Here is a 57,671-nt window from a genome sequence, read left to right as displayed (position 1 = left end):
AAGGGGGCCCGGGTGGCGGCGGTGCCGCAGTCGCCGGCCGACGGCTGGTCCGAGGATCCCGCGGAAGGTCCTGCGGCGGGCGGCGCGCTGGTCGTGCTGTCCGTGCCACGGAGCACGGCCGCGTCGCTGGCCGGCGCGGGGATCTCGGCCCGGCTGGCGGTGACCCTGTGCTGAACCCGGCCCACCGTCCTCCGCACACTGATGCGCCGTCAAGCAACCGGCCCGAAGGCATGGACCGGGTGGTTATGCCTCGTACTGCCCCAGGTTGCGGAACAGTTCGCTCGCGCTCATATCACAGCGCGGCCAGACGACGGGCGAGAGCCGCGGCCAGGACCCGGGGCGCGGGCACCACGACAAGCTCAGACGTGGTGGGGCGGCTTCTCGTCGAGGAAGCGCGCAAGATTGGAGCCGTCGCCGACCGGGGCCCGCTCACCCCACCCTCGGTCCGTATCGTCCGCGGACTGCTGGTCCAGTGGATCGTCGAAGATCAGAGCCGGCTTGGGCTTCCTCTGTTCCGGTTGTACGGGGTGTACCGGCTGTGTCGGTTTCGAATCGCGCGGTCCGGAGGCGGGGGCGGTGCTCATATCTCCAGGGTACGGCGGCTCTCCCGGGTACGGCAGCGGTCAGCGATCCTTCGGGTCGAGCATCCACAGCCCAAGGACGACGGCGAAGGACAGGCAGAGGAAGCCCGCGCCCCACCAGGCCGTTGCGGTGTTGCCCTCCATCCAGTCGTCGACGATGACCGCCAGGCCCCAGAGCTGGCCGATGACCACGGTCATGGCAAGGGTCAGCCGAGCCGTCAGCTTCGCGGAGCGCTCGGGCTCCTGATCGGTTCCCGCTCCCGGGCCCGGACCGGTGTGGCGGACCCGGGGGCGGTCTGCTGTGCTGGGGCGCATGCCCCGGATGACTGCTCTTCGGCTCCGCCGCCGCGATCGGCTCGGGCATCGAGGTCGCGGTGGAGGATGTCATCGGCAAGGCGCATGTGTCGACGACGGCCGCCTCGGCCGCCGTGACAGTCCCCGCCGCGGTCCATCTGCTGACGGTGTGGCTGGTCCACGCCCCCGACTTCAAGCGCGACCTCGCGGAGCAACTGCCCCTCCCCCTGGCCGCGGTGGCCATCCTTGGCTGTACGTTCGCCGGGAAGTGGGCGGTCTTCGCGGCCGGTCTGGTGGCGGCCGCGACGGTGGCCGTCGGGGTGTCGCTGTCGCGGCGCCCGGCGCCCGGCACCGGGCACACCGGCCGCCGCGGTTCCGCCGACCCGGATGTGAGGAGCACGGGATGACCGGACAGGATGCACAGTTTCCGCTTTCACCGGCGGCAGGGGCGGTGGACGCGCTGACCGATGTCGCCGGGCTGCGCGTCGGTCATGCGCAGGTGCCGGGCGACGGCGCGCTGAGCGGCACCACTGTCGTCCTCGCCCCCGAGGGCGGCGCCGTCGCGGCTGTCGACGTACGCGGCGGTGGCCCCGGCACCCGGGAGACGGACGCACTCGACCCGCGCAATCTGGTGCAGCGGATCGACGCCGTCGTCCTGACCGGTGGCAGCGCCTACGGTCTGGACTCGGCGTCCGGCGTGATGGCCTGGCTGGAGGAGCAGCGGCGGGGTGTACGGGTCGGCCCCGATCCGTCGCAGGTGGTGCCTGTGGTCCCGGCCGCGTGCATCTTCGACCTGGGGCGGGGCGGCGACTGGCGGGCCCGCCCGGACGCCGCGACCGGCCGCGCCGCCGTGGAGGCCGCAGCCGGTACGGAGTCGGGGGCCCCGGTCGCCGAGGGCGGGGTCGGTGCGGGTACGGGCGCGGTCGCCGGTCAGCTCAAGGGCGGCGTGGGCACGGCGAGCGTGCGGCTGCCGTCCGGAATCACGGTCGGCGTGCTGGTCGTGGTGAATGCGGCGGGCTCCGTGGTCGATCCGGTGACCGGGGTGCTGTACGGGGAGTACGGCGCCGCGGAGCCGCCCGTGCACCCCGCGGCGGGGGTCCACGAAACCGCCGTGCGCCGCCTGGCCGAAGCACGGGAGGCGAACGGGTTCCCCACGCTCAACACCACGCTCGCCGTCGTCGCCACCGACGCGGATCTCACCCGGGCGCAGGCACAGAAGCTCGCGGGCACGGCGCACGACGGGCTGGCGCGCGCCGTGCGGCCCGTGCATCTGCTGACCGACGGGGACACGGTCTTCGCCCTGGCCACGGGCGAGCGCCCGCTGCCGCAGGAGAACCCGATCGCTCTGAACGAGCTCCTGGCAGCGGGCGCGGACACCCTGACCCGCGCCGTCGTGAAGGCCGTACGGGCGGCGGAGGGCGTCGACCTCCGCCCGGGCGCGGACGTCCACCCCTCGTACAGCGATCTCTACGGCCCCCGCTGACCCACCGGCCGCAGCCGGGCGCCCACCGACTCGCCATCCTCAGAAGGAAGTTCGGACGAATCGCCAGGAACCTTCCGCACGCGTCATACGTTTTCAGGAACCCCGGTCACGATGTCGGACCCAGGGACTACGTTAAGCACGCATCAAGTAACACGCGGCGACGGCCTGGAGACAGCACCTTGAGCGATCCGTACGAGACAACCGAGCAGCATCTCGACCGACTCCTACGACGGGCACTCAACTCTTTCGACCTGCCCGACTGCACGGTCGAGCAACTCGGGACCGCGCTGGCCCACAGCAGTTCCCTGCACTCCTCGCACCACAGTCCCGTGCTGCATCGCGAAACCTACCGGCACACCTACCTGCTGGCCGACGGCTCCACGCTCACCTTGTGGGAGCTGGTCCACAGCACAGCCAGGGACGCGGCGGACCCCCGGTGGCGGAGGCAGCCCGTCCCCCAGCACCACGAGTTGTACGACGCCGAGGCGGACGTCCATGTCGCCGCCGCCCGGCTGTCCGGCGGCTTCTCCGACGTACCCGCGTTCGGCGAGGACGGCTCGCAGGCCGACCTGGAGATACTGACGGTCCTGATGGCCACTCCACCGGCCCCGCTGCCCCGGATGTACGCGCCGGACAACTCCGCGGACCACGCCCGCCGGGTCCTGCGCCGCGCGGAGAACAGCGACGGTCCGGGCGAGGAGACCGCGCGCCTCCTGCGGGCCGCCTTCGCTCACCACATCACCCAGATCTTCGGCAGGCAGTGCCGGGTCGACGGGCGGAACGCCGGATTCACGCTGTACGAGCACGCATTCCTGCTCCTCGACGGCAGTGAGACGAGCCTGTGGGAGGTCGAGCACACGGCGACGCCGGACGGTCGCCACATGTGCGAGGTGTACGGGGACGAGAAGACGGCACGTGAGGCGATGGAGAGCCGTACGCGCATCTGCTGACCGCTGCGCCGCCCGCCGCCGCCCGTTCGTCGAGGGAGGCTGCCGCCGAGCCGCACGCAAAGGTGCCCGCGCCCCCCGAGGGGGTGCGGGCACCTTTGCGTGCGGGCAGACACCTTCAGGACGTCAGCACGGGCTCCTTGGCCACCTCGCCCGGCGCACCGTCGGCGTCCTGGACGTCCTCGCCGCCCTCCACGTGCCTGCGCGGCCGCGCAGGCAGCGCGAACATCACCAGGAAGATCACCGCAAGCACTCCGGCCACCCACCAGAGCGAGTGCTGGAACGCCTCGGCGAACGCCGGACCCACCGCGTCCGGCGCCAGCCGGTCGCTGATCGACCCGAAGAAGACGACCGAGACCAGGCCGAGCCCCAGCGCGTTGCCCATCTGCTGCACGGTGTTGATCAGCCCGGACGCCGACCCCGAGTGCTCCTTCGGCACCTCGGACAGCACCGCGTCCGTCAGCGGGGCCACGATCAGCCCCATCCCGAGCCCCATGACGACCAGCGGCAGAGCCATCTGCCAGGGGGTGATGTCCATGCCGTACCGGTCGGACTCCCAGATGTAGAGCACCAGTCCGGCGACCATCAGCAGCGCGCCCGCCTGCAGTACCTTGCGGCCGAACCGGGGCACCAGCTTCTGTACGGAGATCCCGGCGGCGAACGAGACGGCGATCGAGAACGGGATGCCGGTCGTGCCGGCCCGCAGCGCGCTCCAGCCGAGGCCGATCTGCATGTACAGCGTCCAGACCAGGAAGAAGATGCCGAGCCCGATGCCGAAGGTCAGCTGGACGGCGATACCCGCCGCGAAGCTCTTGACCCGGAACAGCGAGAGCTCGACGAGCGGCGAGCCGTCCTTGCGCGCCTTCTCCCGCTCGAACAGCACCAGGGCCAGGAAGACCAGGACGCTGCCGGCCATCAACGCGTACCCCCACAGCGGCCAGCCCAGCTCGCGCCCGCGGGTCAGCGGGTAGAGCAGCATCAGCAGCCCCAGTGTCACCAGCGCGACACCGACCAGGTCGAGCCGGAGGGCCTTCGGCGCCTTGGACTCGGTGATGAACTTCCGGCCCAGGACCAGCCCCGCGATACCGACCGGCAGGTTGATCAGGAAGATCGGCCGCCACTCCAGACCGGCGATGTTCCACTCGGTGAGCAGTGCGCCCAGCAGCGGTCCCAAGACGGCGCCGAGGCCGACGATCGCACCGAAAAGGCCGAAGACCTTGCCGCGCTCGTGCGCCGGGAAGGTGGCGTGCACGATCGACAGCACCTGCGGGACCATCAGCGCGGCGGTGCCACCCTGCAGGATGCGGGAAGCGACCAGCATCTCCGGGTTCGCGGCGAAGCCGCAGAGCGCCGAGGCCAGCGTGAAGCCGCCGATGCCGATGAGAAAGAGCCGCTTGCGGCCGTAGATGTCGCCGAGCCGGCCGCCGGTGATCAGACCGGCCGCGAATGCCAGGGCGTATCCGGCGGTGATCCACTGGATCGAGCTGAACGTGGCACCGGTGTCCTGCTGGATGCTCGGGATGGCGACGTTGACGATCGTGACGTCCACCAGGTCCATGAAGGCCGCGGTCATCACGATGGCGAGCGCGAACCACCGGCGCCGGTCCGACGGGTCCGAGGACACCGCGGGAGCGGCCGCCGTGGACGGCAGAGGGGATTCGGAAGAGTTCATACGACGAAGTTAAAGGTCTATTAGGTCAGGCCATGACCCAATGAATGGGCATCCTGGATCCATGACCGACACCCCGGCACGACTGCTGAATCTGCTGTCGCTGCTCCAGACGCCGCGCGAGTGGCCGGGCAGCGAGCTCGCCGAGCGGCTCCGGGTCAGCCCGCGAACCATCCGCCGCGACATCGACCGGCTCCGCGACCTCGGCTACCCCGTCGAGGCGTCGCGCGGCTCGGTGGGCGGCTACCGCCTGGTCGCGGGCGCCGCCATGCCGCCGCTGCTCCTCGACGACGAGGAGGCGGTGGCCATCGCGGTGGGGCTGCGGGCGGGCGCCGGGCATGCCATCGAGGGGGTCGACGAGGCGTCCGTGCGGGCGCTGGCGAAGCTGGAACAGGTGCTGCCGTCACGGCTGCGGCACCGGGTCTCGGTCCTGCAGAACGCGACGGTGCCACTGGCCCGCGGCGACGGCGCGACCATCGACCCGCAGACGCTGACGGTGATGGCGGCGGCGGTCACCGGACAGGAGCGGCTCCGGTTCACCTACCGGGCGGGGGACGGCGCCGAGACGAAGCGGCTGGTCGAGCCATACCGTCTGGTGAGTACGGGGTGGCGGTGGTACCTCGTGGCGTACGACCTGGGGCGCGAGGCGTGGCGTACGTTCCGCGTCGACCGGGTGAGCGAGCCGTTCGCCACGGGGGCCCGCTTCACCCCGCGCGAGCTGCCCACGGGCGACGCCGCGGAGTTCCTCACCGGCTCCATCCAGCGCCGGCAGCCGGAGCTGGCGGTCGAGGTGAGCTTCGCGGCCCCGGCGGAGTTCGTCACCGCCCGGCTGCCCTCGGCGTTCGGCCCACTGGAGCCGACCGGCGAGCACAGCTGCCGGCTGCGTGCGGTCATGACGGACTCGCTGGAGTGGGTGGCGCTCCGACTGGCGCTGGCCGACTGCGAGTTCACCGCTCACGAGCCACCGGAGCTGGTGGCGTATCTGAGTGAGCTGGGTGCCCGTCTGACCCGCGCGGCCGTGCCGCCGGAGTCACCACCGGCGGAGCGGCCTGCACAGCCTGGCGCAAAAGAATGAGCCCCGGCGCCAGGGGGGGTGGGCGCCGGGACTCAGCTCAGGGGGTCCGTGCGAAGCGACCCATATCGGAGGCTACTGGACGCGGGGTCACGCCGCAGCGTCAAAACCCGTGTCGTGGGCCATTCGCTTCAGTTCGAGCAGCGCGTGCTTCTCGATCTGACGGATCCGCTCCCGGGTCAGCCCATGCTGCTTGCCCACCTCGGTGAGGGTCCGCTCACGGCCGTCCTCGATGCCGTACCGCATTCGGATGATCGACGCGGTGCGGTGGTCGAGCTTGCCGATCAGATCCTCCAGCTCCTCGCTGCGCAGCAGCGTCATGACGGACTGCTCGGGCGACACCGCGGAGGTGTCCTCCAGCAGATCGCCGAACTGGGTCTCGCCCTCGTCGTCCACGGACATGTTGAGACTGACCGGGTCGCGGGCCCAGTCGAGGACGTCACCGACGCGCGTGGGCGTGGAGTCCAGCTCTGCGGCTATCTCCTCGTGCTCCGGGTCACGCCCGTGCTCACGATTGAACTCGCGCTGCACACGGCGGATCCGGCCGAGCTCCTCCACCAGGTGGACGGGGAGTCGGATCGTACGGGACTGGTCGGCTATGGAGCGGGTGATGGCCTGACGGATCCACCACGTCGCATATGTGGAGAACTTGAAGCCCTTGGCGTAGTCGAACTTCTCGACCGCACGCACCAGGCCTGCGTTCCCCTCCTGAATCAGGTCCAGCAGGGGAAGACCTGCCCGTGGGTAGCGGCGGGCGACAGCAACCACCAGTCGGAGATTGGAACGGATGAAGATGTCCTTGGCGCGCTCGCCCTCGGCGACCAGCGCCTCCAGCTCCTCACGCGTCGCTCCACCGGCTTCGCTCTCCACCGCACCGTCGAGGATCTGCCGCGCATAGACGCCCGCCTCGACGGTCTGCGACAGTTCGACTTCCTTGGCGGCATCGAGCAGCGGCGTGCGCGCGATCTCGTCCAGGTACATGCCGACCAGGTCGCGATCGGCGATCTCTCCGCCCGCGGCGCGAACACTGCTTGCCCGGTTGGTCCCGCCACTGGCGGACGAACGACGGGCGACGGCACGGGTTGCCATGCGTGCTCCCTTGCTGAGTAGGTCGCGACACCCTTTCGGGTGCCCTGCATCCGATGGAAACAACGACTGGAATCCGGACAGAATTCCCATGGCTGGCATTCATTTTCGCGATCATGCAGTACCCTGTCCGGCTGCGAGGGGAGTACACATGTCGGAGCTCCGTGCAGAAGTGCAGGTCAGGCCCGACATCGAGGGCGATCCGGTGGCTCTCACGGACATCTACAACCATGACGTACGTGAGACCGCTCTCACATTCGATACCGCACCCTTCACACCCGAACAGCGGCTGCCGTGGCTGCGCTCCCACCCTGAAGACGGCCCGCACCGCCTTCTGGTTGCTCAGGATGTCCGCATTGTCGGCCCCGCATCAATCCTGGGCTACGCCACCAGCAGCGCCTTCCGCCCCAAGCCGGCATACGCCACGTCGGTCGAGGTGAGCGTGTACCACGCGCCGTGGGCCACCGCACGCGGGATCGGCACACTCCTCTACACGTCACTCTTCGAGGCGCTCGCCGACGAGGACCTGAACCGCGCGTACGCGGGCATCACCCAGCCCAACGACGCCTCGGTCGCATTGCACAAACGTTTCAGCTTCCACGAGGTCGGTACGTACGCAGAGGTGGGCCGGAAGTTCGACACGTACTGGGACGTGGCCTGCTACGAGAAGCGGCTGGGGCCGGAGGCCTACGACCCGGCGGGGTCGCGACGTAGGTCCGCAGCCCGATACCGGCGGCGGGCCCCGCGCCTAGCCTGTTCCGGCATGACCGACACGACAGGCAGGACAGACTCCGTAAGCGCACCGGACCCGGCACCGGTCGACCCCACCGGCACGCTCGACGAGGCGCTGGACCGGCTCCACGCCGCAGGTCCCGAGCGCAACGGCTGGCTGAGCAACCACGGCCCGATGGCCGTCGAGGCGCTCGTACGGCACGGCCAGGCACCGGCCGTCCACCGTTGGCTCGACCACTACAGCCACAAGCTGGAGGACATGCCGGCCCCCACGACCCGGATCACCGCGGAGAACTGGCACGAAGCCCTGGGCGACCCGCACAGGATCGCCGACTGGACGATGTACTTCGCGCAGGAGACGGCCGGGCGCCCCTGGCAGGACGTCCTCACCGAATGGTGGCCGCGCCTGCTGCCGGGCATCGCCGCGGGCGCCACCCACCCCGTGATCCGGGTCGGCCACGCCGTGCGCACCCTGCTCGCCGGTGGAGCGAACGCGTCCCGGGTCGCCGAGCTCGCGCACGGCCTCGGCTACTGGGCCGCCCGCCACCAGCCGCTGCCCACGCTGAACCCACCGGCCTCGCTCGTGCCCGCGCCGAGTGCCGCGGCCGCGCTGGACGCCGTACCACCGGTGGCCGACCAGAGCGGCGGCATCCGCGACCGGCTGGCGCAGCTCACCGCGTTCCCGCTGTGGCCGCAGCAGTTCGCGGACGACCCGGATGTGGCGCGCACCCGGCTGGCGGAACTGGTCAGGGCCGCGACCCACCGCTACGCCACCCACGGCCATGGCGAACCGATCATGCTGGTGCACGCCGCGACCGCACCCAACGCCGTGCTGCGTACCCTGCCCGCCCTCCCCCGCGAACTGTGGCCGCAGAGCCTGGCCGCCGCCTGGGCCGCGAGCGCCGCGGTCACCGCCGCGTACAGCCCGGCCGACCCCGTCCCGTGCACCGCATCGCCGTCGGCATCCTCCGCGGACGAGATCTTCGCGCGGGCGGCGGCGCACGGCGACGACCACACCATCAAGTTCACCGACACCGCACTGGACGTCGGCGACGCGACGGCCCTGGCCGCCGCGCTCCGCTCGATCGAACTGAACCCCCCGGCCCTCTGACCACTCAGCCGAACTGCACCGACCGCTTCGCGAGCCCCATCCAGAACCCGTCGATGATGCTGCGCCCTTGATCCAGCTCGCCCTCCGCGGCGCCCAGCGTCACGAAGAGCGGCGCGAAGTGCTCGGTGCGGGGGTGGGCCAGCCGCCCGGCCGGGGACTTGCGCTCGAAGTCCAGCAGCGCGTCGATGTCCTGCGCCTGCAGCGCCCGGTGCCCCCAGTCGTCGAACTCCACCGACCAGCCGGGGTTGCCGCTGCCCGCGTGCCGCAGGGCTGCCAGATTGTGGGTGAAGAAACCGCTGCCGACGATCAGGACGCCCTCGTCGCGCAGGGGCGCGAGCTTGCGGCCGATGTCCATCAGCTTCTGCGGGTCCAGCGTCGGCATGGAGATCTGGAGTACGGGGATGTCGGCGCCCGGGAACATCTCCACCAGCGGGACGTACGCCCCGTGGTCGAGCCCACGGTCCGGGATGTCCTGGACCGGCGTACCGGCGCCGCGCAGCAGCTTGCGTACGCTCTCCGCCAGCTGCGGGGCACCCGGGGCCGCGTACCGCACGCGATAGTAGTGCTCCGGGAAGCCCCAGAAGTCGTAGACGAGCGGGACGGTCTCGGTCGCGCCGAGGGCAAGCGGAGCCTCCTCCCAGTGGGCGGAGGCCATGAGGATCGCGGTGGGGTGCGGCAGCTCGGCGGACCAGGCGGCCAGCTGGCCGGGCCAGACCGGGTCGTCGGCCAGCGGCGGCGCACCGTGGGAGAGATAGAGGGCGGGCATGCGCTCCGCGGTGACAGTCATGACACTCCCCATCCACTACTGCTCAAGGCAAGTCTTCTCGGCGGCGGGATCAGCTTATTGAAGCTTCAAGTTCCCACTCAAGAGACCTTAGCCGCATCTAGTTCAACTTTCAAGAAAAGGTCGTACAGTGGAGTACATGACCACGGCATCCACCGGCGGGACCCGCTGGCTCTCCGACGAGGAACAGGGCGTTTGGCGTGCCTACCTCCACGCAACCACGCTCCTGGAGGACCACCTCGACCGCCAGCTGCAACGCGATGCCGGTATGCCGCACATCTATTACGGACTGCTCGTCCAGCTCTCCCAGGCGCCCCGCCGCCGGATGCGGATGACCGAGCTGGCCAAGGACGCCAAGATCACCCGCTCCCGGCTCTCGCACGCCGTCGCCCGGCTGGAGCGGAACGGCTGGGTGCGCCGCGAGGACTGCCCGTCCGACAAGCGCGGGCAGAACGCGGTCCTCACCGACGAGGGGTACGAGATGCTCCGCCGGTCCGCGCCGGGTCATGTCCGCGCCGTACGCCAGGCGATGTTCGACCGGCTCACACCTGAGCAGGTGCGCTCGTTCGGCGAGATCATGCAGGTCATCGCCACCGGCCTGGAGCCGGAGGGTACGGACGCCGACCTGCCCTGGCTCCGCTGAGACCGACCGGCAATTGGGGGGCGGCGTCACGGGGCTGGGGCACGCACCTCGCGGCGTTGTCGTCAATCACCAGGGCTCCGCCATGGCTCAATCCTCCGCCTTGCGATGCACGCACCCCAGCCCCGCTCCTTCACCCACCCCCCAATTGCCGGTCGGTCTTAGCCGCCCTCGCGCACCGATACGGGTCTGCCCCGGTTCCGCCGAGCGGAACCGGGGCAGACCCGTGTTCACATCACTTCACCTCGCGCGTCCCGCGTCAGTGCGCGACGACCGGAACCTTGAACTCGTCCTCGACGCCATCGGCGTCACCGGAGCCCGAGCCGGCCGGAGCGGTCGACGGACGCCCGGCGTTGATGAACGTCACCGCGATCGCGGAAGCCACCACCAGGATGCCGACCGCCCACCAGATGGCGCCGGTGAAGCCGTGCACCATCGACTGCAGCTTCAGCAGCTGCGGGTCGGTTGCGCCGAGCGCGGCGTGCGAGGTGGCGTATGCCGTCGCGGCCGAGGCGGCGACGGTGTTCAGCAGCGCGGTACCGATCGCGCCGCCGACCTGCTGCGAGGTGTTGACCATCGCGGACGCGACACCCGAGTCCCGCGGCTCGACCCCGTGCGTGGCCAGTGACATGGCCGGCATGAACGCCGTACCCATGCCCAGACCCAGCAGGATCTGCGCCGGGAGGATGAGCGCCGCGTACGAGGAGTCGATCTCCAGCTGCGTCAGCAGCAGCATGCCCACGGCGGCGGTCAGGAAGCCCGGACCCATCAGCTTGCGGGCCGGGATCCGCGTCATCAGCCGTGCGCCGATCTGCGTCGAACCGGTGATCATCCCCGCGATCATCGGGAGGAAGGCGAAGCCCGTCCTGATCGGCGAGTAGCCCCTCACGACCTGCAGGTAGTACGTCAGGAAGAGGAACAGCCCGAACATCCCGATGACCGCCAGACCCAGCGAGAGGTAGACGCCGGCGCGGTTACGGTCCATCAGCACGCGGAGCGGCAGCAGCGGCGACGCGACCTTGGCCTCGGTCAGGACGAACGACAGGAGCAGCACACCGGAGGCGACGAACATGCCGATGGTCAGCGGGTCCGACCAGCCGGAGGACTCGGCACGGGTGAATCCGTACACCAGCGAGACCAGACCCAGCGCGGAGAGGACCACGCCCGGGATGTCGAGCGAGGAGCGGTTACGGCTGCCGGCCGGCTCACGGATCACGAAGTACGCGCCCGCGGCGGCGATGACGGCGAACGGGATGTTGACGAAGAACGTCCAGCGCCAGTTCAGCGTCTGGGTGAGGAAGCCGCCGAGGATAAGGCCGACGGCGCCACCGCCACCGGCGATCGCCCCGTAGATGCCGAACGCCTTGGCGCGCTCCTTGGCATCGGTGAACATCACGGCGAGCAGCGAGAGTGCGGCCGGGGCGAGCAGGGCACCGAAGACACCTTGGAGCGCACGCGAGCCGAACAGCATGCCCTGGTTCTGCGCCGCGCCACCGAGTGCGGAGGCCAGCGCAAAGCCGATCAGACCGACGACGAAGGTGCGCTTACGGCCCCAGAGGTCGGCGATCCGGCCGCCGAAGAGCAGCAGTCCACCGAAGGCGAGGGCGTAGGCCGTGATGACCCACTGCTTGTTGGCGTCGGTGATGCCGAGGGCCGTCTGGGCGTGCGGCAGCGCGATGTTCACGATTGTGGCATCGAGCACGACCATCAGCTGCGCGAGCGCGATGAAGGCCAGCGCTTTCCAGCGACTGGGGTCGGGAAGTCGGGTATCAGCTGTTTTTGACATGGGAGTAGCCACCTAAGGACGCGCATGGACGCGAGGAGTCGTGAACCGTGATCCGTGACCGTGAAGACGTGCACCCGGTCAGCGGTGAAAGTGGGAGAGGTGAGGGTGGTGGGGGTGGACGTGAGGTAAGTCGGGTGGTGAGGGCATGGCGTACGCGCGGCCCGGAGCCTGTCTCAGGGGCCGGACACGGGCGTCATGGGCGATGCCGCAGATCCTCCAAGGTCGCCGGCGTCCCGGGCAGTTCGGACCGGGCCGGAGCCTCCAGACCATCCAGGAACAGCTGGAGATGACGGTGGGTGAAGCGGTCGATGTCCAGGCAGGCGGTGCCGGGCAGCGGCCGGGTGAGCTGGGAGAGGCCGACCAGTACGTCACCGACGGCGATGTCGGTGCGCAGGCGCCCCGCGGACATGGCGCGCGCCACGAGCCCTTCGACAGCCTCTTCGAGGCGGCGGCGCTCGGCGAGCAGTTCGGGATGGTCCCTCTCGAAGCCGCCGGACAGCATCGGGCAGAGCGCGCCTATGCGTTCGTCGGCCGCCGCGTGCACGAAGCGGCAGAGCGCGGCGAAGGGGTCGGCCTCCTCGGCCACCGCCTCTTCCGCGCGGTCGGTGGTGCGGGAGGTGACCGAGAGGACGACCTCATGGGTCAGCGCTGCCCGGTCGGGGAAGTTCCGGTAGAGCGTGGCGTTGCCGACGCCTGCACGGCGGGCCACCTCGTCGAGCGGCACATCCGGTCCGAACTCGACGAACATCTCGCGCGCGGCCGCGACGATCCGCTCCCGGTTGCGCAGCGCGTCGGCCCGCGGACGGGGCGTACGGCGCGGCACGGTTCCGGCGGCGGTGCGGGCGGCGGTTTTCACGAGACGGCCCTTCTCTTCCTCTTCCGGGTTTTCCTGGTCGTGCAGCTCTTGCGGTGGCCCCTGCGCGCACAACTTCGTACAACCGGGGACCACCTCCCCGTTCAGCAGGGGACACCAGGTTCAAACGGGGAATCCGTCCCCGGTTATTTCCCGCTCCACTGTGACTTGAGTCACATCACATAGGCGGGAAATTACACCGATCGGCGCACCCAACGCGCGGCGCCGTACCGCCCGCCCGAGGGTGAACAGAGAGCGCAGTCAGGGTCGGCCGACTGCCGCGGACCCCGAAGGCGCCTCTATGCAGCAGCCCCGCCGCCGGATACGCAACCAGCGCCACCCGGTCGCACTGGCGGGGGCAAGCGCCCTGGTCATCGGGGCACTGGCCTCGGCCAGCAACACGCTCCTGCCGCCCGGCCACGCCAGCGCGGGGCCGGTGGCCAGCACCGAGGCGGCAGGGGTCGGACCGTGCCGGATATCCGCGACGATGGGCGTGCAGATGTCGGAGGGTATGCCGACATCGACGGGGTACGCCCATTCCACGGGCCAGGTCCACGCACTGAACCTGATGATCGACTTCTCGGACGCGCCGGGAACGGAGCCGGCGATGAAACGGCTCGCCGAATTCTTCCCGCAGACCGCCAACTGGTTCCGCACCAGTTCGTACGGCCGGCTCATCTACCGGCCCGACGCCCCCGTGAAGAGCTGGCTCCGGATGCCTCTGCCGTTCTCGGCGTACGGGGTAGGGCGCGGCTCACCGTACGAGCCGGGCTACCGGCACCTGGTCCAGGACATCGTGGCCGTCGCCGACCCGAAGGTGGACTTCGGCGCGTACGACCTGGTCAACATCCTGGTCACACCGAACGCCGGGCCCTCCGCCCTGGACACCGTCCTGTCCGTGACCTTCTCCGGCAACGACGACGCACCGCTCGCGGACGGTGCCCCGCTCTCCAACACGTCCTTCATCTACAGCCGCCAGGACGACGGCTCGGGCTCGTACCCACAGACCGGCTACCGCGTCCTGCCGCACGAGAACGGCCATATCTTCGGCCTGCCCGACCTCTACACGATGGAGGGCGGCGGTTCGGTCGGGCACTGGGACATCATGTCCGAGGACTGGGGGGCCAACAACGACTTCCTCGGCTGGCACAAGTGGAAACTCGGCTGGCTCGACAAGAACCAGGTCAGCTGCGCGTCCAAGCCAGGCACCACCGACCACGTCCTCACGCCCCTTGCCACCCGGGGCGGCCGGAAGCTGGCCTTCGTACCGCTGACCGCGGAGTCCGGCTACGCGGTGGAGGTACGAACCCAGGCGGGCAACGACCAGGCGGTCTGCCGGCCCGGCGTACTGATCTACAAGGTCAGTTCCGACGTCGACACGGGGCAGGGTCCGATCTCCATCGCGGACAGCACCAAGGACAGCGGCGGCTGCACGCGGCTGCCCAATGTGCATGCCGAGCTCTCCGACGCCCCGTTCCAGCCCGGCCAGAGCTTCACCGACCGGACCAACGGCATACACATATCCGTCGTCGACAAGGACTCCAGGGGGAACTACCGGGTCCGCGTCACCCGCCTCTGATCACGCCCCCTCCTCGCTGCGCCTGAGGGTGCGGACCTCCTCGTCGACCACCCTGCGCAGCTCACGCTTGAGGATCTTCCCGGTCGGGTTCCGGGGCAGTTGTTCGTCCCGCACGAGAACATGGGCCGGGACCTTGAAGGCGGCCAGACTCCGCCCGACGTGCGCCCGCAGCTCGTCCGCCGTGACAGTGGCACCGGGCCGCAGCCGGACGACCGCCGCGACCTCCTCGCCCAGGACCGGATGCGCCACCCCCAGCACCGCAGCGTCCTCGACGTCCGGGTGGTCGTGGAGCGCGGCCTCGACCTCTACGCAGTACACGTTCTCGCCACCGCGGATCACCATGTCCTTGATCCGGTCGACGACGGTGACCCGCCCGTCGCGCACCAGCGCGAGATCGCCGGTCCGGAACCAGCCGTCCGTGAACGCCTCGGCCGTCGCCGCCTCATTGCGCCAGTAGCCACGGACCAGCGACTGGCCGCGCAGCCACAGCTCGCCGATCTCCCCCTCGGGCAGCGCCTCGCCCGCCGGGCCGGTGATCCGCACCTCGGTGACGGGTGTCGGCCGGCCGACACTGCCCGGGTGGAGCCGGTAGTCGGCGCCGAAGTTGGCCAGGACTCCGCCGCTGGTCTCGGTCAGGCCGTAGCCGTTGCGCGGCTCGATCCGCTCGCCGTAGCGGGCGGTGAGCCGCGCGACCAGGTCGGGCGGGGCGGCGGCGCCACCGGTGTTCAGCATCTGGAGGCTCTCCAGCCGGTCGTCCGCCCGCTCGGCGGCGGCGAGCAGCTGAAGGGCGGTGGCCGGGACGCCGGCGTAGTGCGTGACGCCGTGCTCCCGGATCAGCCGGAGCGCCTCCTCGGCGTCCCACTTCCGCATGACCACGAGCGAGCCGCCCGCCGCCATCGCCGCGTAGAAACCGGTGAACGCGGCGACATGGAAGAACGGGAAGGTCATCAGCGTGACAGGAGCGGGCCCCTGCCCCGGAATGATCCCGCGGCCCAGCGCGGAAGCGGCCGCGTAGAACCGCGGGTTGAATGCGGCCCCCACCTGGGCGAGCTGGGTGGCGACAGCGCCCTTGGGCCGCCCGGTGGTGCCCGAGGTGTACATGATCGTCGCGTCGTCCTCGGGCCGGATCTCGACCTCGGGCGGTGCGGCGAGCGGGTCGGGCGCGGGCAGGTCCTCGTACCGCTCGCCCCCCTCCGGCACGGCGCCGTCCCGGTGGTGGAAGACGACGACGCGCGCCCCGGCCTTCTCCGCCCAGGCGGCAACCCGCGGCAGCCGCTCACCGTCCACCAGCAGCACCCGCGGCTCGCAGTCGTCGAGCGCGTATGCGAACTCGCCCTCCGTCCACCAGGCGTTGAGCGGTACGGCGACCAGACCGGCCAACTGCGCGGCCCAGAAGGCGATCTGCCACTCGGGGTGATTGCGCATCGCGACAACGGCCCGGTCGCCGGGGCGGAGCCCGTACTCCTCGGTCATCCGGCACGCCAGTGCGGATGCGGCAGCGAAGAACTCCCCGTACGAGTAGCTGCGCTCGGCGCCGATCAGGAACGGCTGGTCCCCGAAGGCCCAGGTGGTCTCGACGAACTCGCGGAGGGTCCTGGGCCCGCTCGCATAGATGAGCGAGCCCGCCTGCACGCCGTCCTGAGCCCGCACGACAGCGAACGGCGCGCCGGGTCCGGTGAGCGCGGCGTCGATTCGGGCGGCGGACGCTGCGGCAGCGGCGGGCGAGTCGGCGGAGGACGGGGAAGCTGTGGAAGCGGCGGCGGGGGTCGGATCGGGGTGCGGCACGAACGACCTTTCCAAGCGCCTGCTCAGGACTCCGCGACGCTATGCCCGCCCCCATCCCCCGTCAAGACACCGCCCCGCCCCTCGCTCCCCCTTCACTTGCCCCGCCGCACGCCTCAGGACCGTCCGGTCATCCAGCCGTGGCCGCCCAGCCCAGGCCGGGGCAGCAACGGCTGCACGAGTTCCCACTCGGCATCGGACAGTTCATGGCGGCATATCACCACCCCGCGATCCACAACTCAAGATCACTTTGACTATCGGGACAGGCGCTCATTCGCATAGGTACGGGTACTCATGGGGCGCCCTGTACGGCGCGGGATGTGTGTTGCTGGTGCGATGCGGTGTCCTTGGCTGGAGTGATCCGCAGGGGAGGGCTGCGCATGGCGTGGGACGAGTGGGAACGCTTCCTCCCGCCGGGGAAGTCCTCGGCGTCGGCCACGGCCGGCCTCGCCGCGCTGAAGGACCCGGACCCGCAGGTCGACGATCCCACCACGCGCCGTGCCCTCGGCCACTCCAGCCGGATCTACGATGCCTTGCGGGTCGGGTCGACGCCCACGCAGCCCGGGGAAGGCCTCAGCACGGTCCAGGACGAGTCCGGGACCTCGGTCCATCACGCCTGGTCGACCGAGCTGCTGCCGGAGGACGAGACGGTACGGGCCTTGGCACGCACGCAGGCGTACTTACCAGAGCGCGGGATGGAGCGTGCGCCACGTGCCGACGCGCGGGGGCACCCCCGCCGCCGTCGCCCGCCACCCCGAAGAGGGCACGATCGCACAGGTCGAAGCCTCAACCACCGGCGCGGTGCGCGTCGCGGTTACGACGCCCGTCAACAGTCCGGCGTCCGCAGACGTCTGACAGCCGGCCCCGCGTGCCGCTGGCGCGGGGTCCGGTCGCGTTCCCGGCTCGGACCGCGCGTGAGCGGCGACAGCCTGGAGGCCACCTGGCTTCAACGGTCGGCTCGCGTGGCCCCAGCCGCTCATTCTTGACAAGGGGCTCGGGTCAGGAAGCTGGGCGATCACCTCACCGCCAGCCCCGGCGGAAACGCCTGCGTCAGCACCCCGACCGCGATCCGGTCCGACAACCGCTCACCCACAGGCGCCTTGACCTGCCCCACCCCCGCCACACAGAAGACAACGAAGCCCGGACGCCTGAATCACCGACACCGGCATTGGAGCTGGGGGTGTCAACTCCGTCGCCCGAGCCAAGATCACCCACGCCCTCGCGGCCTGAGCCAGAGCGCGCGTATCTCCGCCTACGGATCATGCACCACCCGCTACACTGACCGCGGTGGCTACGCCCTCACGGGCTGCCACCGCGACCTGTCGCCAAGCACGCCTGAGCAGTCCGCCTACCTCGGCAGACTTTCAGACACGTTTTCCGACAGATCCCCGCCTTCGTAGCTCAGGGGATAGAGCACCGCTCTCCTAAAGCGGGTGTCGCAGGTTCGAATCCTGCCGGGGGCACAGGCTCTGACCTGCGTCGGAGCATCGAACAGTCCCCCCGAAATTGGTGTTCGGGGGGACTGTTCGGCTTCAAGGGGAACGAAAGGGGAACGCGCCGTTATGCAGCGTCCTCCCGGGGAACGTCGGCAGCATCCTCTGGGGGAACGTCGGCCTTCTCTTCCGGCTCCTGGGCGAGGTCCCGATGCGCCGGCGACTTGCGCGGAACGAGAGCAAGCGGCGCCTCGGCCTGGGCTTCCTCGAACTGCGGCAGCACCGAGGTGTAGGTGTCAGCGGTCAGCGAGAAGGAGGCGTGCCCGAGCAGCACCTGGATGGACTTCATGTGCAGGCCAGCGGCCAGAGACAGCGTCGCCGCGCAGTGCCGCAGGTCGTGCAGCCGCACCGGCGGCAGGTCGAGCTTCTTCATCAGGCGCATGAACACCTGCGACAGGTACTCGGGGTGGTATGCGCCTCCGTCCTCCCAGGTGAACACCAGGCCCGTGTTCTTCCAGACCTTGGCGGCCTCCTCCCAGTCGGCACGCTCCTGGGCCTGCCGCGCCTGCCACATTTCCAGCAGCTTGCGGGTCTCGGAGTCCAGCTTGATCGTCCGCGCGCCGCTTTCGCTCTTGGGGGTGTCCTCCCACACGTCGTACGAGGAGGCCACCAGCTGCTCACTGATGTGGACGGTGCCCAGGGTCAGGTCGGTTTCCGCCCACGGAAGGCCGACCGCCTCGCCGCGGCGCAGCCCCCGGAAGACCATCAGGTGGAACATCGGGTACAGGCGGTGCTCGGAGACAGCGTCCAGGAACTCCCCTGTCTGCTCCGGCGTCCACACCATGACCTTGCCGGGCTTCTCGCCGGTCTGGCGCCACGCCTCGATCCGGGCCCGTGTCCATAGGACCGGTTTGGGGCGAACGTACTTCGGCAGGACGACGTGCTTCGCCCAGTTCTCGGAGATCAGCTTCTCCTTCGCGGCGTCCTCCAGGGCGCCGGAGAGAGTGTTGAGCATCCTCACCTGCGTGCCGGGGCCAGCCACATGCCAGGGCTGAGCGCGGGCTTCCTTCAAAGCAGCCTTGGCGTCCTCCCACGCCCGGCGCAGCTCCTTGGGCCGGGGCCGCTCCTGGGAGTCCTTCCAAGCCGTGTGGGCGACGCGTTCGGCCGCGAGGGCCTGGTGCGCCTTCACGTGGTTCTGTGCGTGGACCTCGTTGTCGGCCCACAGTTTCTCGAACATCGCCTGGACGTGGCGGGTGCGCAGCGACAGCAGCTTGGTCGCGCCGAGGTAAGGGATGAAGACCCGCTCGATGTAGTCCTCGTACCCCGCGCGGGTGGACCGCTTGAGGTCGACGCGCTTGGCGAACCAGCGGCGTAGGTAGTCCGCCACGGTTTCGTCGCTGAGGACGTCGACACCGCCCTGCGCGAGCTTCCACACCCTCTCGGCCTCAGTGGCCGCGTCCCTCTTCGTGCGGAAGCCGCCCTGCTTCCCCCGGGGCCGGCGCTTACCGTCCGGGCCGGGCGGCAGCTCGATGGAGTAGTACCAGGTCCCATGGTCGCGCTGCTTGAGCTTGGGACAGGTCTTGTCCAGGCGGACGATCTTCTGCTTGCCGTCATCGTCCAAGACGGGCTTGCCGTCCTCGTCCACCAGCGGACCCTTGCAAGAGCACCTTTTGTACGTCTTGTCTTCGAACACGGTCCCCCCGACCCCTTCACTCGGCTTTCACTCAGGGCGCACATTGTTCCCTATCTGAGATCGCCGTAGCTGCCCCTTACGGGGTTGCGGTGTATCGTGTGGCCAGGTTGGCGCGGGGGAGAACGCGACAACAAATATGACGACGACGAGCACTCCGACCGTCAGGCAGCGCGGAATGAGCCTGGACGAAGTCCTGGCACTGCCCGCGACAGTCAACGTCGTGACCGCCGCCCGTGCGTTGGGTATCGGCCACAACAAGGCGTACGACCTGATCAAGGCCGGGCAATTTCCGGTGCGAACGCTGTCCATGGGGGACACGGTGCGCATTCCCACTGCGGCTTTGTGGGAGGCGTTGGGGGTTGGCTCGCTGCGACGGGGACTGGCGTCTGCGGGCCGCTGAGTTGAGTTTGGGATGGTGGCATGCCGCGCTTGTACGGCTTCGACAACCAGGCCCTGACGCGTGTACGCGCCCAGGAGCGGAAGGTTGTGCGCGAGGCTGTCAGCCGTATCCGTGCCGGGCAATCGCAGGCGGAGGCCGCAGCGTGGATGACGGCCGAGGGCTACCGCGGCACCATGGGCGGCGAGTGGACTTCCATGACGCTCGGACGCCTGCTGGACAACCCGGCGATCGCCGGGCTTGAGCGAGACCCCGACACTGGCGAGCTGTGCGAGACCGGCCGCGAGGCGCTGATCACACCGGAGGAGTTCCGGTGGCTGCAGCAGCGGCCCGGCCGGCGCGGCAGCATCCGCAGCATCGAGCGGCGCGAGGACGACTACGAGTACCTGTTCAGCGACGGGCTGACCGTGTGCGCCGACTGCGGGCAGCGCATGACGGGCAGCCGTACGGGCGCGGGGACACCGTCGTACCGGTGCCAGTCCAACTTCGAGGGGCGCGGCGGGTGCGGGAAGATCCGCATCAACGCGCCACGGCTTGAGGACCACGTCGCCGAGTACATCCTCGGTGAGCTGGCGCGGCCGGGCGCGCAGGCCGCGCTGGAGGCGGCGCGCAAGTCCATGGCTGCCGAGGCGCAGCAGGTGGTCGTCCGGATCGCTGCTCTGGAGGGGAAGCGCACCGAGCTGGCCGCGCCCTACGCCCAAGGGCAGCTGTCGCGGGACTCGTTCGTTGCCGCGGACCGGCGCATCGGCCGGGAGTTGAGGATCGAGCGGGCGCGGCTGCGCTATCTGGAACAGGCCGTCGACGTGCCGTTGGGCGGGGTCGAGGACCTGGCCCGCTGGTGGGGGCATGCACCGTTCAGCTCCAGGCGGGGCCTGGCGGTGCTCCTGCTGGACAAGATCGAGGTGCATCCGGCGCGTGCCCGGGGTGTGCGGGATGTGGACGACCGGGTGACGCTGACCTGGCGCACCGCCCTCGCCGCGTAGACGGTGCGCCTGACTGTCAGTCGTGCACGTTGTGGTCCGGGGAGCTGACCCACCAGTAGATGACCTCGTTCAGTGTCTCGACACCGAGCTGCAGGCGCAGTTCGCGCAGCTGGTTGTTGAGCCAGGCCGCGCTAATGCCGATGTTCTTCGCCGCCCGCTTCTGGTTGCGGCCCAGGCAGAGTTCGCGCAGGATCGACCGCTGGGTGGGGTTGGTGGTCAGACCCTGATCCCGGCCGCTCGCGCGGCCTCCCAGCCACAGGTCGGCGCGCTCCCAGAACAGGTCGAAGAGGTAGGCGATCTGCGCGACCACCAGCGGATCGGTGATCATGACGGCTTCGTCGGAGGGACCTTCGCCCTCGTCGGTGTACACGGGAACGAAGGCGACGCGGCGATCGAAGATGATGCTGCGTGGGAACCGGCCCTGGATGGTGCGGATCTCCCCGCCGACGTCGGCCATGTGCCTGGCCCAGTCGCCGATGGCGGTCACACGGCGTACGGATTCGTTGTAGATCGTGCGCATCGACAGGCCGCGGCGCAGGCCGCCGCGGTCTCGTTCGAATGAGAGCGCCAGGTCCTCGGGCTTGCGGGAACCGGGTTGGGCAGCTGCTATCTCTTTGCGGGCGGCGCTGTGTTCGACGGCGATGCGCTCGTTGATGAGCCTGCGGCCGACCAGGTGCTGCACCGAGGTGTCGTGAGGCCGCGTCAGTTGGTAGCGGTCTCGCAGATTCATCAGGAGGTCCGGCATTGCGCCCGCGTACGCGCTCAGCGCCGACAGATGGTTGTGCATGAGTTGCATCATCTGCAGTGCGGCGTGCGGGGGTTGGACGGGAGTGTAGGTGTTCGGCGTATACGGATAGGCGACCGCCAGGCCGGAGTTCAAAAGAGACTCAAGGCCCGGAGTTTCAGGGGCCAGAGTCTCGCCGTCGAGTATGCGCTGGTACGCGGTGACCGCAGGTTCGGACAGATCCGGCAGGTCAGGAACATGTGACACCTATCGACCCCTGATTTGTGCGACTGGTGAAAATACCGCGCGTGCGGTTCTTGATCTTTACACAAGCCCCCTACAAAGTTGCGACTTGGGCGACGCTTGTACGCCGCACGTAGCTAACCGGGGGGTTGGGCAGCCCAGTTGCTGCCGCTACTGCCGTCGCGCGCCCGCTTAACTCTCATCGTTGCAAGGTAGGGGTTCACGTGACTATCTCCCGAACTGTCGGCATCGCAGCTGCTGGTGGGCTGGCCGTACTGGCCGGATTCTTCGCGGCCGGACAGGTCCACGCGCAGGCTGACACCGTTGCCGGGGACACCACCTGGTCCGCCCCCGTGGACACCATCTCGCCTCCGCCGGCGGACACCGCCCCGGCTGTCTCGGACGACACCACCTGGTTGGTCCCGGCGGACCCGGTCCCGGCCGTCTCGGATGACACCACCTGGTCGGCCCCGATCGACGGCACGGTTCCGGCCGTCCCGATGGACACGACCTGGGGCTGGTAGTCCATCAGCGGCGGCCGGCCGGGCGCTGTAGGGGGGTCCTATGGGTGCCCAGGAAAGGTCAAGTCGGCCGCCCTTCGGGGAACTTGCACGGCCTCGCCGCGCTGGGTGTCTACGCGCGGTGCAGGTGTCAGGGGACGGCGATAGGGGCGGGGACCCTGCCCCAGGGGAGGACCTAAGTGGCGATCGATCCGGCACGCATCCGCAGGCGCATGGTGGAGGCCGAGGAGTCCGGCCGACGTGGCCTGGGGGTGCGGGAGGCTCGCGGCGTGTTGCGTGTGCTGGCCGTGGTGATGGATGAGGAGTCGCAGGAAGAGCTGTCCGGCGATGTGGTGGCGCTGGTGCAGGCGAGCTGATCGACCCCCCACATTCGAAGGAGCGGGCATCCCAGGGTGCCCGCCCCTTCGTATGCCTCTGACCTGGGGTGATGGCCCAAAATTTTCTGGCCTTACCCGTGAAAGGCGGTAGAATAAGGGCATGAAGAGGGGGGTGGCCCCCTCCCGACCGGCCTCTTGGAGTAGTCGTGACGATCCGGACCATCACAGTCGACAAGATCCACCGCAACGAGCGCCAGCCCCGCGAATACTTCGACGAGGCGGCCCTGCAGGAACTCGCTGACTCCATCGTGCGGTTCGGCCTCATGCAGCCGATCGAGGTCCGCCGCGACCGCGACGCCGGCGGCTACGAGATCGTCGCGGGCGAGCGCCGGTGGCGCGCCCACCAGGTCGCCGGGATCACCCAGATCAAGTGCATCGTCACCGAAGACGACCTGAGCACCCTGGAGCGGTTCAAGCGGTCGGTCGCCGAGAACATCAACCGCGCCGACATGACGCCGATGGAGGAGGCCAAGGCGTTTCGCCGCATCCTGGACGACCAGGAGGATGCCGGGCCGGGCGACGTCGCTAAGGAGTTCGGCAAGTCCACCCAGTACGTGAACCTGCGCCTCGCCCTGCTCGACCTCACCGAAGAAGTCCAGCAGCACGTCAACTCCGGCGCCATCGGCACCCAGGCCGCCGTGCAGATCGCGGCCCTGACCCCCGGCAACCAGCGGGCGGTCATGCACAAGTGGGCCAAGGGCGCCTTCAGCGGCGACAACGAGCTGGTGCACTTCGCCTACGCGCTGAAGCAGCAGCAGAACCAGACCTTCGCGCTGATCCTGGAGGACATGAGCGAAGAGGAGCGCGAGGAGCGGCAGCGCGAGCGCACCACCACCCGCAGGAACATCGACAACATCGAGCGGGTGCGGGGCCTGCTGGAGGACCTGGCCAAAGCCGACCCGCAGAAGCTCGCCCTGGCCCTGGAGGGCGAAGTCGGCGCCCGACTGGAGCAGATGGACCGTGTGGCCGACGCGGTACAGAAGGCCCGCTTCAACCTGCGGCAGGCCAAAGCCCACGCCGAGGCCCGCGACATCGTCCTCAACCCCGACGCCGAGGCCAAGCGCCTCGCCGCCCCGGCCCAGCCCGCCCCGGCCGAGCCCGCCGCCCCGGCCCAGCCCAAGCCCGCTCCGCCGGTCAAGCGCACCGCCGCCAAGCTCGCTCCCCCGGCCAAGCCGGAGCTAGTGCCCACCGCCTGACCTGCCACGGCCCGCCCCCGCCCCGGGGGCGGGCCGTCCGGCTGTACCCAACCAAGGAGAACTCCGTGAGCGACAGCATCGAAGGCCGCGACTGGCTGCGCATGAAGCGCGGCGACTTCACCGGCCGCACCAAGACCAACCAGGACGCCCTGTTCCTCGTCGACGAGCGCGACGCCTGCGGCACCGAGGCCCTGGCCGGCCTCGGCTTCGGCGCCGCCCTGTGGGCCGAGCAGCCTGACACGCCTCCGACCAGCCCAGACGCCTAGATGTGCCACAACACTGGATCGTGGTACGTTCTGCGCGTTGATCGGGAACGGCTGCAGCCGCGGGACCGGCCCATCAGCAATGCCGTGGCATGCGGCATCCCCCTTCGGTGTCTGGCGGGTGGCAACCCCCCCGCGCCCTACCCGCCAGACGCCGGCGCCGCCCATGCGGAGCCACTCGGGGACGCCGCTCCACGCACCCGCGATTGGACCCGCCCGGCCCTCCAGGTCGGGCGGGTCGCCGCGTACTCAGGAGAGACAACGTGACGACTGCGACCTATCGCACCGACGACGCCGCCGACCCTGAGCTGTACGAGCGGCTCATGCGCGAACGCTATGGACCGCTGCCCAAGCTCCTGGCCGAACTAGCCCGGCCCAGGCCCGAACCACCCGTCCGGAGAAGAACGAAGATGCCCGCGCTGTCACCGACCATCCATGAGCCCAACCCCGACCCGAAGGCCGACGAGCACTACGCCGAGCTGGCGGCCGGGATCGAGGAGGCCGGGATCGGCCGCCCCCGCATCGCCAAGGCGGAGCGCACCCCGCCGTTCCCCGGCGCGACCTGGTGCAAGTCCTGCGACAGCTGGTGCACGCCGCAAGGCATGTGTCGCTGCAACAACCGGTAGGCGAGGGACAGTTGCGGTACTTCCACGGCGGTGTCCCCGGGCTTCGGCCTGGGGACCTCGCCAACCCGCACCCCCCGAGGGTCCTCGACGGCTGCCCCGTCTGCGCCGCCCGCGCACAAGGCCTGACCGCCACCTTGTACGGCCATCCCGTCGACCCGCCCACCCGCCGCCCCGACCGCGGGTACATCACCACCGACCGCGAGTACGCCCGCTTCTACGCCTCCCTCTGCTGGTACGGCGACCTCTACACCGTCGATCCCGTCAACGAGTTCACCGCGGACCTCGGTGAGAACGGCTACGCGGCGATCCGCGGACTGCTGACCCGCGCGGCGGCCGGGGCTAGTGCCGCCCCTCGGCCCAGAAAGCCGACTTGATCACCGCAATGTTGCAACAGATCAGGGGCCCCCAGCTGAGAATGTCGGGGTGACTTCCAATCCGCTTAGCATCGCTGGATTCACCGCACCTGGAAGACCCGAGTGCCTCGTGTGCGACGAGATGCACCCCCTGTGGCCTTCCCGGGCCTTCTACCCGCCGTTCGGAGACCTCCTTCTAGACCCCTACGCCGCGGGCCTCGTCATGCGCACTCTGGCAGCAGCAGGTGACGGGTCACCGGAGTGCAACACTGCGCTGCTCTACACGCCCGTCGAGGCCTACCGCCAAGGTCTCGTCAACCTCCGGACCAGTGACCGGCAGCGCCGCAGGAATACAAAGGAACGCCAAAGGGGGAAAGCTCCTGCGTTGACCCATGAGCTGACCCTCTACACCTTCAACGTGATTACGTTCAGTTGGTCGCTCGGGATCGCGGAGCATACGGGAGGCGACGTGGCAACCACGTTGCTGGAAAAGGTCGTCTTTCCTGCGAACGAAATGATCAAGGACGTACCGGAGGACCTCCTTCTCATGGCTGGCGCGGTATTCCATGTCGCTCTCAACTCCAGGTATAGAGACACGGAGGGCCTGTTCCGAAACTTGTTCCGGGAAAGTATGAACCTCGAGGTCTTGGCAGAGCGACAACGCCCAAGTGACCCGTTTGCAGGCATGCATGGAATCCTGATGACTGCGGCGAGCTACGCCATCTACGCCGGAGCCATCCTCACACGCACTGCCCCCTGACCATTCAGTAGTAGATCCTGGGGGGCCACCGCCGAAGGGTGTGGACATGCCCAGAGGAGACGAAGGCCGTGTGCAAGCAGCATTCGAGCAATGGCTGGCCAACGGTGGATGGACTCTGCGCGCCAAGCCCGAGCGCGGCGATGTGGACGTCGACGCGGTCCATCCCGACGGGCGCCGCCTCCTTGCCGAGGTCAAAGGCGAGACCAGTGCGCCAGGCCTGGACATCGACACCGCGTACGGGCAACTTCTGCGCCGCATGACGAGCGAGGACAACACTACCTACGCCGTAGTCGTACCCGAGCGCGGCGTCACAGCGGCGCTGCGCGTGCCGCAGGCCGTGCGCGACCTGCTTGCCGTCACGGTGTATGCCGTGAACCAGGAGGGCGACGTTCGCTTCGTGGCGTGATATTGCCCGGTACCTGTCGAGGAGCATGCGAGGCGCCGCGGCCGCCGAATCTGCGTGCTAGTCGCCAGGACGCAGGGTGCTCAGCACTGGAGAGGCAGCACGGTGTTCCTTGCAGACGGCCCACCAACTGTCACCGCCGTTGTCCCTCACATGCACGCTCCAAGTCGCATCGCTGGAGCACGGGGCGTTCCAAGCGCAGAGCCGTTGATGGGACTTTGTGCCAGCGGTGTGCTTGCTCGGGTCCCACTTGATCGGCCTCTCAACAAGTTCCATGCACCCAGTGAAGAGGATCCTGGCCAGCCGCCGCAGTCGAATACGTGTCGAAGCTTGTAAGCAGCGGGAGTCCGGGCGGACTACCTAGCAGCTCAGGCCGGGAGCCCCTGCTCATGACGTCGCACGTCATGCGCCGACGTGCTCTGTAAGGCAAACGTACGAGGGTGGCAGCGCTTCGTCGAGGCTGCTGTAGTCGAGCATTGCTGGGTAGGTTAGGCGGGTGCCCGGATATAGAGGCGCGCACTTCTGCGGTGTGTCTTGGAAAACGCTTGAACTGCCGTCCGGGTGAGCAGCTTGCGCATCGTCAGCGCCCAACAGGTCGGCGCCGCACTGATAGCCGGGCGCATTCATGAGAAGCGCGCCGTCGCGGCCGGTCCCGTCGCTGCTGCCTGTCCAAGCGATGCAGTAGAAGACGCCGGGGTCGCCTCCAGTCTCTGGCTGGGAGATCAGGTGAACCACCTGCCTGGAAGGGAGGCCGCCACACACGGTGTTGATGTCAGAGACGTACCACGGGGCGCCAGGTGCACAAATTACGTCCTTGGATTCGCAGCTTGCGTCGCCCTGGGGTTCTTTGTAGGTGACGGGCAAGCACGTGGCTGGCGCCCCGGAAGTTGGCGACTTTCTCTTTGATGCGGGACGTGAGCCCGGAGTACCTGCTGGCGATGAGGTCGTTGCCGGGCCCGATTGGCTACTGCCGTGGAACGGGGTGGGAGTCGATGGGGAAACGGATCCCAAGCTGCTGGGGCGCTTGTCCGGCAGCGCCTGTCCGAGGAAGGTATAGGCACCGCCTAGGGCTACGGCGACTGTGGTGACTGCAACGGCGGCAAGGAGCCCGGCGCGGCGGCGGATGGTCCGTCGTTGGGCGAGTGTCCATACCGCGTCGTCCCGCGCGGGCATGTGCCACTGGGCGGCCACGAGGTCTCCGATGGCCGTCGGCGTGTCCGTACTCGGGGACAGAACACTCGTGGCTTGGGCGGCGAGGAGCGCAGTGCACCCCTCGGCAAGCGTGGCGGCCGTGGGCCGGTCACGAGGCTCCTTGGCCAGCGCGGATGTCACCAACACGAGCAGGTCGTCGGGCACGCCGGCTATATCGGGTTCGCCGGACATCACCCGGAAGGCCACCACGTCGGGTGCCCCGGTACCGAAGGGCAGGCGCCCTGTGGCGCCGTAGGCAATCAGGGCTCCCCACGCGAAGACATCTCCGGCGGTATCCGCGGTGCCAGTTCGGTAGTACTCAGGGCTAATCCAGCCAGCGGTACCGGTCATCACGCCCGTGCGGGTCACTGAGGTGCCGTCAAGGGCGTGGGCGATGCCGAAGTCGAGCACGCGCGGGCCAGATGGGGCGAGGATCACGTTCGCCGGTTTGACGTCGCGGTGAACCACTCCCGCCTCATGGATGGCCGCTAGGGCCGTCGCGGTACCGGCCGCAAGAGCGTACAAGCGGGCCCCGGTGAGGGGGCCGTCCGTGGTGATGTGGTGACCCAGGGTGGGGCCAGGGATGTACTCGGTGGCCAGCCACGGGTTCGCCGCGTCGGTGTCGGCTGCAAGCAGCGGTACCAGACATGGACCAGAGACCCGCCGGGACAGCTCTACTTCTCGCCTGAACCGAGAGCGGAATTCGTCGTCGTCGGCCTGGGCAGGATGAATGAGCTTGAGCGCGACGCGGCGCCCCTCAGGGTCCAGAGCGGCGTGAACTGTTCCCATCCCGCCTGCACCGAGACGACCGATGATCCGGAAAGGGCCTACACGGCCGGGGTCGCCAGGGCGGGTGGGATGGACACGCGTGGGCAACGGGGCTCCTAGCGACTCAGGATCGGGACAATTTGCACCGGTGGCAGGGCCGGCCCTGAGGCAGCGCCCGCGGATGTTGTTCCGGCCGAACTCCTAATGCGGATGTCGACCCCCGCCGACTCCCGCCCAAGAGACCGAACCCAAGGGGCTGGGAGTCGGCACGCCCAGGGCCTACTTGGGCCACTCCTGTCACCCCGTCGTAGCTGCCCCCACAGGTCGCGGCGAGCGAGCCTGGCGGCTTTCTAGATGTGCGACGACGTTGGTGTAGAAGCGGTCCACGGCGTCGTCGATGCTGCGGATGAAGCCGGACTCGGCGTTGCCACGGGCGCTGCCCATGCCCTTAAGGAGGGATAGACGAAAGCCGGTGATCTGGGAGCTGTCCTTCGGAAGGATGTCGGCTGGTTCGGGACGCAGCCGTTCCAGGGTGCCGCGCGGCCCTCCATTTTCGCCCTCGACGAGGGTCTCGATGTGAAGGTCGGCGGGTGCTTCGGCGAGCTGGCGGATGAGGCGCTTGGCCCAGGTGAGGGGGTAGCCCTGCTCTGGCGCGGGCACCTCGATCGAGGTGCGCAGCCTACCCGTACGCAAGTCCGCAACGAGTGCCATAACGCCCGGCGTGCCATCGATGCGGATTTCGGCGTTCAGGCGGCCGCTTTCACAGAAGCTGTCGGCGAGTGCGACACGGCGGGCCTGGGGATCAGAGCCGCGCTTGACGCGCTGGACAGGCAGAACCTTCTGCCCCAGTTCGCCGCCCAGCCGCAAGCAGACTTGGCGCACGAGTCGTTCCCAGCTCTCGGCCACCTCTAGGGCACGCTGATCGCCTTGGCAGAGCGTCTCTTCCTCGATGCCTTTGCGTACGGGAACCCAAGCGGGGCCCATGTTCTGGAAGCCGTGACAGCCGGAGTTTTCGTGCTGGAGATATTGCAGCAACTCATGGAGGAGCCACGCGTGCGCAGCGTTGCCGACGCCTTCGTGGCGGATCAGCATCTGTGCCTGGTGAGTGACCTCCGCCCAGGACAGATGCCACAGCGTGACCTTGTGCTTGCGCCGTCCATCGATCTTGACGTCGACGAGCGGCCTGCCTTCGAGGGCCACGTCGTTGGACAGCGTGATCACGGCCTCATAGCCGCGCCGGGCGGCGATGTCCATGTAGTCCTGCACTTGCTCGGGCTTCAGCGGATTGCCGTTGGTTTTCGTCTCCACCAGGGCGGTCCACAACTTGCCCGCACGCTCGACGCGGACAACACCGTCTGGGCGCTTAGGCGTGTCCCCATGCGGTAGCGAGACCTCAGTGAAGGTCTGCATTCGGCCAGCAGGAGCCCCGAAGGCGGCAGTGAGCCGGCGCCCGAACTCCGGTACCTGGGCCATCACCGAGAGCAGCACGGATGTCGCCCGCATCTCCCGCTCTCGGTCGTTCTTCAGGGACGAAACCGGGAAGAGCCGGGCCTGCCGCCACGCATCATTCTCGGCGAGCGACTTCCGTGCCGTCTGGGGGAGAGTGACCTTCTTCTTGGCAGTACGAGGACGCCGTGGCCTCGCGGCAGCTGCCTCAGGCGCCGCCGCCTGTGCTGGTACGTGCACCGGACTTTCGGCCGGAGCCTCGACAACCACCGCGGACGGCTCCGCGCCCCCCACGGGTTCCTCCGACTCTTCCTCAGAGGCGTCGTCCACATCGATACCGAAGTCCGTAGCCAGACCTGCCAGCCCGGTCTCGTACCCCTGGCCGACGGCGCGGAATTTCCACTCCTCGCCCCGTCGGTACAGCTCCCCGAAGATGAACGCACTCTCCACTCCGGCGTCGGTGATGGAGAACCCGAGGAGAGCCTCACCCGTACGGTCGGCGATCGCTATCCGCAGATCGTCCAAATCACCGAACCGTGCGACGCCGTAACGGCTCGCTGCCACAACCACACGCTCCACGCCCGACGGCATTGCACTCAGGTCGAGGCTGATTCGATCCTCGCTCCCATCGGCGGTCGGTGTCTTGCCCAGGAGCTGCACACTGCCATCAGCTGCGGCCGGGTTGTTGTAGAAGAAGAAGTCCGCGTCGCTGCGCACCTTGCCGTCGGCGTCCAACAGCAGAACGGAAACATCTGCGTCCCCGTCCCCCGTCGCACTACACCAGGCGAGGCTCAAGACCACGGAGCTGACGTCCTCGCTCAGAGAAGCAAGCCCGACGTTGGCTCCCTTGACCATTTCCAGCATGTCGCCCCCCAGAGCACCGGCCGGTGCTGAGCCCTCCCCTGGGCAGCCCGGCGCGTCATGAAATCTGTACAGCACATCCCGCTGTACGAAGTGAACCTTAGCTCCCGGGTTGCGATATTCATCTTACGAAAACAGAACTCGCTCGCTGGCAAGCAGACTTGCGCGGGGGCCAGCTGACGGACAGATGGCACAAGTGGTCATCACTTGGCCTGTCGAATACATGTCGAAGCTCGCGAGCGCAGAGATCGTCAACGTCGAGATGCCCAGGTCAGAGCCCGCCCCGCCACCCAGCGCGAGGAGCCCCGATCAAGCCGGTCGCCGTGGTTGTCACCAAGGCGGTAGCCGCGGCCACCGTGATGGTCCAGAAGTGTCAGGCATGAGGCACATCGTTGCGCACCGCGGGGCTCCGACGGACGCGCTCAGCTTGCAAGGTTCTTGAGAGCAGGCACTGCTCCGGCAGGGCGGCGTGGACCATCCGTGGACAGGCCCCGCTCAGCCGGTCGCAGACGCGGCCCTGACCAGCAACGTTTCGTAGGACCGAAGGGCCCTCCGGAACCGTGGTGACTGGCTGAGCGTCTTCCGCGGTCTCAGGCCGGGGATTTGCTTCAGACAGCCATCTGCACTGCTCTCAGGAATTCTGGCCACGAGGACACTCTCTGGCCGGGCAGGGCACTCCTCAGGCCGAGTTGCAGGGTGCGGCGGAGTGGGTGGGGGGACTGCATGATGGCCTCGTTGCGGGCAGCCAGACAGGCGAGTTCGAGTGAGCTGGGCAGCCGATCACTCTTCGTTCCGTTGCAGGTGGCGTGTACCGGGGCGAGGTTCCACAGGGCGTCCAGATCCGGTCCGTGCCAGGCTCCGACGCTGTCGAAGCGGTGCATCAGGGAGAACGGGAACACGTGGTCGACGGCGACGGCATCACTCAGGCCCAGGACGTCATCACAGATCAGGCAGCGGCCGTGCTGGAAGCCGGCCGTGGCCTCAACAAGACCGGTTACTGAGCGGCGGCGACGCTTGTCCGTGATCTGAAGCGTGTCCCAGTCGACGAAGATGCCCTCCTCGATCAGGCTGCGGCCGATGCCCGCCGCGAAGGACATCTCAACGATGTTCCAGCGGGCTCCCAACTCGGCAGCCAGACCAGTGGCTTGCTCCGAGTGCGCCAACTGAAGCAGGTCGGGGGTTAGGCGCACCACACGGTGTCGCCCCGTTCCGGCCAACCGATAGAAGGTGTGTGGCACCGCGGTGTCACCGCGCAGGTTATGGAATTTCTGCATCACCATCGTCGGCATCGAGCGCACAGCCGCCGCCAGCAGCCGCTCAGTGGGGCGGCCGGTCTCCAAGGTCGCGGCGCTTTCCTGAGCGGCGACCGTGAGGAAGTCGTTCTCGCCCAACTTCTCGGCTTGCGGCGCTTGTGGGTTCTAGGCCAAGTGGCGCACCAGGCCCAGGCTGTAGGCGGCGGCGAACTCGGCAAGTGGAATGGCCTCCTGTCCGTGCCGTCCGAACTCCAGCAAGGCTTGGCCAAGGGCGAACTTGTAGGTGCGTGAGTTGGCCCCCATCAGCACTGCCAGCCGCCAGGACCCGCGCGCTGAGGCGTCTTGGGCGTAGAAGTCCCGGCCGCTCATGCTTCCCCCTTGAGCAGGGCGACGGTCTGCCACCACACTTCGGCACGGCCGAGCCGGTCCGTACCCTCCTCCACGAGCCGCGCCAGCCGCAGCCCCGCTCGCTCCCCGTCGCGCAGGACGTCCTCGGCGGGCACGTCAAACATCACACGGTCCGTCGGCGGGTCCCCACGTCGTAGCGAAATCACCAGCAGTCCCGCGGGAGCCAGCAGCGCGGCCATCCGCTCCATCGCTCGCCCACGTTCGGCCGGCAGCAGGTGCATCCACACCGCCGACAGGAGCGCCAGATCGAAGGACCCCTCCAGTCGGGGGAGTTCAGGCAGGAAATCCTCTACCCACGAAATACCCTCGCTCGGGTACAGGCGCCGTGCGACGTCCCGCATCTCACGCGTCGGCTCGACCGCCACCACCTGATAGCCGCGGCGCGCCAGCGCCGCAGCGTCCCGCCCAGTGCCGGCCCCGACATCCAGCGCTACCGCCGGAGTTGGCGGCAGCAGATCCAAAACCTTGCCGTGCACCTCTTCGAAAGTGGCGCTCCCGTACCGCTGCGCCAGAAGCCCAGCGTTCTCCGCGTAGTACGCCTGGACGCCCGCAACGGGTTGGCATGCCACGGGCGGCACGTCGAGCCGGAGGGTGGAGTGTTCGCCGGTTTCAACCATGGCCACAAGCTACGGCAGCCCTCTGACACTGATCGGTCCGCCGACGCCGCCGCCGAGGCGCAGCTGGAGCTTGCGCGGGCTTGATCCTCTATCGTGGGCGGGCGTAGGGCGCGGGGGCACGCTCCTACACGAAGGACTCCTCCTGTGAGTGCTGCGCCCGCCCGCATTCCCGAGTCGCTGCTGCCGCTGGCGGTACCGGTCGACGACCTGGTGGCGTACTACCGCAACCCGCGCACCGGCGACGTCGACGCCATCGCCGAGTCTCTGCGCGTCAACGGCCAGTACAAGGCCATCGTCGTCAACCGCGGCACCCACACCGGCCGCCCCAACGAGATCCTGGCGGGCAACCACACCTGGGCCGCCGCCCAGCAGCTCGGCTGGGACCAGATCGCCGCCACGTTCGTCGACGTCCACGACGAGGACGCGGCCCGCATCGTCGTCGTCGACAACCGCACCTCGGACCTGGCCGGTTATGACAGCGAGCTGCTGGCCGACATCCTTGAAGAGCTGCCCGACCTGGACGGCACCGGCTACGACCAGGGCGCCCTGGACAAGCTGCTGGACCACCGGGCCCTGCCCGACACGATCGACCTGCCTTCCGACGGTGCGGGCACCGGGGCGATGGCCAAGCTGGAGTACCTGCAGTGGGGCTACCTGCAGTGGTCCACCACCCGCGTGCAGATCACGGCTGCTGAGGTGGAGACCCTGAACCGCATCTACGAGCAGTTCCTCACCGAGGCCCGCTCCGATCTCGGTTTCGGCTGGCACCTGCTGCAGGAGGCCCACTCCGACACCGCTGAGGCGCCCGGCGCCGACGACGACCAGATCAGCGACCCCGACGACGACCAGACCGCCGACGCCGACGCCGATGCCGGCGACGTCGAGGACGAGGACGACGCCGAGGACGGGGACGACGCATGAGCAGCGCCCCCACCACGACGTTCCACGAGGCGTACCCGCTCAAGGACTTGCGCCCGGCCGACTACAACCCGCGGCACCTCTCCGATGAAGCCTTCGCCCGGCTCCAGGAATCCATCGGCCGCCACGGCGTCGTCAAGCCGGTCATCCTCAACGCCGACGGCACGTTGGTCGCAGGCCACCAGAGAACCAAAGCCATGACCGCGCTGGGGATGACACACACCCCGGCGGTCATGCTCGGCACGAAGGTCCGCCTCACCGACGAGATCCAGTTCAACCTTCTGCACAACCGCGTCGAGACCGAGGCGTCGGTGGTGTACGCGCAGCCCGGCCCCATCGGCGCCTGGTCGTACATCCCGTGGCAGAGCATCGAGGTGGCTGTCTCCCGCAACAAGCCGTTCCAGCAGGCCATCAACTACATGACCGGCGGCCACGGCCCGTGGGGCTCCGTCGTCATCGACGACCAGGGCCAGATCGCGCTGAACGCCGAGTACGCGGTGGTCGCGGCCGCGAACCACTTCGACGTCCTCGCATGGACCTGCGCGTCCTCGGACGCCGCGACGCTGGTTGCCGACCTCACCGGCGAGTACGGCGTGTACGACTGGTCCGGCCTGGAGGACCAGGCGCCGGTCTACAACCAGCACATCATCCAGCCCAAGCGGCTGCGCCAGTACACCTCGCTGCGCAAGGCTGGGAAACTCGCCTACAAGTCGGAGGTGTGGGAGAAGCTGGCGCTGCCCCGGCTGCGCAAGCGCCCCGAGACGCGGGTGGTGGACTTCGGTGCGGGCCACGGCGACTACGCGAAGAAGCTGCGCCCCGAGGGCTACCAGATCGACGACTACGAGCCCTTCCGCACCACCCCCGGCAAGTACGCGGTGGACATCAGGGGCGTCGTGTCCATGATCCGCACCGTCGAGAAGCGGGTGGCCCAGCACGGCCTGTACGAAATGGTCGTCCTCGACTCCGTCATCAACGCGACGACGTCGCTGGATTACCAGCACTGGGTGCTGACCACCGTCAACGCGTTGTGCGCCGCCGACGGCACGGTGTGCATCGGCACCCGCAACCTGCTGGCCGAGCAGGCGTTTGAGAACAAGCAGCATGCCACCAGCGCCAACGACGCCACCCGGCTTTCGTTCCTCGACAGCGAGAACGTCGACATGCGGTTCATGCAGGGCAAGTGGATGCGAATCCGGTACCACACCCCCGAGTCGCTGGCCGACTTGCTGGGGGCGTACTTCGGTGACGTGACGGTCGCCGGCCGCTCGAACGCGACGCTGCGGGCCATATGCAAGGACCCTCTGCCGCTTTCCGACCTCGATTACGCGAAAGCCCTCGACGAGGAATTCAACATGCCCTATCCGAACGATTTCAGACACGGGCGCCATAAGCGACTTGTGGAAATTTTGGTAAAATTGGTTAAAGAAAGAAATAACCGGGCCATCTAATCCACGGCCCTATTCAGAGGGGGAAATGCCGTAATGCCGCAACCGCCCATACGGGTTGGGATCACCGCCGCCGCACCGTACCTGATCATGTGGTTGGCCGGGGTCCGTCACGTCAATCTCGACAGGCACTGTCTGGAAACCTTCGGCGAGGCCGACCGGGCCCCGCTCAACCCGAGGGCACCCCGCCAAAACGTCACGCTGCCGGCGGAGAACCCGCCGCTGGCCTGGTACCTGTGCGCCCTCCCCCACCCGTGGAACTGGACGAAGAACGCACACCTGGCCTTCGAGTACGCCGAGGGCCACCAGTGGGAAGGCCCCGCCCTCGTGCGCGGCCTGCAGGTGACCCTCGACAACGCCCGCCCCATCACCGAATGGGGTGAGCACTCGATACCCGCCACCGCCCCCCGGCGGGGCCAGTGGAAGTACCGCACCTGCCGCAACTGGCAGTTCGCGTGGTGGCTGCGAACCAACCGGAACGCACCCGACGCAACGCCCTCCACCTGGCAGCCGCCAGACGATCCCGACGCACCCAAGCAGCTGACCTTCCTGTAGGCCGCGCGGTCTGGCGACCAGGCCAGGTCGCCGGGCCGCAGTGCCGCTGGCGCCCTCGCGTACTCCTCTGGTGGGGTCGGGGGCGCGTACTGTCGAACGCGTGAGCGACACCAGCGATATCTCCGAGCCGGTACCGGCCCGCCCGCAACGTTGAAGGCCTGGGCGCCCTGCCACGTGTGGGGCGCCCAGGCCAGCCTTTCGAGCAGGGGCAGACCCGGTACGGGGGGAACCGAGCCTGCCCCTGCACGCCAGCGCCCGCGAGCCTCCCCCCGGAGTGCAGGCGCCCTGACCCCGCCCGGGGCCACTCTCCTCAGCGGCCGGTGCGACTGGAGTGTCACGGGTGACAGCAGATGGTTGCAGGGAGAACACCTCTATGTAGCCGTCCACTTGTGTGTGTCACAACAGGGTCACATCTCCTCCATAGCAACCCCGCATGGCGGCACAATGCGCTCCAGGCGCCAACTTGGGGGGAAGCAATGCAGCCGAGCTACAGCGACGTGCAGAAGGCCGTCAGAGTCGAGAAGTTCCGCATCTGGTTCGCATGGGTCTGCGGTGGATGGGTCGGCCTCGGCGTGGCGCTCGCAACGAAGGACATCCACATCGTCAGCGTGATCACGCAGGTGCTGTTCGTCGGCCTCGGCATCCTCTCCACGATCGCCGCTGTGCGGATGACCAACGCGCTCAACAGCAAGGCCGAGGCCGCCCGCCGCGAGGTCCTCGGCGACCTGTAACAGGGCGCGTGACTTACAAGGCGCTGGAGGATCGCGATGACGTCGCCCCGCCGAAAAGAGCTCATGCGCGAGGCTGCCCAGCGGCAGGCCGACCGAGCGCGCGCCCAGCGCGAGACCGAGGAACAGGGCGATTCTCGGTCTGGTCGGTGAACTCCTCGGCCATGACGCTGCTGACCGTGGGCTGGGACCGAGGTCTCGCGTGTCGGCAACGGGTGAAATGGATACCACGGACGGCGGATGAAAAGTGAGCCACTCTGCGATCTCTTGATCATTCTGGCTTCAGGGTCTCTGGAGCGGGAGGAAGAGAGGGTGATCCTTGTGGAGGACTGGGCTGAGATCCGCCGGTTGCACCGGGCTCAAGGACTGTCCGCGCGGGCTGTTGCCCGACAGCTGGGGATTTCACGGAACACGGTGCTGCGGGCTCTTGCTTCGGACCGGCCCCCGCAGTACCGGCGGGCGGCGAAGGGGTCCGCAGTGGACGCGGTGGAACCCGCGGTCCGGGAACTGCTGCGGCAGACCCCGACCATGCCCGTGACTGTGATCGCGGAACGAATCGGCTGGGAACGCGGGCTGACTATCCTGCGGGACCGGGTGCGTGAGCTGCGGCCGGCGTATCTCCCGGTGGACCCGGTATCGCGGACGGTCTATCAGCCCGGCGAGCTCGCGCAGTGCGACTTGTGGTTCCCGCCGGTGGATATCCCCCTGGGCTATGGCCAGAGTGGACGCCCGCCGGTCCTGGTCATCGTCTCGGGCTACTCACGGATGATCACCGCCCGGATGCTGCCCTCCCGGCAGACCGGCGACCTGATCGACGGTCACTGGCGGCTACTGGCCGACGGCTGGCAAGCAGTCCCCAGGACGCTCGTCTGGGACAACGAGGCAGGCATCGGCAGAGGAAAGCTGACTTCCGAGTTCGCGGCGTTCGCGGGACTGCTCGCGGTGAAGGTCCACTTGTGCCGGCCCCGCGACCCGGAGGCCAAGGGCCTGGTGGAACGCGCGAATGGTTACCTGGAGACGAGTTTCCTGCCCGGCCGCACGTTCAGTGGCCCCGACGATTTCAACACCCAGCTCACCGGCTGGCTGCAGATCGCCAACCGCAGGACCCATCGTGCGATCGCCGCCCGGCCGGCGGACCGCTGGGAGGCCGACCGGGCCCAGATGCTCCCCGTCCCACCGGTCGCCCCGCCCCACTGGTGGCGTTTTCAGACCCGCATCGGCCGTGACCACTACATCCGGGTCGATACCTGCGACTATTCCGTCCACCCCCGGGCGATCGGTCACCGCGTCCTGGTCCGCGCGGACAACGAGGACATCACGGTCACCCTCACCGACACCCCCAGCACCGGTGCCGGGACGGAGACGGTGGCGCGGCACCCGCGCTGCTGGGCCCGCCACCAGACGCTCACCGATCCCGAGCACGCCGAGGCGGCCCGCCTCCTGCGCGGAGAGGTCTGGCATCAGCAGGCCGCCGGAGCGGCCACCGCCCATACTGCCGCCCTGGCACCGGACAACCTCGGCGTCGAGGTCGAACAGCGTGAACTGGGCACCTATGACCGGATGTTCACCCTCATTGAGGGCGGCGGCGGGAAAGAGGAGGCGGACACCTGATGCCCCGCACCTCAGCGGCCGGCTCCCGGCCCGGCACGGCGAAAACTGCGGACACAACAGCGCCCACTGGCCGTCAGACTGCCTCGGACCTGGCATTTCTTGCCCGTGCGATGAAGGCTCCCACTCTGCTGGACGCCGCCGAACGTCTGGCCGAACGCGCCCGCGCCGAGTCCTGGACCCACACCGAATACCTGGTCGCCTGCCTGCAACGCGAGGTGTCCGCCCGCGACAGCCACGGCGGCGAGGGCCGCACCCGGGCTGCCCACTTCCCCGCGATCAAGACCATCGAGGAACTCGATGTCGCCCATCTGCGCGGTCTGACGCGACAACAGCTCGCACATCTGGGCACACTGGACTTCATCACGGGCAAAGAGAACGTGGTCTTCCTCGGCCCGCCCGGAACCGGCAAGACCCACATCGCCACCGGCCTCGCCGTCCGGGCCTGCCAGAGCGGACACCGCGTGGCCTTCGCCACCGCTTCCCAATGGGTGGACCGCCTCGCCGCAGCCCGCCGCTCCGGGCAACTCCAGGAAGAACTGGTCAAGCTCGGCCGCTACCCGCTGATCGTGATCGACGAGGTGGGATACATCCCCTTCGAAGCCGAAGCGGCCAACCTCTTCTTCCAGCTGATCGCCAACCGCTACGAGAGAGCGAGTGTGATCGTCACGAGCAACAAGCCCTTCGGACGCTGGGGAGAAGTCTTCGGCGACGAGACCGTGGCCGCCGCCATGATCGACCGGCTCGTCCACCACGCAGAGGTCCACTCCCTCAAAGGCGAGTCCTACCGCATGCGAGGACGAAAACTCGGCCGCGTCCCCACCCCCACCGACAACGACTGACAACCAACCAAGACCGCAAAACGGCCCACAATTCAACCGCTCAAACTGGCCTCAAATTCGGCCGTTGCCGACACTCGCGGCCACCGAACCGGCCCATCTCCTCCGCGCCGAGGCCCGGCCGCGGACCCGGACATGGCGGCCGTCCCCAGGGAGGCGTCCGTGGAGCCGCTCCCGCCGTGCCCGGTTCGCGCAGCCTTTGGGGCCTCACATGGCCACGAGCTATATATGGGCCGGGAGCCGGCCGCGGGAGGAGCGACGGAAGTACCGCACTGCCATCCGGCGGCGCTGTTGCGGGTTCGGAGAGTCAGAAGGCGTCCGGCGGCGAACTGGTCGGCGGTCAAACGCGAGGCGAGGGCAGGTACCGCATCAGGCACACCCACTCTTCATCCGTGAGCCGGTACGGTCCCTTGTAATGATTGCTGCCCTGGCTGTTGAACAACCCACACTCGACGAAGGACCCCTCGTTTGTGAGCACTGGATCACTTCGCAAGTCGTCTCGACTAACAACTGCCTCGTCGTTGTCTTGAGTCACGACTGTCATCCGCCATTGCCCGTTCTTCTCAAAGGGTTTGGTAGAGATGACCTCCCCCCGCACGACCACTACCTGTCGGCGCGCCTTGTAGTCCGCCTTCCACAGCAGGAACGGCTCCCCCGGTTGCGGCGTCTTATCGCCTCGGAAGTGTTGGGCCATCGTCCAAGGGAACTCGCGCCCGCGGATACCGTCCCTTTCCGGACGGAAGTTCTCTGGCTTTCCATTCCAAGCAAGAACCCAGCCCGGCATCGTCGTTCCCCTTCGTTGCTGGCCTGCGGTTTCCCGCGCCGTCGATTCGTCACCGCGACTTCCGTCGCAAACAGCCAGTCATGGCGTGCTCCCCCTGGGGGACCAGGGTAGCGAGGCCCTGGCACATACGAATACTGCTTCATGGGTCAGGCCCCGGGATGGGATAGCATGTGCTCGATCATGTTGGACCGCGACTGCCGCCTCGCGGATCCCCAGATGCCCTCGACCCCGCCACGGACACGGCTCCGGAGGCCACTTGGTCGCCCATTAAATGCGCTGGTCAAAGCTGTGTCAGCTAGTGCGGTGACTCATCTTGTCCACGGATGGTCCACGACCTTGTTCTAACAGCGGTTGCCTGTTGCGGCCTTCCACGGCTGCGGGCCGCCAGCACTCATCAAAACGCCGGGTCCGGCATGTCATAGCCCCAGTCCTCCCCCAGTTCCATGTCAAGGGCGCCCAGCCGCATGGGAGGCCGCGACTGAGCTGCTCTGACCAGCCAGTCATAGGTGCGGATTTGGATGTCCTCCGTTTCTGCGTACTGACTGCGCATGACACCGGTGCCCGCTGCCCAGTCTTCCCGTCCGATGATGATGAGGCCGGGGGGCCTTGTTCGGATGCCCGGAAGCTCGAGCCCGCCTTTGCTCGCACTTTTCTGCGCCTGTTCGAGGTTATTCGCGAGCCACTCGCGCCAATCCTTGATCTGTTGAATGGCCTTGCGTAGCGTCTCCGATGGCTCGCGGCCATTCCGAAGGGCCAACTCTGCAGTAGGACGCTCCAGCTCTACCAACAGCCAGCGCATACCCAGAGAGGTCTGACTGCCAACAAAGAAGTCGGCCACGTACTGCGTGCCGACTCGGACCTGCTGTCGTACGTAAGTTCCGTGATTTCCCCGCACCAGGTGCCCGAGGATCTCTGGGTACTGCTCTAACACAACTTGCATGGGACGTTCGTGACGTTGACGGCTACCACCGTCTGCCTTCTCCAAAGCGGCGACCAGTGCCTGTTGAGCCGCGAGCGAGGGATCGTCCTCTACCTTCCACTTCTCCAAGGCAGCCAACTGTGGGCCACCGATGAACTCCGGCCCAGAATGCCGTGCCGCAGCTTCCTGCCTCGCCTGGTAAGCCGCCTTTGCGTACTCGTCGTCGGAGATCCTGATGATTCGCCGCACTTCGTGTGGCCAGGCTCGCTGTCCACGGCCGCCGCGAAAGTGCAGCTGACCGGAGGCGCCGATGGACGAGATGACGTGCGAGCGTTCTTTGCCGGACTTCTTGGTGACGACCACGTCACCGCGCGCCGGGGACCACCTCTCCAAGTGTTCATAAGCCCGTTTAGCGTGCATCGCCTCCAGCCAGCTGTCGAGAAGGTCTCGTTCCCACACCTCGGCCGGAAAGGAGATGCCCGTCTCCGCCGCGACTGTGCGCAGCAACTTGATCTCGTTGTCGCTGGCCTCCTGTGCGCGGGGCAGCTCTAGGGCTTCCCGCAGCCGGGCTCGAAGCAGGGCCGCAACGACTGGCGCCGGGACATCTCCATCAAGATCCAGTGCGAGCAACCCGGCGAGCCGGCGCTGCTCGTCGGTGGGACCGAGCCACTTCTTACGGAGGTCAATTGCTATCGTTTCCCACTCTGCTGCGACCATGATGGGTCCTCGTACGAATTGGGTGGTGCAGCGCTACCCTGCACCTCTTACGGCTAACTGATGGTGGCCTGTTGTGCCGAGGGGTGCGCTCTTGCACCCGTTTTCCATGCGCCCGAATGCAGGGAAGCTCGGGGACCGCAATCCGTCCTCGTTTGGTGGTGTTTACTGCGACTTGCGCAGGGAGCCGATGATCACGCCGTCCCGCTGTCGCCTCCACGCAGTCCAGCCGTCAGCTTGCGATCCGGCCGCGGCGACCGCTGCTCCTGACGGCGTGCGATAGGGCTTGCCCTCGAATGACAGCCAGCCGTTGGCGAGCACTGTGGCCTCGTGTCGGACCCCGAGCCGGGGGCGGGACCAGTAGAGGACCTCGCTGACTCTCAGATCGCCGGACTCGATCATCGGAGCTAGCCCACCGGGGGCCGTCTGAGTCGCAGTGTTGGCTGCACCTACTCCGGGACTGATGTCGATGTGCACGTCCTCACCGACTGTCCTGGTCTCCACAGTTGCGTCGGGAATAGCGATACGGATGAACACGCCCACAGTCGCCTCCAAGTCTGTCCAATCTGACACTTCTGAGAATAGCCCTGTCGTCACCGATTGACAACCGACTCCCCTGCAACTGCGCCGAGTTGCACGCGGCCTTGGCCCTCCGCGACAGCTTGTCCATGGTCGCCATGCTCCCCCTCGGATCTTGCAGTGCCATCATGTTTCTCGGCGTGGGGGCGCGCAGCAGCGAGAGGAAGTCTTCCGGTGGGACGCCCCGACAAGGCCGCGCGCGCCGCCATCGCACAGCGGCGAGCGGACGCCATCGACCTACGCCTCGCCGGTGTGGACTGGCTCACCGTAGGCCGGAAACTCGCCGCCGACCCCGCCGTCAACTCCGACCGCATCGCTTACCCGCAGGGCTACGGCGTCGACCGGTACAAGAAGGGCCTGGAGCCGCCGGCCGACGACCAGCTCATCAACGCCGCCTGCAAGGACGTCCGCCAGGCGCTCAAGGAGCGCACCACCGAGCAGGACGAAAAGGCCGACGAGCTGCGCGCCGTGGAGAACCTGCGCCTGGACCGGCTGTTCTTCGTCGCCTACCGGCAGGCCGTCAAGGACGGCGACCTGCCCGCCATCGACCGGGCCCTTCGCATCATGGAACGCCGCGCCCGCATGAACGGCCTCGACAGGCCCGCCAAGACCGAGATCGTCACCCCGGCCGCCACCGGCAGCGAGCTGACCGCCATCGCTCTCGACGAACTCGAAGCCCTGATCGGCATATCCGAGGAAGCCGCACATGGCTCCGATGACTAGCAGCGACCGCGAAACCAAGCTGCTGACCGCCTACCGCACCAGGCCGCCGGGACTGCGACGCGCCATGGCCGCGAAAGCGTCCCCGGAGCTGCGCGTCCAGCTCGCCCGCATTGAACGCCACATCGCCATGGACGCGTCGCCCGGTGCGATGGCCGCCGTCCTCACCGAACGCCGCGAGATGCAGGCCCGCCACCTCCACCTCATCGACCAGGCGTGGATCGACATGGCCGAGGGCCGCGCCGACCGCGTCATGATCACCATGCCGCCGCGTCACGGCAAGAGCCGCCGGGCGTCGCGCTGGGCACCCCTGTGGTACCTGCGCCAGCACCCCGACCGCCGCATCATGATCGCCTCCTACTCCGGTGACCTCGCCGAGGAACACTCCCGCTGGATCCGCGACGCCATCGAAACGTGGGGCGACGACCTCGGCATCAGCCTCAACCCCTCCAGCCGGGCCGCGATGCGCTTCGATATCGCAGGCCACCAAGGCGGCCTCGTCGCAGCGGGCATCGGCGGCAGCCTCACCGGCAAGGGCGCCACCATCGCCCTCGTCGACGACCCCGTGCAGGACATGGCGTCCGCCGACTCGCCCAGCATGCGCCGCAAGACGTGGGAGTGGTGGCAGTCCGTCCTGCAGACCCGCCTCGAACCCGACGGGGCGATCTGCGTCATCCAGACCCGCTGGAACGAAGACGACCTCGCCGGCCGCATCCTCGCCGACGCACAGGCCAACGAGTGGCACGTCATCGACCTTCCCGCCCTCGCCGACTCCCCCGACGACCCCCTGGGCCGCACGGCCGGTGAACCCCTGTGGCCCGAACGCTTCGACGCCGACCACCACGCCACGACCCGCCGCCGCGTCGGCGAACGCGTATGGGCTGCCCTCTACCAGCAAAAGCCGCGTCCCCCTGAGGGCGGTGTGTGGCAGCGCGCCTGGATCACGGACAACCGCATCACCACCGTCGAGTTCGGCGGCCTCGACATGGCCCGCGTCATCGTCGCCGTCGACCCCGCCGGCGGAGAGTCCTCAGTCGGCGACGAGACCGGCATCATCGGCGCCGCACGCGGCTTCGACGGTCACCTGTACGTCCTCGAGGACCGTTCGGCTTCCATGGGCGCCAACGACTGGGGCCTCAGCGCGTGCCGCCTCGCCCTCGCCCTCAAAGCCGACGCGATCGTCGTGGAGTCCAACTACGGAGGCGACATGGCCCGCCAAGTCCTCTCCCAGGCATGGGAGCAGCTGCGCCGCGACGGCACGACCGCCGGACAGCTCATGCCCAGGGTCCTCGAAGTCACCGCGAAGGTCGGCAAACGCCTGCGGGCCGAACCCATCGCCCAGCTGTACGAGCAGGGCCTCATCCACCACGTCGGCGCCCACGTCCGCCTCGAAGAGCAGATGGCCACCTGGGTCGTCGGCATGGACTCCCCCGACCGCATGGACGCAGCCGTCCACGGACTGACCGAACTCGCCGACCCCGACCAGCTCGCCGCAGTCGCCGGACACATCCACGACGACCGCCTCGGCGGACGCCGATAACCCCCGGAAACGGCCCCATAAAGGGAAACGCCCCCGGCCGTATCGGCCTGCTAGCCTCCCGGCCATGACAATCCGGGGGAGATCCGCCGTCCAAGTCGCTGCCGCAAGCGTGGTGTTGGCGGCCGCTGTTGCCACCGCCGTCGTGCTGTGGCCCACGCCGGCAGCACCTACGCATGAGCAGATCTCGGAGCAGATCAAAGCGTCCGCGCAGGCCCAACTGGACGCCTCAGTGGAGGCGGGGCGCTACGCCCGGGCGAACCTTCGGGCCACCGCCAAGACGCCCGACGACGAGTCGTGCCGGGCCGCGTGGGACAACCTGCTCGACTCGGAGCGGAAGGGTCTGCAGTACGGGACGTGGCTGCAGGCCTGCGCCGAGCCCGCCACCCCGTAGGGCTGCGTATCCTGGTCGGCGCGGGCGCGGGGCCTTGCACGCCTGGAGGGCACCCGTGAGGCTGCGCGAAGTACTCATCGACGCCTGGTCGTGGCTCAACTACAAGCAGGCCATGGCCGATCCGACCGGGCCCGGCCACCATGCGTTCCCCGAGCTGAACAACTCGTGGGTGCCCGGCGGGGAGCTGCGCCGCCTGGCCGCCTACAAGTTCCTCGCCGCCTACGACTCCAACCAGGCCGGTCAGCTCGCCGCCGTCACCGGCGACCACCATGGTCTGGAGCGCCGCGAGTTGGGCGATCCGGCCAAGCTCATCAACACCACGCTGGGCTACCTGCTGGGCGCAGAGCAGACCATCGTGGTGCCCGGTTCTGGGCAGATGCGATCGAGGCGCAGGTGGAGATCGAGGGCAAGGCAGCGACTATAACCGTGACCCTCGTCGTCGGCTCGTCGTCGCTGTAGAGATACCCGTCGATTGAGCGAGCGGCTCCCCGAATTGCCGGCCGCAGATCCAGACGATCTCCATGCGCTCACGTTGCTCGACCTTGTGACGGCTCCCGATGGTTGGAAGATCGACCGGAGACTCGAATCGGCGAGATCCTGGACCGGTACCCGGCAACCAGTCCGGTACACCGGGCGGTCCGCCGCTCACGGGACACGCTGCTCGCCACTGCTGAGCGAGCGCGAGACCAACCGCGGAACCCCGCGCGCCGACGACGTCGTCGCCGACGCATCGGCGGCCTGTGCGAGACCGATTTTATACGCACAACATTTGCGTGGGGCCGAAGTCTTGCTCTACGGTTCGCGAATGGCGATTCTGCAGGCGCTGACGAACCAGGGACGCGTAGTGGGCGGCCACCTGGCGAGCGGCAGCGTTCTCTCAGGCCACGGCGGACTCACCATCCAGCACCCACGCAACCCATTCAAGCGGCACAAGCTCAACGCCGAGACCGTGCTCGAGTGGGAGGAACTCTCGACCAGGGAAGGTGTCGCCGGCGTCATGGGCCAGGCTGCCGCGAATGCTGCTCTGCCTGGGATGATCGGTAAGGCTGTCGGTGCCGGCCTCGGGGCTGCCATGAAATCCGGGCACACCGTCCGCGTGAACTGGGCCGACGGCAATCAGTCCATCATTGAGTTGCCGGAGAAGCTGTTCGTGATCTTCTCCGTATTGCTCGAGGGCCAGCAGGTCGTAACTGATACCTCCGCGCAGGCCGAGTCTTCGGAGCTCCTCCCGGCGCAGCCTGGCGTGAGCGAGAAGATCTTGGACCTCGCTTCTTCGGTGATCCAACGAGGCAAGCATGGGGCACCGGCCGAGGCCGCAGCTCAGCCGGATGTTGTCGAGCAGATCGCGAAGCTCGCGTCGCTCCACGACGCTGGCATCCTCACGGACGAGGAGTTCGCGGAGAAGAAGGCTGAGCTGCTCGAGCGTCTCTGACACTTGAGGCGGCCAGTCGTCGCCCGGGCCTGGGTCGACGCGCATGATCCAAATCTCTTGGCGTGGTACTGACGCCGGTTCTCGCGCAGGTGGTTCGACTCTACTCCGCAAGATCAACCGACCGGATCTGCCGCAAGGTGAGCGTCAGGTTCGGCCACGCCCTGGGATGACTCACCGGGTCGGCAGCTCGCGCCACGCCTCGCCCGGGTATGGGGTCCGCCATCAGATCATTCAACGAGGCGCGTGGCGTCGGGCTCGCATGCCAGATCCCACCAGCGGCTCTTGCCCTCGACGGCTCCGTCGCGGGCCTCCACGGACCAGCGGGCGGTCTCGTCGTCCTCGCGTAGAGCAGCACGTCGCGCCGGGCGAGCCACCCCCACACTCGCCCGCCTCGCACCGCCCCTCTGGAGCAGCATCAAGTCGTCAACCCAGCGGGTGAACCGCTGGTTGCGTGCGTCCGCCAGGGCGCGGTCGGGTCAGCCAGCGTGTCGAGGACGAGCTGACACCAGGTATGAGCCGCGCCGACCGCAAGGTGAGCGTGACGCGGACGCAGGCCGACGCGCGGCACTGCTGGAGCGTGTTCGGCCAACACCGAGCCGACGGCCGGGCATTCACGCGAAGCCAGCAAACCGAGTCGCGTGATTTGACATCCGACCAGCTCCGGCTGCTCTCCGTCGGTGCAGCTACCGAATGCACGCGGGACGGGCGTGCGCCGCGGTGCGGCCGTTCCCTGCTGCGAAGCCGTGCTCACAGCCTCGCGCCACTTCGGGGGCGTCTGTCAAACCGGTACGAGCTCAGGTGTTGTCCACTATCCAACGCCAGGCGCGTTGTTTGTATGTGTGTCCTGCCCCGAGGGCGAGTCGCTCGTCACGGTCTTTGGTGAAGTCGCCACGTTTGCAGGCTTCGGACTCGTTGTCGATCCAGCAGCAGATGGCTCTATAGGCGTTCGCGGCGTCGCTGATCTGGCTCATCGTGTCGGGGAGGTGGTACCCGGGGTGGCGGTGGGAATCCCCGATCGAGCTTTGCTCACTGAGGTCGGTCCTGGTGAGCGGCGGGGTGGAGCCCCAGAGTTTCTTGATGAGGGCGCTGGTATGTCGGGGCGTCCAGAGGGTGTTCGCAAGTTGGTGCCACAACGGCTTGGTTTCTGACAGGTATCGCTCTATGAAAGTCTCGTCCCGATCGGGCGACGAGGCATGCATCAGGCGGTACTGCATGCGACCCACATGGGCGATCGAGAGAGAGGCGTGAGCGGAGTCGAGGATGAAAGTGGTCCTTTGGCGCTTGTGGACCTCCACGAGCTGGAAGCAGACGGCCCCTTCTCCGCCGTGGGTGTTGTAGGCGATTACGCAGAGCGCCTCTTCCTCGTTGCCCGAGACACGTCCAGCGAACATGGTGCGTTCCGCGTCACGCCCGAAGCTTGTGGCGGCAATGATGGGTTTCTGCTCCCCCAACCGGCTGCAGAACTGTTGTAGAGCTAGGGCGACCCATTCATTTTCGGCGACGCTGTAGGAGGTAGTCACGACCGACATGACCTGCTCGGTATCGGGCCGCACAAGTGCCTTGTAGCCGCGCACCGGGGTTGCTTTCCGCTCGCCACGCCGCTTGATCGGCACCAAGACCTCTCGTTCCTCAACGGGCCAGTGTAGGCCGGCGGACTCGAGCATCGGTGCTGCCAGATGCCCTTCGCCCGACCACAGGTCAAGCGATGGGCCGTGCTTGCGGGCGAACCGCAAGAAGGGCGGTGTCTCACTCGGAGAGCCGGGGTGCAGTTCGTGTCTTTCGAGGTAGAACTTCCCAGCCTTAGCGTCGCGGTAGTGGTACACGGGCTACCGCCTCCCGCTCGATGACAGCTTCACGGTGGGCGAGTAGATCTGTGAGATTGCTTCGGACGTCCTGCTCACCGTCGTGGCCTTCCTGCCTGGTATCCCGTTGATCATCGGGGATCGTAACCGCCAACACGGACAGGTGTGATCGGAACCCGTAGGAACGCCATCAACCCCCGGTGTAGACGCAGTCGGCGCCTCGAATCAGGCTGGCGGCCGCGGTGAGCTGATCGTGTCAGCGGCCGCGCAGGCCCACGAGGACACCTCGCTGCTGGATGGCCGCAAGGCGCAGCTGGCGATCCTGAACCTGGGGCAAACCCCCAGCGACGAGCTGTGCCAGGGGCTGTGGGACCGCAAGACCAGCGCCGGGCAGCACGCCATGAATGCATCCGCGTGGATGGTCGGCTGCAGGGACGCGCCGTCCCCGTAGCCCACCGCGCAGTAGTAGCCTGCGGGCATCGTTCAGGGTCGGCCGCTGGGGGGCAGCACGTGATCGTTCGGACCATCGCGCCAGAGGGCATGCCGCGCCCTACAGGGGAAGAAGGCCGCGTTCTCCTCGATGCGATCTGGGCGTACTTCAGCGAGTACCACCAGTGGCCGACCTTCGACGACATCGATCGGAAGCTGTACGCGCAGGGCCTGCGGTTCGAGGAGGTCGTACAGCAGCTGTGCCCCGCACTGCTGCAAGGAGTTGACCCCGACCTCGCGCAGTTGCCGCAGGGCTCGCAGGAGCTGTTCCTGACCATCGCTGGCGCTGCGAACTGCACCGACACCGGAGCGGCCATCGGCACATTCCTGGAGATGGTGCGGAAAGCGGCCGGATTGGAGCTCGCCTGGCTGCCCGCGGATCGCAACGAGCTGCCATGGATGCAACCCGGAGACCTTGGAGCCACCCAGAGCGGCTTGAAAGCCGAGGCGGTCTTGAGGGAGGTCATGTTCGCCGCCGCCGCGTTGGGGGTGCGTGAGACATGCTTCCGAGGTGGGGGCATCAACCGGGAGACTCTGGACTGGACGCTCAACTTCGACCGGGGCATTCGGCCGTTCGCCGGCGTGAACGAGCTGGGGGACTACTGGCGCATCCGCGAGCAGGTGCTGGGGCCCGAGCGGACCGAGGCCGACAACCGGCCCTTCGCCAAGCGACGCATACTGCACGCGGTTCCCGTGCCGGTAGCGCCGCCTGTCCCCGCCGCCGGGCCGCCGGAGCCCATGTCTGTCACCTGCATCCTGCATCCGAAGATCGCGGAGGTCGCTGCCGAGAGGTACAACCGCGGCGCCTACAACGACGCGGTGAGGAGTGCGTTCCAGGCGGTGGAGCACCGGGTGCACACGCTGGTCGGGCCGACAAACCTCGTCGGTGACAGGCTCATGGGTATGGCTTTCGGCAACAAGCCAGACCCCCCGTTGATCACCGTGACTCGGTTCACGGACGGCTCCCTGGAGAGTGAGCAGAACGGCATGCAGGCACTGTTCAAAGGTGCGGTGCAAGCACTGCGTAACCCTCGAAGTCATGGGCCGGACCGGGCGGACGACCGCGACGAGGCCGACGAGATGTTGGCGTTCGCCAGCTTCCTCATGCGGCGTCTGGACATCGAGGACGACAAGCGCAAGGCCGCCGGTTCGGGTTCGTGATCGCACGCTGCCTCTAAGCTGGCTGCGGGCGTGGGGCCTTGCATGCCTGGAGGCATCCGTTGAGGCTGCGTGAACTGGTCATCGACGCCTGGTCGTGGATCAACTACAAGCCGGCCATGGCCGACCCGCAGCGCCCCGGCCACCGTGCCTTCCCCGAGATCAACCACTCGTGGGTGCCCGAGCCGGACCGGCGGCGTTTGGCCGTGTACAAGCTCTTGGCCGCCTACGACAACAACCAGGCCGGGCAGCTCGCCGCCGCCACCGGCGACGACCACGGCCTGGAGCGCCGCGAGTTGGGCGACCCGGCCAAGCTCATCGACACCACGCTGGGCTACCTGCTGGGCGCGGAGCAGACCATCGTGGTGCCCGGTGCCGAGCACGCCGAGCACCACCACGGGTCCGCCGGCGCCGATCGGGCCGGGCGTGACGAGGGTGACGACCCGCCGCCCGGTGCTGTTCAGGCAGCCGACGTGCAGGAGCGGCTGCGCGCCTGGGCGGACAAGGAACTGTGGCCGCTGCGGATCCAGCAGGCCGAACGCTGCGCGGTGCGCTGCGGCGACGCCGTGTACACCCTGGCGTGGGAACCGGCCAAGCAACGGGTGCTGCTGCGCACCTACGACCCGGGGTTCTACTTCCCCGAGTGGGACGACGGCGAGCAGGACAGCTCCGAATACCCCTCACGGGTGCACTTCGCGTGGGAGCTGCCCGCCGACCCGGTGCGCGGGCTGAAAGCCCGGGTGCGACGCATCACTTACGAGCTGGGGCCGATCGGTGCGGCGACTGCGCCCGGCATCACCGAGGACGGCCGCGCTATCCGTGAGCAGGTCGCAGGCGCTGACGGCGACCCCGCGCTGACCGTCGGCGACACCCTGCATCCGGTGACCGGCATGGTGCAGCGCACCTACCCGTGGGCGCCGGGCCGCCCCTCGGGCACCACGTGCTACCTGTCGGATGCCGAATGGCTGCTGGAAGACCTCGGCGGCGCCCACGACCTGTACTCGCTGCCCGCCGACAAAGCGTCCTACCGGGTTCGCTCCGACGGGCAGGTCCTGGACCGCCTCGACCTGATGTGCGACTTCATACCGGTCGTGCACGTCCCCAACACCATCCCCGACGGCGGCGAGCACTGGGGCAAGTCGTCGCTGGGCACTGTGCTGCAGCTGCTGGACGAGCTGGCCGCCACCGACACCGACAGTGCGTCCGCCTCCGCGACGACCGGCACCCCGATCGTTGCCCTGTCCGGGGCCCGCCTTCCCATCGACCGCACCACCGGGCAGCCGCTGCCGGTGCGCGTCGAAGCTGGCACGGTGTGGCAGCTGTCCGACACCGGCAGCATGGACGCTTTGGACACGTCGGCGCAGCTCGCCGAACTACGCCAGCGCATCGACCACATGCTCACCCGGCTCGCCTCGAACACCCGCCTGACCACGGCAGGGCTCGGCAGTCTCGACCCGGCGTCGGTGCCGTCGGGGTATGCGCTGCAGCTGGCCTTGGGACCGCTGGACTCCCTCATCGCCGCGATGCGTCTGGCCCGCGCCCACAAGTACCAGCTGATGCTGCGCATGGTGCAGCGCCTGCACCAGGCCGGGCAGGTATGGCCCGCCGGCGAGTCGCTGCCCGCACGCCTGGTGTGGGGTGCGCACACCCCCACCGACCGCACCACCGTCCTCGCTGACGTCGTGGCCGGTTACGCCGCGGGTGTGTTCTCACTGGAGACGGCTGTGCGGATGCTGCAGGACGCGGGCTACCCGATCGAGGACATCCCCGAGGAGATCGAGCGGATCCAGCGTCGGGCCTTCGACCAGGCGGCCAGATTGGCGGATGCCACCGGAGATAACGCGGCCGTGAGGGAGTACTTGCAGTTGCCCGAGGCCGACCCCGTACCGCAGGTGCCACTGATCCCCGATGCCCAGCAGCTGAGCCGCAGCCCGGCTACGCCGTCCCAGTCGCCGGCGTCAGGCGAGACGGGCTCGACGGGGACTGGAATTAGCTAGACAGATGGTGCGTGGCCCTCGGTACCTCGCCGAGGGCCTGCCACCCGAGCCGTGCGCTACCGAACGAGCGAGAGACGTGGTCGTTCGCGGTCTGCGAGGTCCGCGCTGGTGTGGTTGGTGCCGGTGCGCGCGGTGACGATGAGGCCGAAGACCCAGCTGCTGAGCTCCTCTGGGGAGACGTGCAGGTCGCGGGCGACGTCGTGGAGCGTGATGCCCTTGGCCTTCATTGCGGTGAAGACCTTGTCAAGCAACTGGGAGCTCTCACGGCTGGGCATGCCGGATGGTTCCGATCGGCGATAGCCGAGTTTGCCCAGGTCGATGCAGGCGCGGCGGTAGTGCCAGTCCGACAGCATGTCCAGGTCGTGCAGCCGGTAGGTGAGCGCGAGGGCGGCGACCTTCCAGATCTCCTTTCCGCGAAGGATCTGCTGGACCAGAGGTGCATTCGGCATGTGTTCCATGACGCTGCTGCGCGGCATGAGGAACGCGCTGGCGAAGGCGTTCGCTTCTTGCTCTGCCTGGGGGCCAGCCAGGGAGCGGTCTTCTCCGTGCAGGACGAGGTGTCCCAGCTCGTGGGCGGCATCAAAGCGGCCCCGCTCCGGCGTCTTCAGCGTGTTGAGGAAGACGAAGGGGGTGCCGTCCCGCCACATGGCGAAGGCGTCGACGTCCGCGTACTCGGGAGGTAGGGAGAAGACGCGTACGCCGTGAGCTTCAAGGAGATGCACCATGTTGCTGATGGGCGCGGTGCCGAGGCCCCAGCGGGCGCGGACCATTTCGGCTGCGGTTTCCGGGTCCGGCCTGCCCAGGGTGGGGATCCCGTTTGCGGGCAGACGGAAGCGGTCATCGATCCAGGCATGAAGTTCCAGCGCGAGGCGGCTGGCCCAGAGGGCAGCGTCGCGAGGGCCTGCTGCCAGCTTGCTGCGGGCGCGGAAGGACACCGCCTCCAGCGGAACTGGCTCGAGGTCGGGTTGGAAGAAGAAGGACTCGGGGAAGTCGAGGGCGGCTGCGAGCCGGGCGAGGGTGTCAGGGGTGGGCTCGGTGCGCCCTCGCTCGTAGTTCGAAAGGCTCTGCACGCTCACCCCCACGCGCGTCCGGCGCTGTCTACGCTCCTTGCTCCTACAAGAAGCGCGCCCGCCTGCTCGCGTGGATCAACGCCGACTGGGGCTGACTACACCTGTGCCTGCCTCACGGGCACGGCCAGACCACGGGGACGAAAATAGGACAGCTTCCCGGAGCTGTCGAACGACCCCGCTGTGCTGCTCAGCCAGCTGTCCCAGGAACTGAGCAGCTCGGCCCGCCAAGGTCGGCTTGATGCGGACCTCTCCGACGATCTGCAACATAAACTTTCCGAAGCTCAGGACAAGCTGGCCGAGGGCAAGGAGAAAGGAAAGGACAAAAGCAAAGAGGTACGCGACCGCGTACGCGACATCCAAGACAAACTCGCCGATGCAGAGGAACACCAGGAGTTCACCAGCACTCCCGAGCTCGACCGGCTCCTCGATCACCTCGCATCCCTGGTCGGGGCTACCGCTTAAGAACTCCTAACAGGGTGAGAGTTTCTTCAGTCGTCCCCAGCAGATGATGCTGCAGGCCAGGCTGAGGAAGGCTTCGTGGATGTCGTCACGGATCTCCCAGCGGATGCGTAACCGGCGGAACCAGTGCAGCAGCGCGAAGCTCTGCTCGACCACCCACCGGTGCACGCCCAGCCCTGAGCCGTGTTCGGTGCTACGGCGGGCGATGAGCGGGGTGATCCTGAACGACGTCCACCTGGTTTGCTGGCTCGCACTCCTGGCAGATCACGAGTAGAGAATCTCGACGACTCTGACCGGCTCTGCTGACTGGGTTCTGTTTCCTGGAACCGGTGCGGAGCTGGGCGCTGCAGTGTTGGTCGGCGCGGGGGCGCTGCTGCTGGAGGACGACACCGTTATGGCCCGCCCGCTGCCCGACCCGCACACCCCCATCGGTCACCGACGCGACGGTCGCCCGATCTTCCCGATCGTGGGCGCGGACCCCACCGACCCGTCCAACGACCAGCTCCCAGACCCCGCCCAGCCTGCCGGCCAGACGGGGCAGGCGATGGACCAGGAGACGCTGACGCGGCTGCTGGCCCGCGAGAAGCAGCAGGGCGAACGTGCTGCGGTGCGCAAGCTCGTGGAGCAGCTGGGGTTCGCCAAGACCGACGGCACATTCCGCCCCAACGGCTCACCCCCGCCTGCGCGGGGAGGACAAGGGCCCGTCCCACATGGCGAAGCTGACTGGCGGCTCACCCCCGCCTGCGCGGGGAGGACTCGGCCTCGTCAGGCTGCACGTCGAAGACGCGCGGCTCACCCCCGCCTGCGCGGGGAGGACGGACCCCGATCGACGACGGCTCAGCCCCGCCTGCGCGGGGAGGACATGCGTCGATGTCGACACCATCGAGACCGAGGCGGCTCACCCCCGCCTGCGCGGGGAGGACAAGCGGACGGGCTTCTTCGCGATGTCCTGGACCGGCTCACCCCCGCCTGCGCGGGGAGGACCGGCGAGAGGGGGGCGCTCATGCCGCCACCGCCGGCTCACCCCCGCCTGCGCGGGGAGGACGCCACCTCGTCCGCCCGCCGCGGATCCCACACCGGCTCACCCCCGCCTGCGCGGGGAGGACGACAGGGACACGCCGGCGTCCTTCGCCTTGGACGGCTCACCCCCGCCTGCGCGGGGAGGACTCACCACCACCGTCCGCGCCCTGCGGTAAACGCGGCTCACCCCCGCCTGCGCGGGGAGGACTCCCAGTCGCGCCGGACCTTGTAGCTACTCGGCGGCTCACCCCCGCCTGCGCGGGGAGGACACTGCCCCGGTGATCCGGCGGATCGCCTGGTACGGCTCACCCCCGCCTGCGCGGGGAGGACACCGGCGGACCCCGCTTCGACAAGCTCCGCCCCGGCTCACCCCCGCCTGCGCGGGGAGGACGCGGACGTTGGTTGTTACGTCGCGCCACGTGGCGGCTCACCCCCGCCTGCGCGGGGAGGACACCTGTGGATCGGGCAGAAGACGAAGAAGCCGCGGCTCACCCCCGCCTGCGCGGGGAGGACGTATCGGCCACTTCCCCACAGGTAATGACCCGCGGCTCACCCCCGCCTGCGCGGGGAGGACCCAATGCCGATCTTGAACAATTCCCAGACCGGCGGCTCACCCCCGCCTGCGCGGGGAGGACCCAATGCCGATCTTGAACAATTCCCAGACCGGCGGCTCACCCCCGCCTGCGCGGGGAGGACTGCCGTTCACGTTTCGCGTGCACGACATCCAGCGGCTCACCCCCGCCTGCGCGGGGAGGACCGGGCCGTGGCGCGGCCGATCGATCGCAGCTGCGGCTCACCCCCGCCTGCGCGGGGAGGACCGCGTCGCGATCGTGGCGAGACCCGCGACAGACGGCTCACCCCCGCCTGCGCGGGGAGGACCGTCGAGCAGACCCGAGACGCCCCGGACCGTACGGCTCACCCCCGCCTGCGCGGGGAGGACGACGTGGAAGCTGCGAATCACCCTGAACCCGGCGGCTCACCCCCGCCTGCGCGGGGAGGACGCAATGGGTCGGCCTCACCCCGAACACTCAGGCGGCTCACCCCCGCCTGCGCGGGGAGGACCCGTTGCGCCGCGTCTCCGTGGCACACCTGAACGGCTCACCCCCGCCTGCGCGGGGAGGACTCCCGTCCGGCCGACGAAAGTGACGTGCTCGCCGGCTCACCCCCGCCTGCGCGGGGAGGACAGGCCACGGCCCACGAGCCCCTCATGGGTGCGCGGCTCACCCCCGCCTGCGCGGGGAGGACGTCGCTCCCCGCGGGAGGGTTGAACCGAGGGTCGGCTCACCCCCGCCTGCGCGGGGAGGACGCGGGCGCGGATGGTGAGCTCAGCCCACCCGCCGGCTCACCCCCCTGCGCAGGGAGGACGCCATGTCGTGGACCCGCTCGAGGTCGGCCCGCGGCTCACCCCCCGCCTGCGCGGGGAGGACTTGCCGCCGGTGCCCTGCATGACCTTGAACAGCGGCTCACCCCCGCCTGCGCGGGGAGGACTACTGGACCGACACGGCGGCCTTGGTGCCGGGCGGCTCACCCCCGCCTGCGCGGGGAGGACCCGGTACTGGGGCTCATCATCCCGATCGTGTTCGGCTCACCCCAGCATGCGCGAGGAGGACGTGACCGACATTGTCGGCGTCCGCGGCGACCGCGGCTCACCCCCGCCTGCGCGGGGAGGACCGCTCCCAGCGGGAGCTGCAGGACCGCGTCAGCGGCTCACCCCCGCCTGCGCGGGGAGGACCATTGACGCGGACGCCGCCACATTGTCCGTGACGGCTCACCCCCGCCTGCGCGGGGAGGACTCGGCACGCTGCTCGTCCGCGCCCACGGGTGACGGCTCACCCCCGCCTGCGCGGGGAGGACTTCAGCAAGTACCACGGGGACCGGTACCGCGACGGCTCACCCCCGCCTGCGCGGGGAGGACGGAGCCCTCGACCCCACCAAAGCGCCGTCCGGCGGCTCACCCCCGCCTGCGCGGGGAGGACGATTTGAACGGGGACGGTTCGCACGATCCCCCCGGCTCACCCCCGCCTGCGCGGGGAGGACTGCGTCGATGTCGACACCATCGAGACCGAGGCCGGCTCACCCCCGCCTGCGCGGGGAGGACGTCTCCTCGCTCGCCGCGCCACCACTGGTGGGCGGCTCACCCCCGCCTGCGCGGGGAGGACTTCGGCTTGGGCGGCGTCACCACGGGCGGCGGCGGCTCACCCCCGCCTGCGCGGGGAGGACGCGTCCCGCTACTCCAAGAAGACGGCTCACCCCCGCCTGCGCGGGGAGGACGCCGAGCGTCAGATGAGCGAGGTGTCCGTCGACGGCTCACCCCCGCCTGCGCGGAGAGGACGTCGGCGGCACCAACGTCCTCAATGACCCCAGCGGCTCACCCCCGCCTGCGCGGGGAGGACCTGTAGCTGCTGCCCGCACCGTTGACGACCGTCGGCTCACCCCCGCCTGCGCGGGGAGGACGAGCACCTGATGGGCATGTACCACTCCACCTACGGCTCACCCCCGCCTGCGCGGGGAGGACCGGACGAGGTGGCGGCCCGGGTGGATTCGGTGCGGCTCACCCCCGCCTGCGCGGGGAGGACCACCCATGTTCAAGCCCAACCCGTTCACCTCGCGGCTCACCCCCGCCTGCGCGGGGAGGACGTGCCCTCCGAGAGCGTCCGGCCCGCGGAGTTCGACTCACCCCCGCCTGCGCGGGGAGGACGCGGACAGCCGGTCCAGCGCGGACCCGCCAGCCGGCTCACCCCCGCCTGCGCGGGGAGGACCTTGTTGTAGCCGAACTCGAACGAGTTAGCGTCGGCTCACCCCCGCCTGCGCGGGGAGGACGCGTACCCGCTCGCGGCCGGCGCGCGTTTGGACGGCTCACCCCCGCCTGCGCGGGGAGGACCGGCCGCCGATGCGGCACTTCTGCCCGCACATGGGCTCACCCCCGCCTGCGCGGGGAGGACGAGAACACGACGGCCTTGGCCCGTTCCATCCGCGGCTCACCCCCGCCTGCGCGGGGAGGACGAAGGGCCCCTACTCCTCACGGAGGGGGGCCCGGCTCACCCCCGCCTGCGCGGGGAGGACTTGAACGTCACGGTCGCGTCCTACAGACCAAGCGGCTCACCCCCGCCTACGCGGGGAGGACAGCGTCCGCCCGTGCGGGCCCACCTGACCCGACGGCTCACCCCCGCCTGCGCGGGGAGGACGAACAGAACACCAAGCTGTGTCACCCGGTTCACGGCTCACCCCCGCCTGCGTGGGGAGGACTCCGGGGGCACCGGCACTCAGGAGATGGACAGCGGCTCACCCCCGCCTGCGCGGGGAGGACGCCCGGTGCTGCCAGTTCAGTGCCTCCACTCGCGGCTCACCCCCGCCTGCGCGGGGAGGACTGCTCGGTCGTCTGGTCGCACCGCATGGCGCTCGGCTCACCCCCGCCTGCGCGGGGAGGACGCGATGATGACTGCCTTGTCCATGTACCGGACCGGCTCACCCCCGCCTGCGCGGGGAGGACGTGTTATCGATCTGATTCAGGACGTTCCTGGCCGGCTCACCCCCGCCTGCGCGGGGAGGACGGCATTCCGCCGGAGATACCGCGCGGGTCCACCGGCTC

At 68.7% G+C, this 57,671-nt stretch carries 51 protein-coding genes, 1 tRNA gene, 5 pseudogenes and 2 CRISPR repeat arrays (2 of these 59 only partly in view); of the genes and pseudogenes, 36 read left to right on the top strand and 21 right to left on the bottom strand.

Annotation, left to right across the window (positions count from 1 at the left end):
• Positions 1-174 carry the final stretch of an RcpC/CpaB family pilus assembly protein gene (locus OH809_RS25515; protein WP_406420328.1) on the top strand. It extends 417 nt beyond the left edge of the window, so only the last 174 of its 591 coding nucleotides appear in the window; the start codon falls outside the window, past its left edge; its stop codon occupies positions 172-174.
• A 185-nt stretch (positions 175-359) separates the two neighbouring features.
• Here OH809_RS25515 and OH809_RS25510 read toward each other — a convergent pair whose 3' ends face one another.
• The gene (locus OH809_RS25510; protein WP_406420329.1) at positions 360-584 is read right to left on the bottom strand and encodes a hypothetical protein; all 225 of its coding nucleotides are present in this window, start codon (positions 582-584) and stop codon (positions 360-362) included.
• A 39-nt stretch (positions 585-623) separates the two neighbouring features.
• A pseudogene (locus OH809_RS25505) lies at positions 624-872 on the bottom strand (hypothetical protein); the annotation flags it as partial.
• Between the two features lie 35 nt (positions 873-907).
• Between OH809_RS25505 and OH809_RS25500 the strand changes: the two are divergent.
• From OH809_RS25500 to OH809_RS25490, 3 genes and pseudogenes are all read left to right on the top strand, one after another.
• A pseudogene (locus OH809_RS25500) lies at positions 908-1,282 on the top strand (low temperature requirement protein A); the annotation flags it as partial.
• Complete coding sequence (locus OH809_RS25495; protein WP_406420330.1) at positions 1,279-2,358, top strand: P1 family peptidase; 1,080 nt, start codon at positions 1,279-1,281, stop codon at positions 2,356-2,358. The pseudogene OH809_RS25500 and the gene OH809_RS25495, both read left to right, overlap by 4 nt.
• A gap of 179 nt (positions 2,359-2,537) precedes the next feature.
• Entirely contained in the window at positions 2,538-3,308 is a 771-nt protein-coding gene (locus OH809_RS25490; RefSeq protein WP_406420331.1) for a DUF6227 family protein, read from the top strand.
• A gap of 115 nt (positions 3,309-3,423) precedes the next feature.
• On the opposite strand, the gene OH809_RS25485 is transcribed toward OH809_RS25490, so the two are convergent.
• Positions 3,424-4,977, bottom strand: a complete 1,554-nt coding sequence (locus OH809_RS25485) for an MFS transporter (RefSeq protein WP_406420332.1) — start codon at positions 4,975-4,977, stop codon at positions 3,424-3,426.
• A gap of 61 nt (positions 4,978-5,038) precedes the next feature.
• On the opposite strand from OH809_RS25485, the gene OH809_RS25480 reads away from it, so the two are divergent.
• Complete coding sequence (locus OH809_RS25480) at positions 5,039-6,049, top strand: helix-turn-helix transcriptional regulator (RefSeq protein ID WP_406420333.1); 1,011 nt, start codon at positions 5,039-5,041, stop codon at positions 6,047-6,049.
• Positions 6,050-6,136: 87 nt separating this feature from the next.
• Here OH809_RS25480 and OH809_RS25475 read toward each other — a convergent pair whose 3' ends face one another.
• Positions 6,137-7,135, bottom strand: a complete 999-nt coding sequence (locus OH809_RS25475) for an RNA polymerase sigma factor RpoD/SigA (protein ID WP_398952861.1) — start codon at positions 7,133-7,135, stop codon at positions 6,137-6,139.
• Here OH809_RS25475 and OH809_RS25470 point away from each other — a divergent pair.
• Positions 7,026-7,772 (top strand): annotated as a pseudogene (locus OH809_RS25470) (GNAT family N-acetyltransferase); the annotation flags it as partial. The gene OH809_RS25475 and the pseudogene OH809_RS25470 sit on opposite strands and share 110 nt — an antisense overlap.
• Before the next feature lie 123 nt (positions 7,773-7,895).
• A complete protein-coding gene (locus OH809_RS25465; RefSeq protein ID WP_406424995.1) occupies positions 7,896-8,975 on the top strand; it encodes a questin oxidase family protein in 1,080 nt (359 codons plus the stop codon).
• Positions 8,976-8,979: 4 nt separating this feature from the next.
• On the opposite strand, the gene OH809_RS25460 is transcribed toward OH809_RS25465, so the two are convergent.
• A complete protein-coding gene (locus tag OH809_RS25460) occupies positions 8,980-9,762 on the bottom strand; it encodes a dioxygenase (protein WP_406420334.1) in 783 nt (260 codons plus the stop codon).
• A 127-nt stretch (positions 9,763-9,889) separates the two neighbouring features.
• On the opposite strand from OH809_RS25460, the gene OH809_RS25455 reads away from it, so the two are divergent.
• Complete coding sequence (locus OH809_RS25455; protein WP_406420335.1) at positions 9,890-10,402, top strand: MarR family winged helix-turn-helix transcriptional regulator; 513 nt, start codon at positions 9,890-9,892, stop codon at positions 10,400-10,402.
• Positions 10,403-10,658: 256 nt separating this feature from the next.
• Here the strand turns inward: OH809_RS25455 and OH809_RS25450 are convergent, their stop codons facing one another.
• Both OH809_RS25450 and OH809_RS25445 read right to left on the bottom strand, forming a co-directional pair.
• Entirely contained in the window at positions 10,659-12,185 is a 1,527-nt protein-coding gene (locus OH809_RS25450; RefSeq protein WP_406420336.1) for an MFS transporter, read from the bottom strand.
• A gap of 193 nt (positions 12,186-12,378) precedes the next feature.
• Complete coding sequence (locus OH809_RS25445; RefSeq protein ID WP_406420337.1) at positions 12,379-13,041, bottom strand: TetR/AcrR family transcriptional regulator; 663 nt, start codon at positions 13,039-13,041, stop codon at positions 12,379-12,381.
• Between the two features lie 298 nt (positions 13,042-13,339).
• On the opposite strand from OH809_RS25445, the gene OH809_RS25440 reads away from it, so the two are divergent.
• Positions 13,340-14,617 carry a M6 family metalloprotease domain-containing protein gene (locus OH809_RS25440; RefSeq protein WP_406420338.1) on the top strand — a complete coding sequence of 426 codons (1,278 nt, stop codon included), beginning with the start codon at positions 13,340-13,342 and terminating at the stop codon, positions 14,615-14,617.
• On the opposite strand, the gene OH809_RS25435 is transcribed toward OH809_RS25440, so the two are convergent.
• A complete protein-coding gene (locus OH809_RS25435; RefSeq protein WP_406420339.1) occupies positions 14,618-16,402 on the bottom strand; it encodes a class I adenylate-forming enzyme family protein in 1,785 nt (594 codons plus the stop codon).
• A gap of 708 nt (positions 16,403-17,110) precedes the next feature.
• On the opposite strand from OH809_RS25435, the gene OH809_RS25430 reads away from it, so the two are divergent.
• Together OH809_RS25430 and OH809_RS25425 are read left to right on the top strand one after the other, a co-directional pair.
• Complete coding sequence (locus OH809_RS25430; protein ID WP_406420340.1) at positions 17,111-17,254, top strand: hypothetical protein; 144 nt, start codon at positions 17,111-17,113, stop codon at positions 17,252-17,254.
• 535 nt (positions 17,255-17,789) lie between these two features.
• A tRNA-Arg gene (locus tag OH809_RS25425) sits at positions 17,790-17,862 on the top strand.
• Between the two features lie 97 nt (positions 17,863-17,959).
• Here the strand turns inward: OH809_RS25425 and OH809_RS25420 are convergent.
• Complete coding sequence (locus OH809_RS25420; RefSeq protein WP_406515670.1) at positions 17,960-19,525, bottom strand: tyrosine-type recombinase/integrase; 1,566 nt, start codon at positions 19,523-19,525, stop codon at positions 17,960-17,962.
• A 175-nt stretch (positions 19,526-19,700) separates the two neighbouring features.
• Between OH809_RS25420 and OH809_RS25415 the strand changes: the two genes are divergently transcribed.
• Positions 19,701-19,925: a DNA-binding protein gene (locus OH809_RS25415; RefSeq protein WP_406515669.1), complete on the top strand. Its 225-nt coding sequence runs from the start codon at positions 19,701-19,703 to the stop codon at positions 19,923-19,925.
• A 20-nt stretch (positions 19,926-19,945) separates the two neighbouring features.
• Entirely contained in the window at positions 19,946-20,905 is a 960-nt protein-coding gene (locus OH809_RS25410) for a recombinase zinc beta ribbon domain-containing protein (RefSeq protein ID WP_406515668.1), read from the top strand.
• Positions 20,906-20,921: 16 nt separating this feature from the next.
• Here OH809_RS25410 and OH809_RS25405 read toward each other — a convergent pair whose 3' ends face one another.
• Positions 20,922-21,896, bottom strand: a complete 975-nt coding sequence (locus OH809_RS25405; protein ID WP_406515667.1) for a hypothetical protein — start codon at positions 21,894-21,896, stop codon at positions 20,922-20,924.
• 200 nt (positions 21,897-22,096) lie between these two features.
• Here OH809_RS25405 and OH809_RS25400 point away from each other — a divergent pair, with 200 nt between their 5' ends.
• The 8 genes and pseudogenes from OH809_RS25400 (at position 22,097) to OH809_RS25365 (ending at position 26,374) form a co-directional block, all read left to right on the top strand.
• Positions 22,097-22,396, top strand: a complete 300-nt coding sequence (locus OH809_RS25400; protein WP_406515666.1) for a hypothetical protein — start codon at positions 22,097-22,099, stop codon at positions 22,394-22,396.
• A 176-nt stretch (positions 22,397-22,572) separates the two neighbouring features.
• Positions 22,573-22,749 (top strand): hypothetical protein, encoded by a 177-nt coding sequence (locus tag OH809_RS25395; RefSeq protein WP_406515665.1) that lies wholly within the window; start codon positions 22,573-22,575, stop codon positions 22,747-22,749.
• Between the two features lie 167 nt (positions 22,750-22,916).
• Positions 22,917-23,966: a ParB/RepB/Spo0J family partition protein gene (locus OH809_RS25390; RefSeq protein ID WP_406515664.1), complete on the top strand. Its 1,050-nt coding sequence runs from the start codon at positions 22,917-22,919 to the stop codon at positions 23,964-23,966.
• 65 nt (positions 23,967-24,031) lie between these two features.
• A complete protein-coding gene (locus OH809_RS25385; RefSeq protein WP_406515663.1) occupies positions 24,032-24,232 on the top strand; it encodes a hypothetical protein in 201 nt (66 codons plus the stop codon).
• A gap of 260 nt (positions 24,233-24,492) precedes the next feature.
• Complete coding sequence (locus OH809_RS25380; RefSeq protein ID WP_406515662.1) at positions 24,493-24,855, top strand: hypothetical protein; 363 nt, start codon at positions 24,493-24,495, stop codon at positions 24,853-24,855.
• A 260-nt stretch (positions 24,856-25,115) separates the two neighbouring features.
• A pseudogene (locus OH809_RS25375) lies at positions 25,116-25,221 on the top strand (1,4-dihydroxy-6-naphthoate synthase); the annotation flags it as partial.
• Positions 25,222-25,278: 57 nt separating this feature from the next.
• A complete protein-coding gene (locus tag OH809_RS25370) occupies positions 25,279-25,968 on the top strand; it encodes a hypothetical protein (protein ID WP_406516336.1) in 690 nt (229 codons plus the stop codon).
• Positions 25,969-26,038: 70 nt separating this feature from the next.
• Positions 26,039-26,374, top strand: coding sequence for a hypothetical protein (locus tag OH809_RS25365; RefSeq protein WP_406515661.1), 336 nt, complete (start codon positions 26,039-26,041; stop codon positions 26,372-26,374).
• Positions 26,375-26,773: 399 nt separating this feature from the next.
• Here OH809_RS25365 and OH809_RS25360 read toward each other — a convergent pair whose 3' ends face one another.
• From OH809_RS25360 to OH809_RS25340, 5 genes are all read right to left on the bottom strand, one after another.
• Positions 26,774-28,438, bottom strand: coding sequence for a serine/threonine-protein kinase (locus OH809_RS25360; RefSeq protein ID WP_406515660.1), 1,665 nt, complete (start codon positions 28,436-28,438; stop codon positions 26,774-26,776).
• 189 nt (positions 28,439-28,627) lie between these two features.
• On the bottom strand, positions 28,628-30,631 hold the full coding sequence (locus tag OH809_RS25355; protein WP_406516278.1) for a TerD family protein: 2,004 nt from the start codon (positions 30,629-30,631) through the stop codon (positions 28,628-28,630).
• Positions 30,632-31,245: 614 nt separating this feature from the next.
• Complete coding sequence (locus OH809_RS25350) at positions 31,246-32,028, bottom strand: HNH endonuclease (protein ID WP_406515659.1); 783 nt, start codon at positions 32,026-32,028, stop codon at positions 31,246-31,248.
• A gap of 27 nt (positions 32,029-32,055) precedes the next feature.
• Positions 32,056-32,259: a hypothetical protein gene (locus OH809_RS25345; protein WP_406515658.1), complete on the bottom strand. Its 204-nt coding sequence runs from the start codon at positions 32,257-32,259 to the stop codon at positions 32,056-32,058.
• Positions 32,256-32,915 carry a class I SAM-dependent methyltransferase gene (locus OH809_RS25340; RefSeq protein ID WP_406515657.1) on the bottom strand — a complete coding sequence of 220 codons (660 nt, stop codon included), beginning with the start codon at positions 32,913-32,915 and terminating at the stop codon, positions 32,256-32,258. The genes OH809_RS25345 and OH809_RS25340 overlap by 4 nt, the downstream gene beginning before the upstream one ends.
• A gap of 144 nt (positions 32,916-33,059) precedes the next feature.
• Between OH809_RS25340 and OH809_RS25335 the strand changes: the two genes are divergently transcribed.
• From OH809_RS25335 to istB, 6 genes are all read left to right on the top strand, one after another.
• On the top strand, positions 33,060-33,836 hold the full coding sequence (locus tag OH809_RS25335; protein ID WP_406515656.1) for a ParB/RepB/Spo0J family partition protein: 777 nt from the start codon (positions 33,060-33,062) through the stop codon (positions 33,834-33,836).
• Positions 33,833-35,281: a ParB N-terminal domain-containing protein gene (locus OH809_RS25330; RefSeq protein WP_406515655.1), complete on the top strand. Its 1,449-nt coding sequence runs from the start codon at positions 33,833-33,835 to the stop codon at positions 35,279-35,281. The genes OH809_RS25335 and OH809_RS25330 overlap by 4 nt, the downstream gene beginning before the upstream one ends.
• Before the next feature lie 33 nt (positions 35,282-35,314).
• Positions 35,315-35,833 carry a hypothetical protein gene (locus OH809_RS25325; RefSeq protein WP_406515654.1) on the top strand — a complete coding sequence of 173 codons (519 nt, stop codon included), beginning with the start codon at positions 35,315-35,317 and terminating at the stop codon, positions 35,831-35,833.
• A 476-nt stretch (positions 35,834-36,309) separates the two neighbouring features.
• On the top strand, positions 36,310-36,564 hold the full coding sequence (locus OH809_RS25320; RefSeq protein ID WP_406515653.1) for a hypothetical protein: 255 nt from the start codon (positions 36,310-36,312) through the stop codon (positions 36,562-36,564).
• A 309-nt stretch (positions 36,565-36,873) separates the two neighbouring features.
• Positions 36,874-38,172: an IS21 family transposase gene (istA, locus tag OH809_RS25315; RefSeq protein ID WP_406515652.1), complete on the top strand. Its 1,299-nt coding sequence runs from the start codon at positions 36,874-36,876 to the stop codon at positions 38,170-38,172.
• Positions 38,172-39,011 (top strand): IS21-like element helper ATPase IstB, encoded by an 840-nt coding sequence (gene istB / locus OH809_RS25310; protein WP_406515651.1) that lies wholly within the window; start codon positions 38,172-38,174, stop codon positions 39,009-39,011. The genes istA and istB overlap by 1 nt, the downstream gene beginning before the upstream one ends.
• Before the next feature lie 337 nt (positions 39,012-39,348).
• On the opposite strand, the gene OH809_RS25305 is transcribed toward istB, so the two are convergent.
• The 3 genes from OH809_RS25305 to OH809_RS25295 form a co-directional block, all read right to left on the bottom strand.
• On the bottom strand, positions 39,349-39,792 hold the full coding sequence (locus OH809_RS25305; protein WP_406515650.1) for a hypothetical protein: 444 nt from the start codon (positions 39,790-39,792) through the stop codon (positions 39,349-39,351).
• Between the two features lie 394 nt (positions 39,793-40,186).
• Entirely contained in the window at positions 40,187-41,428 is a 1,242-nt protein-coding gene (locus tag OH809_RS25300; protein ID WP_406515649.1) for a Shedu anti-phage system protein SduA domain-containing protein, read from the bottom strand.
• Positions 41,429-41,590: 162 nt separating this feature from the next.
• Positions 41,591-41,902, bottom strand: coding sequence for a hypothetical protein (locus OH809_RS25295; protein ID WP_406516277.1), 312 nt, complete (start codon positions 41,900-41,902; stop codon positions 41,591-41,593).
• 276 nt (positions 41,903-42,178) lie between these two features.
• Between OH809_RS25295 and OH809_RS25290 the strand changes: the two genes are divergently transcribed.
• The 5 genes from OH809_RS25290 (at position 42,179) to OH809_RS25270 (ending at position 46,087) form a co-directional block, all read left to right on the top strand.
• Positions 42,179-42,727, top strand: coding sequence for a hypothetical protein (locus OH809_RS25290; RefSeq protein ID WP_406515648.1), 549 nt, complete (start codon positions 42,179-42,181; stop codon positions 42,725-42,727).
• The gene (locus tag OH809_RS25285) at positions 42,711-44,264 is read left to right on the top strand and encodes a terminase large subunit domain-containing protein (protein WP_406515647.1); all 1,554 of its coding nucleotides are present in this window, start codon (positions 42,711-42,713) and stop codon (positions 44,262-44,264) included. The genes OH809_RS25290 and OH809_RS25285 overlap by 17 nt, the downstream gene beginning before the upstream one ends.
• 64 nt (positions 44,265-44,328) lie before the next feature.
• A complete protein-coding gene (locus tag OH809_RS25280) occupies positions 44,329-44,655 on the top strand; it encodes a hypothetical protein (protein WP_406515646.1) in 327 nt (108 codons plus the stop codon).
• A 55-nt stretch (positions 44,656-44,710) separates the two neighbouring features.
• Positions 44,711-45,079 (top strand): hypothetical protein, encoded by a 369-nt coding sequence (locus OH809_RS25275; protein ID WP_406515645.1) that lies wholly within the window; start codon positions 44,711-44,713, stop codon positions 45,077-45,079.
• Positions 45,080-45,460: 381 nt separating this feature from the next.
• A complete protein-coding gene (locus OH809_RS25270) occupies positions 45,461-46,087 on the top strand; it encodes an SHOCT domain-containing protein (RefSeq protein ID WP_406515644.1) in 627 nt (208 codons plus the stop codon).
• 794 nt (positions 46,088-46,881) lie between these two features.
• Here the strand turns inward: OH809_RS25270 and OH809_RS25265 are convergent.
• The gene (locus tag OH809_RS25265; RefSeq protein WP_406515643.1) at positions 46,882-47,910 is read right to left on the bottom strand and encodes a hypothetical protein; all 1,029 of its coding nucleotides are present in this window, start codon (positions 47,908-47,910) and stop codon (positions 46,882-46,884) included.
• 232 nt (positions 47,911-48,142) lie between these two features.
• Here OH809_RS25265 and OH809_RS25260 point away from each other — a divergent pair, with 232 nt between their 5' ends.
• The 3 genes from OH809_RS25260 to OH809_RS25250 all read left to right on the top strand — a co-directional run bounded on the left by OH809_RS25260 (position 48,143) and on the right by OH809_RS25250 (position 51,533).
• Positions 48,143-48,340 carry a hypothetical protein gene (locus OH809_RS25260; RefSeq protein ID WP_406515642.1) on the top strand — a complete coding sequence of 66 codons (198 nt, stop codon included), beginning with the start codon at positions 48,143-48,145 and terminating at the stop codon, positions 48,338-48,340.
• 89 nt (positions 48,341-48,429) lie between these two features.
• Positions 48,430-49,539: a TIGR02391 family protein gene (locus OH809_RS25255; RefSeq protein WP_406515641.1), complete on the top strand. Its 1,110-nt coding sequence runs from the start codon at positions 48,430-48,432 to the stop codon at positions 49,537-49,539.
• 59 nt (positions 49,540-49,598) lie between these two features.
• Positions 49,599-51,533 carry a hypothetical protein gene (locus OH809_RS25250; protein WP_406515640.1) on the top strand — a complete coding sequence of 645 codons (1,935 nt, stop codon included), beginning with the start codon at positions 49,599-49,601 and terminating at the stop codon, positions 51,531-51,533.
• 56 nt (positions 51,534-51,589) lie between these two features.
• On the opposite strand, the gene OH809_RS25245 is transcribed toward OH809_RS25250, so the two are convergent.
• Entirely contained in the window at positions 51,590-52,609 is a 1,020-nt protein-coding gene (locus OH809_RS25245; RefSeq protein ID WP_406515639.1) for a helix-turn-helix domain-containing protein, read from the bottom strand.
• 174 nt (positions 52,610-52,783) lie between these two features.
• Here OH809_RS25245 and OH809_RS25240 point away from each other — a divergent pair, with 174 nt between their 5' ends.
• Complete coding sequence (locus tag OH809_RS25240; protein ID WP_406515638.1) at positions 52,784-53,065, top strand: hypothetical protein; 282 nt, start codon at positions 52,784-52,786, stop codon at positions 53,063-53,065.
• A gap of 6 nt (positions 53,066-53,071) precedes the next feature.
• On the opposite strand, the pseudogene OH809_RS25235 reads toward OH809_RS25240, so the two are convergent.
• Positions 53,072-53,281, bottom strand: a pseudogene (locus tag OH809_RS25235) (transposase); the annotation flags it as partial.
• A gap of 613 nt (positions 53,282-53,894) precedes the next feature.
• Positions 53,895-55,388: direct repeats of the CRISPR family, unit length 29 nt; unit sequence CGGCTCACCCCCGCCTGCGCGGGGAGGAC.
• Positions 55,389-55,540: 152 nt separating this feature from the next.
• Positions 55,541-57,671: a CRISPR direct-repeat array (repeat unit 29 nt; unit sequence CGGCTCACCCCCGCCTGCGCGGGGAGGAC) (it continues 2,219 nt past the right edge of the window).

Origin of the sequence: Streptomyces sp. NBC_00873 (genome assembly GCF_045207415.1) — a bacterium.
In the GTDB taxonomy this organism is placed as follows: Bacteria; Actinomycetota; Actinomycetes; order Streptomycetales; family Streptomycetaceae; genus Streptomyces.
This window is presented reverse-complemented; position numbering and strand designations above follow the sequence as displayed.

What these genes read in the sequence shown, in the direction of transcription:
- OH809_RS25510 (WP_406420329.1), bottom strand. Translation starts at nt 584, where the DNA reads ATGAGCACCGCCCCCGCCTCCGGACCGCGCGATTCGAAACCGACACAG.
- OH809_RS25495 (WP_406420330.1), top strand. Translation starts at nt 1,279, where the DNA reads ATGACCGGACAGGATGCACAGTTTCCGCTTTCACCGGCGGCAGGGGCG.
- OH809_RS25485 (WP_406420332.1), bottom strand. Translation starts at nt 4,977, where the DNA reads ATGAACTCTTCCGAATCCCCTCTGCCGTCCACGGCGGCCGCTCCCGCG.
- OH809_RS25480 (WP_406420333.1), top strand. Translation starts at nt 5,039, where the DNA reads ATGACCGACACCCCGGCACGACTGCTGAATCTGCTGTCGCTGCTCCAG.
- OH809_RS25475 (WP_398952861.1), bottom strand. Translation starts at nt 7,135, where the DNA reads ATGGCAACCCGTGCCGTCGCCCGTCGTTCGTCCGCCAGTGGCGGGACC.
- OH809_RS25465 (WP_406424995.1), top strand. Translation starts at nt 7,896, where the DNA reads ATGACCGACACGACAGGCAGGACAGACTCCGTAAGCGCACCGGACCCG.
- OH809_RS25460 (WP_406420334.1), bottom strand. Translation starts at nt 9,762, where the DNA reads ATGACTGTCACCGCGGAGCGCATGCCCGCCCTCTATCTCTCCCACGGT.
- OH809_RS25450 (WP_406420336.1), bottom strand. Translation starts at nt 12,185, where the DNA reads ATGTCAAAAACAGCTGATACCCGACTTCCCGACCCCAGTCGCTGGAAA.
- OH809_RS25440 (WP_406420338.1), top strand. Translation starts at nt 13,340, where the DNA reads ATGCAGCAGCCCCGCCGCCGGATACGCAACCAGCGCCACCCGGTCGCA.
- OH809_RS25415 (WP_406515669.1), top strand. Translation starts at nt 19,701, where the DNA reads ATGAGCCTGGACGAAGTCCTGGCACTGCCCGCGACAGTCAACGTCGTG.
- OH809_RS25410 (WP_406515668.1), top strand. Translation starts at nt 19,946, where the DNA reads ATGCCGCGCTTGTACGGCTTCGACAACCAGGCCCTGACGCGTGTACGC.
- OH809_RS25355 (WP_406516278.1), bottom strand. Translation starts at nt 30,631, where the DNA reads ATGGTCAAGGGAGCCAACGTCGGGCTTGCTTCTCTGAGCGAGGACGTC.
- OH809_RS25345 (WP_406515658.1), bottom strand. Translation starts at nt 32,259, where the DNA reads ATGAGCGGCCGGGACTTCTACGCCCAAGACGCCTCAGCGCGCGGGTCC.
- OH809_RS25340 (WP_406515657.1), bottom strand. Translation starts at nt 32,915, where the DNA reads ATGGTTGAAACCGGCGAACACTCCACCCTCCGGCTCGACGTGCCGCCC.
- OH809_RS25330 (WP_406515655.1), top strand. Translation starts at nt 33,833, where the DNA reads ATGAGCAGCGCCCCCACCACGACGTTCCACGAGGCGTACCCGCTCAAG.
- OH809_RS25325 (WP_406515654.1), top strand. Translation starts at nt 35,315, where the DNA reads ATGCCGCAACCGCCCATACGGGTTGGGATCACCGCCGCCGCACCGTAC.
- OH809_RS25320 (WP_406515653.1), top strand. Translation starts at nt 36,310, where the DNA reads ATGCAGCCGAGCTACAGCGACGTGCAGAAGGCCGTCAGAGTCGAGAAG.
- istB (WP_406515651.1), top strand. Translation starts at nt 38,172, where the DNA reads ATGCCCCGCACCTCAGCGGCCGGCTCCCGGCCCGGCACGGCGAAAACT.
- OH809_RS25305 (WP_406515650.1), bottom strand. Translation starts at nt 39,792, where the DNA reads ATGCCGGGCTGGGTTCTTGCTTGGAATGGAAAGCCAGAGAACTTCCGT.
- OH809_RS25300 (WP_406515649.1), bottom strand. Translation starts at nt 41,428, where the DNA reads ATGGTCGCAGCAGAGTGGGAAACGATAGCAATTGACCTCCGTAAGAAG.
- OH809_RS25285 (WP_406515647.1), top strand. Translation starts at nt 42,711, where the DNA reads ATGGCTCCGATGACTAGCAGCGACCGCGAAACCAAGCTGCTGACCGCC.
- OH809_RS25280 (WP_406515646.1), top strand. Translation starts at nt 44,329, where the DNA reads ATGACAATCCGGGGGAGATCCGCCGTCCAAGTCGCTGCCGCAAGCGTG.
- OH809_RS25270 (WP_406515644.1), top strand. Translation starts at nt 45,461, where the DNA reads ATGGCGATTCTGCAGGCGCTGACGAACCAGGGACGCGTAGTGGGCGGC.
- OH809_RS25255 (WP_406515641.1), top strand. Translation starts at nt 48,430, where the DNA reads ATGCCGCGCCCTACAGGGGAAGAAGGCCGCGTTCTCCTCGATGCGATC.